The 57253-nt window shown below is 72.6% G+C and carries 52 protein-coding genes, 1 tRNA gene, 1 pseudogene and 1 riboswitch; of the genes and pseudogenes, 35 read left to right on the plus strand and 19 right to left on the minus strand.

Annotated elements, in window-relative coordinates; genetic code table 11:
* Nucleotides 1-98 precede the first annotated feature (98 nt).
* The 12 genes from QQA02_RS10150 (at nt 99) to QQA02_RS10205 (ending at nt 11724) form a co-directional block, all read left to right on the plus strand.
* Nucleotides 99-1169 carry a hypothetical protein gene (locus QQA02_RS10150; RefSeq protein WP_502870989.1) on the plus strand — a complete coding sequence of 357 codons (1071 nt, stop codon included), beginning with the start codon at nt 99-101 and terminating at the stop codon, nt 1167-1169.
* Nucleotides 1170-1175: 6 nt separating this feature from the next.
* A complete protein-coding gene (locus QQA02_RS10155; RefSeq protein ID WP_284864210.1) occupies nt 1176-2171 on the plus strand; it encodes an HAD-IIA family hydrolase in 996 nt (331 codons plus the stop codon).
* Entirely contained in the window at nt 2168-2383 is a 216-nt protein-coding gene (locus tag QQA02_RS10160; RefSeq protein ID WP_284864211.1) for a hypothetical protein, read from the plus strand. Before QQA02_RS10155 ends, QQA02_RS10160 begins: the two co-directional genes overlap by 4 nt.
* Nucleotides 2370-3191, plus strand: coding sequence for a TlyA family RNA methyltransferase (locus tag QQA02_RS10165; RefSeq protein WP_284864212.1), 822 nt, complete (start codon nt 2370-2372; stop codon nt 3189-3191). The genes QQA02_RS10160 and QQA02_RS10165 overlap by 14 nt, the downstream gene beginning before the upstream one ends.
* Nucleotides 3188-4120, plus strand: a complete 933-nt coding sequence (locus QQA02_RS10170) for an NAD kinase (RefSeq protein ID WP_284864213.1) — start codon at nt 3188-3190, stop codon at nt 4118-4120. The genes QQA02_RS10165 and QQA02_RS10170 overlap by 4 nt, the downstream gene beginning before the upstream one ends.
* Before the next feature lie 24 nt (nt 4121-4144).
* Nucleotides 4145-5878, plus strand: coding sequence for a DNA repair protein RecN (gene recN / locus QQA02_RS10175; RefSeq protein WP_284864214.1), 1734 nt, complete (start codon nt 4145-4147; stop codon nt 5876-5878).
* A gap of 94 nt (nt 5879-5972) precedes the next feature.
* Complete coding sequence (steA, locus tag QQA02_RS10180; protein ID WP_284775520.1) at nt 5973-7172, plus strand: putative cytokinetic ring protein SteA; 1200 nt, start codon at nt 5973-5975, stop codon at nt 7170-7172.
* Nucleotides 7173-7187: 15 nt separating this feature from the next.
* Nucleotides 7188-8204, plus strand: a complete 1017-nt coding sequence (locus QQA02_RS10185; protein WP_284775504.1) for a copper transporter — start codon at nt 7188-7190, stop codon at nt 8202-8204.
* Between the two features lie 22 nt (nt 8205-8226).
* Complete coding sequence (locus tag QQA02_RS10190; protein ID WP_284775503.1) at nt 8227-8889, plus strand: NUDIX domain-containing protein; 663 nt, start codon at nt 8227-8229, stop codon at nt 8887-8889.
* Entirely contained in the window at nt 8889-9839 is a 951-nt protein-coding gene (locus QQA02_RS10195; protein WP_284864245.1) for a site-specific tyrosine recombinase XerD, read from the plus strand. The genes QQA02_RS10190 and QQA02_RS10195 overlap by 1 nt, the downstream gene beginning before the upstream one ends.
* Nucleotides 9840-9973: 134 nt before the next feature.
* Entirely contained in the window at nt 9974-10852 is an 879-nt protein-coding gene (locus tag QQA02_RS10200; RefSeq protein WP_075663882.1) for a ParA family protein, read from the plus strand.
* A 62-nt stretch (nt 10853-10914) separates the two neighbouring features.
* Nucleotides 10915-11724 (plus strand): segregation and condensation protein A, encoded by an 810-nt coding sequence (locus QQA02_RS10205; RefSeq protein WP_284775518.1) that lies wholly within the window; start codon nt 10915-10917, stop codon nt 11722-11724.
* Between the two features lie 36 nt (nt 11725-11760).
* On the opposite strand, the gene QQA02_RS10210 is transcribed toward QQA02_RS10205, so the two are convergent.
* The gene (locus tag QQA02_RS10210) at nt 11761-13017 is read right to left on the minus strand and encodes an Nramp family divalent metal transporter (RefSeq protein ID WP_502870990.1); all 1257 of its coding nucleotides are present in this window, start codon (nt 13015-13017) and stop codon (nt 11761-11763) included.
* Between the two features lie 116 nt (nt 13018-13133).
* Here QQA02_RS10210 and QQA02_RS10215 point away from each other — a divergent pair, with 116 nt between their 5' ends.
* The 5 genes from QQA02_RS10215 to QQA02_RS10235 all read left to right on the plus strand — a co-directional run bounded on the left by QQA02_RS10215 (nt 13134) and on the right by QQA02_RS10235 (nt 18390).
* Nucleotides 13134-13979, plus strand: coding sequence for a sulfurtransferase (locus tag QQA02_RS10215; protein ID WP_284864215.1), 846 nt, complete (start codon nt 13134-13136; stop codon nt 13977-13979).
* Nucleotides 13966-14547 (plus strand): SMC-Scp complex subunit ScpB, encoded by a 582-nt coding sequence (gene scpB / locus QQA02_RS10220; protein ID WP_284864216.1) that lies wholly within the window; start codon nt 13966-13968, stop codon nt 14545-14547. The genes QQA02_RS10215 and scpB overlap by 14 nt, the downstream gene beginning before the upstream one ends.
* Before the next feature lie 89 nt (nt 14548-14636).
* Nucleotides 14637-15491, plus strand: a complete 855-nt coding sequence (locus QQA02_RS10225) for a pseudouridine synthase (RefSeq protein WP_284864217.1) — start codon at nt 14637-14639, stop codon at nt 15489-15491.
* A gap of 17 nt (nt 15492-15508) precedes the next feature.
* Nucleotides 15509-17686, plus strand: a complete 2178-nt coding sequence (gene der, locus QQA02_RS10230; RefSeq protein WP_284864247.1) for a bifunctional cytidylate kinase/GTPase Der — start codon at nt 15509-15511, stop codon at nt 17684-17686.
* A 29-nt stretch (nt 17687-17715) separates the two neighbouring features.
* Nucleotides 17716-18390 (plus strand): hypothetical protein, encoded by a 675-nt coding sequence (locus QQA02_RS10235; protein WP_284864218.1) that lies wholly within the window; start codon nt 17716-17718, stop codon nt 18388-18390.
* Here the strand turns inward: QQA02_RS10235 and QQA02_RS10240 are convergent.
* On the minus strand, nt 18387-19184 hold the full coding sequence (locus tag QQA02_RS10240; protein ID WP_284864219.1) for a class I SAM-dependent methyltransferase: 798 nt from the start codon (nt 19182-19184) through the stop codon (nt 18387-18389). The two genes, QQA02_RS10235 and QQA02_RS10240, sit on opposite strands and share 4 nt — an antisense overlap.
* A gap of 53 nt (nt 19185-19237) precedes the next feature.
* Between QQA02_RS10240 and QQA02_RS10245 the strand changes: the two genes are divergently transcribed.
* From QQA02_RS10245 to QQA02_RS10255, 3 genes are read left to right on the plus strand one after another with little or no spacing between them, the layout of a single operon-like run.
* A complete protein-coding gene (locus QQA02_RS10245) occupies nt 19238-20740 on the plus strand; it encodes an ABC transporter transmembrane domain-containing protein (protein WP_284864220.1) in 1503 nt (500 codons plus the stop codon).
* Nucleotides 20737-22512: an ABC transporter ATP-binding protein gene (locus tag QQA02_RS10250; protein ID WP_284864221.1), complete on the plus strand. Its 1776-nt coding sequence runs from the start codon at nt 20737-20739 to the stop codon at nt 22510-22512. The genes QQA02_RS10245 and QQA02_RS10250 overlap by 4 nt, the downstream gene beginning before the upstream one ends.
* The gene (locus tag QQA02_RS10255) at nt 22509-23564 is read left to right on the plus strand and encodes a CE1 family esterase (RefSeq protein ID WP_284864222.1); all 1056 of its coding nucleotides are present in this window, start codon (nt 22509-22511) and stop codon (nt 23562-23564) included. The genes QQA02_RS10250 and QQA02_RS10255 overlap by 4 nt, the downstream gene beginning before the upstream one ends.
* Here QQA02_RS10255 and QQA02_RS10260 read toward each other — a convergent pair.
* Together QQA02_RS10260 and QQA02_RS10265 are read right to left on the minus strand one after the other, a co-directional pair.
* A complete protein-coding gene (locus QQA02_RS10260; protein ID WP_284864223.1) occupies nt 23504-24319 on the minus strand; it encodes a sulfurtransferase in 816 nt (271 codons plus the stop codon). The two genes, QQA02_RS10255 and QQA02_RS10260, sit on opposite strands and share 61 nt — an antisense overlap.
* 66 nt (nt 24320-24385) lie before the next feature.
* Nucleotides 24386-24462 (minus strand) — tRNA-Pro (locus tag QQA02_RS10265).
* Between the two features lie 157 nt (nt 24463-24619).
* Here QQA02_RS10265 and secA2 point away from each other — a divergent pair.
* The 5 genes from secA2 (at nt 24620) to QQA02_RS10290 (ending at nt 29780) form a co-directional block, all read left to right on the plus strand.
* Nucleotides 24620-26920 (plus strand): accessory Sec system translocase SecA2, encoded by a 2301-nt coding sequence (gene secA2, locus QQA02_RS10270; RefSeq protein WP_284864224.1) that lies wholly within the window; start codon nt 24620-24622, stop codon nt 26918-26920.
* Between the two features lie 137 nt (nt 26921-27057).
* Complete coding sequence (odhI, locus tag QQA02_RS10275) at nt 27058-27501, plus strand: oxoglutarate dehydrogenase inhibitor Odhl (protein ID WP_284775482.1); 444 nt, start codon at nt 27058-27060, stop codon at nt 27499-27501.
* A gap of 96 nt (nt 27502-27597) precedes the next feature.
* A complete protein-coding gene (gene ftsR / locus QQA02_RS10280) occupies nt 27598-28335 on the plus strand; it encodes a transcriptional regulator FtsR (protein WP_284864225.1) in 738 nt (245 codons plus the stop codon).
* A gap of 5 nt (nt 28336-28340) precedes the next feature.
* Nucleotides 28341-28961: a bifunctional nuclease family protein gene (locus tag QQA02_RS10285; RefSeq protein WP_284864226.1), complete on the plus strand. Its 621-nt coding sequence runs from the start codon at nt 28341-28343 to the stop codon at nt 28959-28961.
* 273 nt (nt 28962-29234) lie between these two features.
* Complete coding sequence (locus QQA02_RS10290) at nt 29235-29780, plus strand: MerR family transcriptional regulator (RefSeq protein ID WP_284775477.1); 546 nt, start codon at nt 29235-29237, stop codon at nt 29778-29780.
* On the opposite strand, the gene QQA02_RS10295 is transcribed toward QQA02_RS10290, so the two are convergent.
* From QQA02_RS10295 to gnd, 6 genes are all read right to left on the minus strand, one after another.
* Nucleotides 29777-31174 (minus strand): vWA domain-containing protein, encoded by a 1398-nt coding sequence (locus tag QQA02_RS10295; RefSeq protein ID WP_284864227.1) that lies wholly within the window; start codon nt 31172-31174, stop codon nt 29777-29779. The two genes, QQA02_RS10290 and QQA02_RS10295, sit on opposite strands and share 4 nt — an antisense overlap.
* Before the next feature lie 43 nt (nt 31175-31217).
* A complete protein-coding gene (locus QQA02_RS10300) occupies nt 31218-32072 on the minus strand; it encodes a 3-methyladenine DNA glycosylase (protein ID WP_284864228.1) in 855 nt (284 codons plus the stop codon).
* 3 nt (nt 32073-32075) lie between these two features.
* Nucleotides 32076-33104: a hemolysin family protein gene (locus QQA02_RS10305; RefSeq protein WP_502870991.1), complete on the minus strand. Its 1029-nt coding sequence runs from the start codon at nt 33102-33104 to the stop codon at nt 32076-32078.
* A gap of 20 nt (nt 33105-33124) precedes the next feature.
* The gene (locus QQA02_RS10310) at nt 33125-34507 is read right to left on the minus strand and encodes a hemolysin family protein (protein ID WP_284864230.1); all 1383 of its coding nucleotides are present in this window, start codon (nt 34505-34507) and stop codon (nt 33125-33127) included.
* Nucleotides 34508-34526: 19 nt separating this feature from the next.
* Nucleotides 34527-35882 carry a DEAD/DEAH box helicase gene (locus tag QQA02_RS10315; protein WP_284864231.1) on the minus strand — a complete coding sequence of 452 codons (1356 nt, stop codon included), beginning with the start codon at nt 35880-35882 and terminating at the stop codon, nt 34527-34529.
* A 70-nt stretch (nt 35883-35952) separates the two neighbouring features.
* The gene (gene gnd, locus QQA02_RS10320; protein WP_284775466.1) at nt 35953-37434 is read right to left on the minus strand and encodes an NADP-dependent phosphogluconate dehydrogenase; all 1482 of its coding nucleotides are present in this window, start codon (nt 37432-37434) and stop codon (nt 35953-35955) included.
* A gap of 104 nt (nt 37435-37538) precedes the next feature.
* Between gnd and QQA02_RS10325 the strand changes: the two genes are divergently transcribed.
* A complete protein-coding gene (locus QQA02_RS10325; protein ID WP_284864232.1) occupies nt 37539-37973 on the plus strand; it encodes a PaaI family thioesterase in 435 nt (144 codons plus the stop codon).
* 33 nt (nt 37974-38006) lie between these two features.
* Here QQA02_RS10325 and QQA02_RS10330 read toward each other — a convergent pair whose 3' ends face one another.
* On the minus strand, nt 38007-39206 hold the full coding sequence (locus QQA02_RS10330) for a saccharopine dehydrogenase family protein (RefSeq protein ID WP_284775462.1): 1200 nt from the start codon (nt 39204-39206) through the stop codon (nt 38007-38009).
* A 287-nt stretch (nt 39207-39493) separates the two neighbouring features.
* Here QQA02_RS10330 and QQA02_RS10335 point away from each other — a divergent pair, with 287 nt between their 5' ends.
* The gene (locus tag QQA02_RS10335; protein WP_284864233.1) at nt 39494-39874 is read left to right on the plus strand and encodes a hypothetical protein; all 381 of its coding nucleotides are present in this window, start codon (nt 39494-39496) and stop codon (nt 39872-39874) included.
* 11 nt (nt 39875-39885) lie between these two features.
* Nucleotides 39886-40656 carry a DeoR/GlpR family DNA-binding transcription regulator gene (locus QQA02_RS10340; protein WP_284864234.1) on the plus strand — a complete coding sequence of 257 codons (771 nt, stop codon included), beginning with the start codon at nt 39886-39888 and terminating at the stop codon, nt 40654-40656.
* A gap of 3 nt (nt 40657-40659) precedes the next feature.
* Here QQA02_RS10340 and QQA02_RS10345 read toward each other — a convergent pair whose 3' ends face one another.
* Nucleotides 40660-41730 carry a magnesium and cobalt transport protein CorA gene (locus tag QQA02_RS10345; RefSeq protein WP_284864235.1) on the minus strand — a complete coding sequence of 357 codons (1071 nt, stop codon included), beginning with the start codon at nt 41728-41730 and terminating at the stop codon, nt 40660-40662.
* Between the two features lie 48 nt (nt 41731-41778).
* Between QQA02_RS10345 and QQA02_RS10350 the strand changes: the two genes are divergently transcribed.
* A complete protein-coding gene (locus tag QQA02_RS10350) occupies nt 41779-42363 on the plus strand; it encodes a class I SAM-dependent methyltransferase (RefSeq protein WP_284775457.1) in 585 nt (194 codons plus the stop codon).
* Here the strand turns inward: QQA02_RS10350 and pflA are convergent.
* The 5 genes from pflA to QQA02_RS10375 all read right to left on the minus strand — a co-directional run bounded on the left by pflA (nt 42360) and on the right by QQA02_RS10375 (nt 49082).
* Entirely contained in the window at nt 42360-43235 is an 876-nt protein-coding gene (gene pflA / locus QQA02_RS10355; protein ID WP_284775455.1) for a pyruvate formate-lyase-activating protein, read from the minus strand. The genes QQA02_RS10350 and pflA overlap by 4 nt on opposite strands.
* Before the next feature lie 40 nt (nt 43236-43275).
* Nucleotides 43276-43527 (minus strand): autonomous glycyl radical cofactor GrcA2, encoded by a 252-nt coding sequence (gene grcA2 / locus QQA02_RS10360; RefSeq protein ID WP_284864236.1) that lies wholly within the window; start codon nt 43525-43527, stop codon nt 43276-43278.
* A gap of 53 nt (nt 43528-43580) precedes the next feature.
* On the minus strand, nt 43581-45692 hold the full coding sequence (locus QQA02_RS10365; RefSeq protein WP_284864237.1) for a pyruvate formate lyase family protein: 2112 nt from the start codon (nt 45690-45692) through the stop codon (nt 43581-43583).
* Between the two features lie 260 nt (nt 45693-45952).
* Nucleotides 45953-47518: a bifunctional hydroxymethylpyrimidine kinase/phosphomethylpyrimidine kinase gene (locus tag QQA02_RS10370; protein WP_284864238.1), complete on the minus strand. Its 1566-nt coding sequence runs from the start codon at nt 47516-47518 to the stop codon at nt 45953-45955.
* A gap of 36 nt (nt 47519-47554) precedes the next feature.
* Nucleotides 47555-47648: riboswitch (TPP riboswitch) on the minus strand.
* Between the two features lie 33 nt (nt 47649-47681).
* A complete protein-coding gene (locus tag QQA02_RS10375) occupies nt 47682-49082 on the minus strand; it encodes an NAD(P)/FAD-dependent oxidoreductase (protein ID WP_284864239.1) in 1401 nt (466 codons plus the stop codon).
* A gap of 136 nt (nt 49083-49218) precedes the next feature.
* Here QQA02_RS10375 and QQA02_RS10380 point away from each other — a divergent pair, with 136 nt between their 5' ends.
* Both QQA02_RS10380 and QQA02_RS10385 read left to right on the plus strand, forming a co-directional pair.
* Nucleotides 49219-50514 carry an SAM-dependent methyltransferase gene (locus tag QQA02_RS10380; RefSeq protein WP_284864240.1) on the plus strand — a complete coding sequence of 432 codons (1296 nt, stop codon included), beginning with the start codon at nt 49219-49221 and terminating at the stop codon, nt 50512-50514.
* A 21-nt stretch (nt 50515-50535) separates the two neighbouring features.
* Entirely contained in the window at nt 50536-51759 is a 1224-nt protein-coding gene (locus tag QQA02_RS10385) for an NAD(P)/FAD-dependent oxidoreductase (protein WP_284864241.1), read from the plus strand.
* A 4-nt stretch (nt 51760-51763) separates the two neighbouring features.
* On the opposite strand, the gene QQA02_RS10390 is transcribed toward QQA02_RS10385, so the two are convergent.
* Together QQA02_RS10390 and QQA02_RS10395 are read right to left on the minus strand one after the other, a co-directional pair.
* Nucleotides 51764-52249: a phosphoribosyltransferase gene (locus QQA02_RS10390; RefSeq protein ID WP_284775441.1), complete on the minus strand. Its 486-nt coding sequence runs from the start codon at nt 52247-52249 to the stop codon at nt 51764-51766.
* 204 nt (nt 52250-52453) lie between these two features.
* A complete protein-coding gene (locus tag QQA02_RS10395) occupies nt 52454-52576 on the minus strand; it encodes a hypothetical protein (protein ID WP_284864242.1) in 123 nt (40 codons plus the stop codon).
* A gap of 34 nt (nt 52577-52610) precedes the next feature.
* Here QQA02_RS10395 and QQA02_RS11675 point away from each other — a divergent pair.
* The 4 genes and pseudogenes from QQA02_RS11675 to QQA02_RS10410 all read left to right on the plus strand — a co-directional run.
* A pseudogene (locus QQA02_RS11675) lies at nt 52611-52817 on the plus strand (MFS transporter); the annotation flags it as partial.
* 22 nt (nt 52818-52839) lie between these two features.
* On the plus strand, nt 52840-53565 hold the full coding sequence (locus tag QQA02_RS10400; protein ID WP_284864243.1) for an MFS transporter: 726 nt from the start codon (nt 52840-52842) through the stop codon (nt 53563-53565).
* Nucleotides 53566-53884: 319 nt separating this feature from the next.
* On the plus strand, nt 53885-55468 hold the full coding sequence (locus tag QQA02_RS10405; protein ID WP_284864244.1) for an ATP-binding cassette domain-containing protein: 1584 nt from the start codon (nt 53885-53887) through the stop codon (nt 55466-55468).
* Nucleotides 55468-57045, plus strand: coding sequence for an ABC transporter ATP-binding protein (locus QQA02_RS10410; protein ID WP_284775435.1), 1578 nt, complete (start codon nt 55468-55470; stop codon nt 57043-57045). The genes QQA02_RS10405 and QQA02_RS10410 overlap by 1 nt, the downstream gene beginning before the upstream one ends.
* The last annotated feature ends 208 nt before the right edge of the window (nt 57046-57253 follow it).

Genomic DNA, 57253 nt, shown 5'->3' on the forward strand with positions numbered 1-57253 from the left:
CGGAAGCTAAGCCCGCCTATGCTGATGGTACTGCACTCGGGAGGGTGTGGGAGAGTAAGTCACCGCCGACACCACAAGTCAAAATAATCAAACAGTGGATGCTTAAGGCACGGGGTGAGGGAGAAGGACAGTCGAAGTCCTCTTCTTCGCTCCGTGCCTTTTGCGCACGTAGACTCCGGTTTGACCGGCCCCAGACATACGGAAGTGATGGTGCACCGATGGACGACGATCGTCACGGCAAGGACGGACGCCGAGGCGGCGGCCGTCGCGACAACGACGGGCAGCGTCGCAACTCCCGCGACGGCCGCGGCGGACACCGCGGGAACGCCGGCGGCGGACGCGGCGGGCGTGGCCGCAACGACCGCGGCGGCCGTGGCAGCCAGAACCGCCGCGGCGGCAAGGGTCATGCTCAGCGTGCCGGCCGCGAGCGCGACCGCGCCGGTCTGAACCCGCAGCGCCCCGGCTTCCGCGAGGAGCGGCTCAACAACCGAATGAACGAGCCGGAGATCCCCTCCGACGTCGACATCCAGGACCTCGACCCGATGGTCTTGCAGGACCTCAAGGTGCTCGCCAAGCAGAACGCCGATAAGGTCGCCCAGCACCTGGCCGCCGCGGCGATCCTCATGGACGAGTCTCCGCGCCGCGCCCTCGAGCACGCGCGCGCCGCCAAGGACCGTGCCGGCCGCGTGGCCGTCACCCGTGAAACCAACGGCATCGCCGCCTACCGCGCCGGTGAGTGGCACGAGGCCCTCTCGGAGCTTCGCGCCGCCCGCCGCATGAGCGGCGGCCCCGGTCTGCTGGCCGTCATGGCCGACTGCGAGCGCGGCCTCGGCCGCCCGGAGCGCGCCCTCGAGCTCGCCCGCGGCGAGGACGCCCAGAAGCTCGACGACGACTCAGCCATCGAGCTGGCCATCGTCGCCGCCGGTGCGCGCGCCGACATGGGCGACCACGACTCCGCCGTGACCACCATCGAGGCCGCCGGGCCCGACAAGAAGGACAAGGGACCCGAGGCCGCGCGCCTCAGCTACGCCTACGCGGACGCGCTGCTCAACGTCGACCGCCGCGCCGAGGCCCGCGAGTGGTTCCTCGCCGCCCGCCGCCAGGACGAGTTCGGCGTCACCGACGTCGAGGACCGCCTGGCCGAGCTCGACCGCGGCGGGGTGGAGTAGACCGCGATGACCATCGCCGAGAACTACGACGCCGTCCTGCTCGACCTCGACGGCACCGTCTGGGAGGGCGGCGACGCCATCCCCGGGGCCGTCGAGGCCATCACGGCCTCCGGGCTCACGGACGTCTACGTCACCAACAACGCCTCGCGGGCCCCCGAGACCGTCGCGGAGATGCTTAGCGCCATCGGGCTCGACGCCACCTCCGAGAAGATAGTCACCTCCGCCCAGGCCGCCGTGGAGCTCGTCCGAGCCGAACTCGAGCCGGGCACCCCGGTGCTCGTCCTCGGCGCCGACACGCTGCGCCAGCTGGCCGCCGACGCGGGCCTCAAGGTAGTCGACTCCGCGGACGAACAACCCGCCGCCGTGCTGCAGGGCCACGACCCGCGCACCGGCTGGGAGCAGCTCTCCGAGGCCGCGCTGGCGATCCACGCCGGCGCGCGCTTCATCGCCACCAACCTCGACACCACGCTGCCCATGCAGCGCGGCCTGATGGTCGGCAACGGCTCCATGGTCGCTGCCGTCGTCTCCGCCACCGGAGTCACCCCGCTGTCGGCCGGCAAGCCCGAGGCCGCCATGTTCGACGTCGGCGCCCGCCGCTTCGGCGCGAAGCGACCCCTGGCCGTCGGCGACCGCCTCAACACCGACATCCAGGGCGGCAACGCCGCCGGCCTGGACACCCTCCAGGTGCTCACCGGCGTCTCCGGCGCCGCCGAGCTCCTGGCCGCCCCGCCCGAGCAGCGCCCGACCTACATCGCCGACGACATGTCCGGGCTCTTCGCCGAGCCCGCCGAGCTCGAGGTCGGCGCCCAGGGCGGCTTTACCGCCGACGTCGAGGACGGCACCGTCGTCCTGCGCGGCGGAACCGCCGACTCCACGCCCACCCAGGGTCTGCGCACCGTCCTGGCCGCCGCCTGGCCCGCCGCCGACGCCGGCGAGCCCGCGAGCGTCGTACGCGCCGAGGGCACCCACGCAAAGCGCGCCGCCGAGGGGTGGCGCCCGTGACTCCGGCGCCCGTCCCGCACGACCCGACGGCGACCAGGGTGCGCCCGGAGGCGGTGCGCGCGGGCGTCGGAAATCTCCTGCGCCGCGCCGAGGGCGCTGACAGCGCTGACGCCGAGGCCGCCCACCTCGAGGAGGCGCACGCGCTGCTGCAGGCGGCGCTCAAGGACCAGCCGCTCAGCGGCGCGGAGGAGGAGGCACATGCCCGCCCGTAGACGCCTCGACGCCGAACTCGTGCGCCGCAAGATCGCCCGCTCCCGCGAGCAGGCGGTCACCATGATCAAGGAGGGCCGGGTCAGCGTCAACGGCCTGCCCGCCACCAAGCCCGCCACCCAGGTCACCCCGGAGGTCTCCGTGCGCGTCACGGAGGCCGAGGAGGACCGCTGGGCCTCCCGCGGCGCCCACAAGCTGCTCGGGGCCCTGGAGGCCTTCGAGCCGCAGGGGCTGACCCTGAAGGACCGCCGCGTCCTCGACGCCGGTGCGTCCACCGGCGGGTTCACCGACGTCGCGCTCGACCGCGGCGCCCGGGAGGTCGTCGCCGTCGACGTCGGCTACGGACAGCTGATCTGGCGCCTCCAGGACGACGAGCGCGTGCGCGTGCTCGACCGCACCAACATCCGCTTCCTCGACCTCGAGCAGACCGCCGGGCCCTGCGACGTGATGGTCGGCGACCTCTCCTTCATCTCGCTGAAGCTGACGCTGCCGGCCATCGCGAAGGTCATGGCCCCGGGCGCGGACCTGCTGCCCATGGTCAAGCCGCAGTTCGAGGTGGGCAAGGACCGCCTCGGCCACGGCGGGGTGGTCCGCTCGCCGGAGCTGCGCGCCGAGGTCACCGCGGACGTCGCCGCGGCCGCGGCCGGACTCGGCCTGAGCCTGCGCGGCGTGGTCGCCTCGCCGCTGCCCGGACCGAGCGGAAACGTAGAATACTTCCTGTGGCTGGTCAACGACGCCGGGGCGAACGACCCGGGCGCCGAGAAGACCGCCGAGATGATCCGCACCGCCGTCGAGGAGGGACCTCAATGACCGCACCCGCCCACGACCGCGAGGTCCTGCTCGTCCCGCACGTCGGACGCCGCAGCAATCTCAAGTCGGCCGCGCGGGTCGCCGAGCTGCTCGAGGCCGGCGGCGTGCGGGTGCGCACCCTCGAACTCGACGACGCCGAACCGCTCGAGGAGGAGCCCGCGCTCGCGCGCCTGCCGCGCTACCCGGCCGCCGAGGCCGGCGAGGGCGTCGAGCTCGTGCTCGTCCTCGGCGGCGACGGCACCTTCCTGCGCGCGGCCGACCTGGCGCACGCCGCTGACCTGCCCGTGCTCGGCGTCAACCTCGGCCACGTCGGTTTCCTGGCCGAGTGGGACGCCGAGTCCCTCGAGCTGGCCGCCCAGCGCGTCATCGACCGCGACTACCGCGTCGAGGACCGGATGACCGTCGACGTGCGCGTGCTCGACGAGAACCTGGAGACCATCGACACCGGCTGGGCCCTCAACGAGGTCAGCGTGGAGAACCTCAACCGCCGCGGCGTGCTCGACGCCGTCCTCGAGGTCGACGGTCGGCCGGTGAGCTCCTTCGGGTGCGACGGCGTGCTCATCTCCACGCCGACCGGCTCGACGGCCTACGCCTTCTCCGCCGGCGGCCCCGTGCTCTGGCCGGAGCTCGACGCGCTGCTCGTGGTGCCCAACAACGCCCACGCCCTGTTCACCAAGCCGCTGGTGGTCAGCCCGTCCTCGACCGTCGCCGTCGAGTCCGCCCGCCACGCCACCCCGGCCCTGGCCGTCATGGACGGCTTCCGGCCCGTGGCCATGCCGCCGGGCTCGCGCGTCGAGGTCGTGCGCGGCCGGCGCCCCGTGCGCTGGGTGCGCCTCGACGACCGGCCCTTCACCGACCGGCTCGTGACCAAGCTGCACCTGCCCGTCGAGGGCTGGCGCGGTCCCAACCCGCGACGCACGAGTCACTGAGCGCACGGCGCTAGGGTAGGGCCCATGCTCGCCGACATCACCATCGAGAACCTGGGCGCGATCCCGCGCGCCGGCGCGGAGTTCTCGCCCGGCCTGACCGTGCTCACCGGCGAGACCGGTGCGGGCAAGACCATGGTGGTCACCGGCCTGCGCCTGCTCGCCGGCGGGCGTGCCGACGCCTCGCGCATCCGCACCGGCCAGAAGCGCGCCAGCGTCGAGGGCCGCTTCTCCCGCGACGGCATGCCCGAGGCGGTCGCCGCCGCCGCCGACGCCGTGGTCGCCGAGGCCGGCGGGCGCGACGACGAGAACGGCGACTGGCTGGCCTCCCGCACCGTCAGCGTCACCGCCGACGGCGCCGGGCGCTCCCGGGCCCACCTGGGCGGGCGCGGCGTGCCCGCCGGCACGCTCGCCGACTTCGCCTCCGGGGTGCTGGCCATCCACGGCCAGCACGACCAGCTGCGCCTGCTCTCCGCCGACGAGCAGCTCGCCGCCCTCGACCGCTTCGACCCGGCCATCGCCCCGCTCGCGGAGGCCTACGCCCGCGCCTACCGCGAGCATCGCCGCCTGGCCAGGGACCTCGCCGAGCGCACCGGGAAGCGCCGCGAGCTGGCCCAGGAGGTCGACCGCCTGCGCTTCGCCCTCGACGAGATCGACAAGGTCGCCCCCGAGGCCGGCGAGGACGACGAGCTGATCGCCCGGATCCGCCGCCTCCAGGACGTCGACGCCCTGCGCGAGTCCGCCTCGGGCGCGCTCGGCCTCATCGACGGCGCCGAGGCACTCGGCGGCTACGACGACTCGACCGCTGAGCCCGCCGCCGTCGCCCTCGGGCGTGCCGCGAGCACGCTCACCGGCTCCGGCGACGAGCAGCTGGTCGCCCTCGGCCGCCGGCTGGCCGCCGTGACCACGGAGCTCTCCGAGGTCAGCGCCGAACTGGGCGGCTACCTCGGCGAACTCGACGCCGACCCCGAGGCCCTCGAGCACGCCCTGCTGCGCCAGCAGGAGCTGAAGACCCTGACGCGCAAGTACGCCCCCGACGCCGCCGGCGTGCTGGCCTGGCGCGACAAGGCCGCCGCCCGCCTCGAGCGCATCGACGTCTCCTCCGACGCCGTCGAGAAGCTCACCGCCGCCGTGACGGCGGCTAAGAAAGAGCTTGACGACGCCGCGCGCGCCCTCACCGACGCGCGCACGGGCGCGGCGTCCGGCCTGGGCGAGGCCGTCACCGCCGAGCTCGCCGGCCTGGCGATGGGGGACGCGCACCTGACCGTCGAGGTGCGCCCGGCCACGCCCGGCCCGCGCGGGGCCGACGAGGTCGAGCTCATGCTCGCCCCGGCCGCCGACGGCGCGGCCCGGCCGCTGGCCCAGTCCGCCTCCGGCGGCGAGCTCTCGCGCGTCATGCTGGCCCTCGAGGTGATCCTGGCCGGCGAGAGCGGCGGGACCACGCTCGTCTTCGACGAGGTCGACTCCGGGGTCGGCGGGCACGCCGCCGCCGAGATCGGCCGGCGCCTGGCCCGGCTGAGCCGCAGCCACCAGGTCATCGTGGTCACCCACCTGCCGCAGGTCGCCGCCTACGCGGACACCCACCTGCACGTCGAGAAGGCCACCGCGGACTCCTCCGAGGTCACCGCCCTGACCGGCGAGCGCCGGGTGGCCGAGCTGGCGCGCATGCTCGCGGGCCTGGCCGACACCGACACCGGCCGGGCGCACGCCGCCGAACTGCTCGAGCGCGCGCAGGCCGAGGTCGCCGCGATGGGGGACTGAGACCGCGGGTCGGCTGGTAGGCCGGATCGTGGGCGGGATCGCGGGCCGGAGCGCACGGCGCGCCTCCGCCACGCCGCGCGGTGGGCGCGTCAAAATATGGCCCATGAGTCTGTTCTCCCGCACCGACGACCTGCCCGGCATCCACGGCACGGTCCGTGACCTGACCGGAGCGGCCCTGGCCAAGGGGCTGAAGAAGTTCTCCGACGGCGACATCGCCGTCGTCGACGCCCCCGACATCTCCCGGCCGGCGGCCCAGCAGCTCATCGACCTGCGCCCGGCCGCCGTGGTCAACATCGCCCGGTTCAGCACCGGCGCGGTGCCGAACTTCGGCCCGCAGATGCTCATCGACGCCGAGATCCCGCTGTTCGAGGACCTCGGCGCCGAGGCGCACGCGAAGCTGCGCGGCGGCAAGAAGGGCCGGGTGACCGAGGACGGCGAGCTCTTCCTCGGCAACGACGCCGTGGGCACCGCCGCCCCCGTTGACGGCGCGGCCGCCGAGACCCGCTTCAACGAGGCCCAGCGCAACCTCGTCGAGCACATGGAGGCGTTCTTCGGCAACACCATCCAGTTCATCCACTCGGAGGCCCCGCTGCTCATCGACGGCCTCGGCATCCCGGACACCGGCGCCTCCGTCAAGGGCCGCAAGGTCGTCGTGGTCAGCCCCGGTGCGGACCACGCGGACCAGCTCAAGCGCCTGCGCAACTTCATCCGCGAGTACGACCCGGTCCTCATCGGCGTCGACTCCGCCGCCGACACCCTGGTGCGCGAGGGCTACACCCCCGACCTGATCGTGGGCAACCCCGCCGGTATCGAGTCCGAGACCCTGCGCAGCGGCGCGCGTGTCGTGCTGCCCGCCGAACCCGACGGCCACGCCGCCGGGCTGGAGCGCATCCAGGACCTCGGCATCGGCGCGATGACCTTCCCCTCGGCCACCGACTCGGCGACCGACCTGGCTCTGCTGCTGGCCGAGTACCACGGCGCAGAGCTGGTGGTCAACGCCGGCGCCCCGCTGGACCTCGACGCGATCTTCGCCGACCGCCCCGAGGCCACCCCGGCCGCGCTGCTGACCCGCTCCAAGGTCGGCGCGCGCCTCATCGACGCCGAGGCCGTCATCGACCTCTACCACGTGCCCTCGGGCCGCGGGACGGCGTGGCTGTGGGCGATCCTGGGCATCCTGGTCGCCGTCGCGGTCGTCGTGCTCGTCGCGGGCACCGCGGGTGACGGCGGGTTCACCGAGAATCTGATCGACACCTGGAACAACATCGCGTTGACCGTCCAGAGCTGGTTCAAGTAAGGAGCCGACGTAACAATGGCCAAGAACAAGCAGGGACGCACCGGCGTCCTCATCGCGGGACTCGGCTTCGGCGTGGCCGTGGGCGTCGCCCTCGGCGCGCTCGTCATCGCCCCGAACTCCCCGGACGGCGGGCACACCTCCGCGGCCGCCGACGACGGCGCCTCCGAGCAGGAGGTCGCCGTCGCCGAGGCGCAGGCCTCCTCGGCCGACGCCGTCGTCTCCGAGCTGGCGGGCAAGAGCGTCGCCGGGACACTCACCGACCGCCCGGTGCTCGTACTGCGCACCGCCGACGCCGCCGACGAGGACGTCGACGGGATCTCCCGCCTGCTGCGGGAGGCCGACGCCGTCGAGGCCGGCACCATCACGCTGACCGAGAAGTTCACCGACCAGCAGGGCGCGGACAAGCTCAAGACCATCGTGACCAACACGCTGCCGGCCGGCGCGCAGCTCTCCGAGGAGCACCTGGACCCGGGCACCCACGCCGGCCAGGCGCTCGGCTCGGCGCTGATGCTCGCTCCCGACAGCGGTGAGCCCCAGGCCGACGATGACGAGCGCGAGGCACTGCTCGGCGCACTGGCCGACGCCGGGTACCTCGAGTACGAGCGCGGCACCATCCGCCCGGCCCAGGTCGTCGTCGTGGTCACCGGCGGCGCGGACGGCGCCGGCGAGACCGGCTTCGGCGCCCAGGTCGTCTCCAACCTCGTCGAGGCCATGCAGGAGCGCGGCAACGGCGTCGTGCTCGCCGGCCGCATCGGCTCCGCCTCCGACACCGGCGCGATCGGCCTGACGCGTGCGGCCGGCCAGGGCGACGAGGGCGCGGACCGCGCGCCGTCGACCGTCGACTCCGTCGACCGCTCCTGGGGCCGCATCGCCACCGTGCTCGCCGTCGCCGAGCAGCTCGAGGGCCGCTCCGGCGCCTACGGCTCGGCCGAGTCCGCCGAGGCCGCCACCCCGCAGGTCCCGGACGCCGGGTCCGGGCAGAACTCCGGCGACGGCTCCGGGGCCCCGGCGGCGGAGGCCCCGCAGGCCTGACGCGGGCCTAGACTTGAGGACCATGAGCACCCCCGGCACCCACACCTTCACCGTCACCGACTCCGAGACCCTCGTCGACGCCCCGATCCTGGCCGTGCGCCGCGACCAGGTCGTCATGCCCGGCGGCGGGACCGCCGACCGCGAGATCGTCGAGCACTTCGGCGCCGTCGCCGTCGTCGCCTACGACGCGGAGCGCGGCGCCGTGGCCATGGTGCGCCAGTACCGCCACGCCGTGGGCACCCGGCTCCTCGAGCTGCCCGCCGGCATCCTCGACTTCGCCGGCGAGGACCCGCTGACCGCCGCCCGCCGCGAACTCGGCGAGGAGGCCGGCCTCGACGCCGGGAGCTGGGACAGCCTGGTCGACCTGGTGACCAGCCCCGGCTTCTGCGACGAGGCCGTGCGCGTCTTCCTCGCCCGCGACCTGCGCGCCGTCGAGCGCCCTGAGCCCGAGGACGAGGAGGCGGACATGTCGCTGGAGTGGATCGGCCTCGACGCCGCCCGCGACGCCGTCCACGCCGGCGAGGTCGCCAACTCCATCGCCGTGGCCGGCGTGCTCGCCGCCCACGACGTGCTGCGCCACGGCGCAGCCGTGCGCCCCGCCGACGCCGAGTTCACGCTGCGACCGCAGGCACTGGCGCGACGTCGTCAAGCGGCGGGCATTGCCCCGGACATGAAGAAGCTGTGATCCGCGTCGACCCACACGCGCTCGGGCGCGCCTGGCTGAACCACCTCGCCGTCGAGAAGGGGCTCAGCCGCAACACGCTGGCCGGCTACCGGCGCGACACCGCGCGCTACCTGGACTGGCTCACCGACGCCGGGGTCACCGACCTCGCCGCGGTCACCTCCGCCCAGATCGAGGCCTACGTCGCGGACCTGCGCCGCGGCGGGGAGGGCCGGCGCGCGCTGTCGGCCTCCTCGGCCGGGCGGGCGCTCGTGGTTGTGCGCGGGCTGCACAAGTTCGGGCTGACCGAGGGCGAGCTCGACGTCGACGTCGCCGCCGAGGTCTCGCCGCCGACGACCGGGCGCCACCTGCCGGACACGCTGAGCGTCGAGGAGGTCACCCGGCTGATCGAGGCCGCCCCCGACGGGGAGACGGCCACCCCGGTGGACCTGCGCGACCGCGCGCTGCTCGAGCTGCTCTACGCCACCGGTGCGCGCGTCTCTGAGGTCGTCGGCCTCGACGTCGACGACGTCACCGGGCCGCTGGCCGAGGCCGAGGAGGCGGGGGAGGACACCGCCTTCCTGCGCATCCTCGGCAAGGGTGGCAAGCAGCGGCTGGTGCCCGTGGGGCGCTCGGCGCGCGCGGCCGTCGAGGCCTACCTGGTGCGCGCCCGCCCGGTGCTCGCCCGCGGGCGCAGCCACCGGCTGCTGCTCAACCAGCGAGGCGGGGCGTTCTCCCGGCAGAGCGCGTGGGGCGTGCTGAAGAAACGGGCCGCGCGCGCCGGCATCGAGCGCGACATCTCGCCGCACACGCTGCGGCACAGCTTCGCCACCCACCTGCTCTCCGGCGGGGCGGACGTGCGCGTGGTCCAGGAGTTGCTCGGGCACTCCTCCGTGACCACGACGCAGATCTACACGCACGTCACCGCCGACGGGCTGCGCGAGGTCTGGCGGCTGGCGCATCCGCGCGCCTGAGCGCTTGAGCACGGCGCCTGAGTGGACGAAGTCCGCGTGCCCGCCAGCGCGGTGCCGGGGGCGCCGGGTAGAATGACACGCGTGTCATCCGACCGGAAGGCGGGTAGCCAAAAGTCAAGGGAGAGGGTTTGACCATGGGAGACGGAGGACTGTTCGACTCCGCGGACGTCGAGGTCGGCCTGACCGGCCGTCCGGTGCGCGAGCTGCCTGAGCCGGGCCCCGTCGACCGCCACGGGCCCGCGCGCATCCTCGCGATGTGCAACCAGAAGGGCGGGGTGGGCAAGACCACCTCGACGATCAACCTCGGTGCCTGCCTGGCCGACCTCGGCCGCAAGGTGCTGCTCGTCGACCTCGACCCGCAGGGCGCCCTCTCCGCCGGCCTCGGGGTCTCCCTGGCGGACCTGGACACCTCCGTCTACGACCTGCTCGTCGACAACGAGGCCTCGATCCACTCCGCGCTCATGCACACCCGCGTGCCCGGCCTGGACCTGGTGCCCGCCAACATCGACCTCTCGGCCGCCGAGATCCAGCTGGTCAACGAGGTCGGCCGCGAGCAGACCCTGGCGCGTGCCCTGCGCCCGGTGGTCCGCGACTACGACTTCATCATCCTCGACTGCCAGCCCTCGCTCGGCCTGCTCACGGTCAACGCCCTGGCCTGTTCCCACGGGGTGATCATCCCGATGGAGTGCGAGTACTTCTCGCTGCGCGGCCTGGCGCTGCTGACCGACACCGTCGAGAAGGTCCGCGACCGCCTCAACTTCGACCTGGACATCCTGGGCATCCTGGTGACCATGTTCGACCGGCGCACCACCCACTCGCGCGAGGTGATGTCGCGGGTGGTCGAGGTCTTCGGCGACAAGGTCTTCGACTCCGTGATCACGCGCACCGTGCGCTTCCCGGAGACCTCCGTGGCCGGCGAGCCGATCACCTCCTGGGCGCCGAAGTCCCAGGGCGCGGAGCAGTACCGCAACCTCGCCAAGGAGGTCGTGGAGCGCTGCGCCGAGCTGCCGTGAGCCGGCACGCCGGCGCGGGCGCGGACTCCGGCGCCACCGCCGCGTCGCCCGCGGAGAAGCGACTGCCGGACGGGTCCGTCCAGCCGGAGATCACCGGCTTCACCGTCGCGCTGCACAACTTCACCGGCCCCTTCGACCTGCTGCTGCACCTGATCCAGGTGCGCAAGCTGGACGTCACCGAGGTCGCGCTGGCCGAGGTCACCGACGAGTTCATCGCCTACACCCGCCAGCTCGGCGAGCGCGCCGAGCTCGAGGAGACGACCGGCTTCCTGCTGGTCGCCGCCACGCTGCTCGACCTCAAGGCCGCGCGCCTCATCCCGCGCGGCGACGTCGACGACGAGGCCGACCTGGAGCTGCTGAGCTCGCGCGACCTGCTCTTCGCCCGCCTGGTGCAGTACCGAGCGTACAAGAAGGTCGCCGCGCTCTTCGCAGAATGGCAGCGGGGCGCCCGGCGCCGCTACGCGCGCACCGGTGGGCTCGAGGAGCGCTTCCGCCACCTGCTGCCCCCGGTGGAGCTGGGCCACGACGCGCAGTCCTTCGCCGAGCTGGCCGCCGGCGTCTTCCGGCCGCGCCCGCCCGAGGAGGTCGGCGTGGACCACCTGCACCACGCGGAGGTCTCCGTGCCGCACGAGGCCGGGCGCGTGCTCGAGGCGCTGCACCTCGCCGGGGTGGAGCAGTGGCTGACCTTCGAGCGGCTGACCCGCTCGTGCACCTCGACCATCCAGGCCGTGGGCACTTTCCTGGCACTGCTTGAGCTCTACAAGGCGCACGCGGTCGAGGCCCGCCAGCCGGAGCCGCTCGGTGAGCTGGCCGTGGCCTGGACGGGCCTCGAAGTGGATCCGGCGGTCGTCGCCGCCGCCAACTGGGACTGAATCAGCCGGCGCTCTGCGGCGCCGGCCCCGCGGGCGTCAGCCGATGCCCATCGCGGTCAGGACGAGCAGCGCGATGTTCAGTACGATCACCAGCGCCGCGATGATGAAGGCCAGGACCTTGACTGCGGTGCCGTCGGCGTACTTGCCCATGACCTTCCTGCTGCCGGTGGCCAGGAAGAGCGGGACGATGGCGAAGGGGATGCCGACCGAGAGCAGTGCCTGGCTCCACACCAGCGCGAGCGTGGGCTCGATGCCGACGCCGACGATGATCAGCGCCGGGATCAGCGTGACCACACGGCGGGTGAGCAGCGGCACGCGCACGTGCAGCAGGCCGTCCATGATCTCGGAGCCGGCGTAGGAGCCCACCGAGGTCGAGGCCAGGCCGGAGGCCAGCAGGCCGAGGCCGAAGACGACGCCCACGGCGTCACCGAGATTGGCGACGACAGCGGCGTGGGCGCCCTCGATGGTGTCGGTGCCTTCCACGCCGTAGAGCGAGTTGGCGGCGAGGACGAGCAGGCCGATGTTGACCAGGCCGGCGATGACCAGCGCCCAGGTCACGTCGAACTTGCTGGCGCGCAGCAGTCGCGGCAGGCGCTCGTCGTCGGCGTGGCCGAAGCGGTGTTTGACCAGCGAGGAGTGCAGGTAGATCGCGTGCGGCATGACGGTCGCACCGAGCATCGAGGCCGCCAGCAGGACGGTCTCGGCGCCGTCGAAGCGGGGGATGAGTCCCTCGGCGACCTCGGCGGGCACGGGCGGGTCGACGACGAGGCCGGTGAGGAAGCCGATCGAGATGACCAGCAGCAGGCCGATGATCACGCGCTCGAAGACGTGCTGGAGGCCGCGGGCCTGGAAGGCGAGGAGCACGATGGAGACGACGCCGGTGATCACGGCGCCGGCCAGCAGCGGCAGGTCGAAGAGCAGCTGCAGGGCGATGGCGCCGCCGACGACCTCGGCGAGGTCGGTCGCGGCGGCGACCAGCTCGGCCTGGATCCAGAAGGAGAGGCGGGCGGGCTTCTTCAACCGCGTGCCGAGCACCTCGGGCAGGCTGTGGCCGGTGACCAGGCCGAGCTTGGCGGACTGGTACTGGATGAACACGGCCATGGCGTTGGCCAGCACGAGCACCCACACCAGCAGGAAGCCGTACTTGGCGCCGGCCGTGATGTTGGCGGCCACGTTGCCGGGGTCGACGTAGGCGACGGCGGCGACGAAGGCGGGGCCGAGCAGGACCAGCATGCGGTTGTGGTCCGGCGTGTAAGGGCCGGTAATTTCGTGGACCTGGCGAACAGAATTCATGGTATTGAACTCTAGTCGCGGTGTGTCCGTCAGGGAAACGGAGACCCGGGCGTCGGCCGGAAAGGCGACGAAAGGCCTCAATCCGGGGGTGGACGGGCGGCCGTATAATCCGGCCCATGGCTGCCATCATCGACGTCGACCAGTTGTCCTCGGTGCGCCGCCGCGCGGTGCTGCTCTTCGCCACGGCGGGCGGGGCGCGCCCCACCGAGGCGATCCCCGGATCTTTCGTGGCGGCCCTCGACGGGGACTTCTCGGACCCCACCCACCCGCTGCCGAACACGGTGCCGGTCGACCCCGCGCGCGTCTTCGAGGCCTACGGGATCAGCGACAAGACCCCGGTGGTGGTCTACGACGACTCCGAGACCCCGCTCGCCCCGCGTGTGTGGTGGCTCGCCCGCGTGGCCGGCCTGCGCAACGTCGCCGTCCTCGACGGCGGGCTCGCCGCGTGGCGCGCCGCCGACCGCCCGCTCGCCGAACCGAAGTCGGCCGAGGAGGCGACGCCGGGGCAGATCACCGCCGCGCCCTCCTGGGAGCTGCTCACCGACGCCGACGGTGTGCGCGAGGCGCTCGCCCTGGGCCACCGCCACGTCGTCGACGTGCGTTCTGCGACCCGCTTCTGCGGCACCGAGCCCGAGCCGCGCGAGAACGTCCGCTCCGGCCACATGCCGGGTGCGGTCAACCTGCCCTACACGCGGTTCCGCACCGCCGACGGGCGCTACCGCGACGTCGACGAGATGCGCGACCTCCTCGAGACCGTCCTCGGCCCGGCCGGGGCGGCGACCTTCGTCTGCGGCTCGGGGGTGACCGCCTGCGTCGGCGCGCTGGCCGCCACGCTGGCCGGCTACGGCGACGTCGAGGTCTACGAGGGCTCCTGGACCGAGTGGGGCCACGTGGACAACGACCCGGCCGAGTTCCCGGCGGTCACCGGCGACGGGGCAGAGGACCTCGATGGTCGCGCCTGAGCCCGTCGGCCAGCTGCGCTCGCGCGTCGAGTCGGTGCTGCTCGTCGTCGACCAGCCGGTGACCACCGCCGCGCTCGCCTCCGCCCTGGCCGCCGAGGAGAACGACGTCACCGCCGCCCTGGAGGAGATGCGCGCCGAGTACGCCTCCCGCGGCATGGGCTTCGAGCTGACGAGCACGTCCGAGGGCCACCGCCTGGTCAGCCGCCGCGACAACGCCCCGGCCGTCGAGGCCTTCCTGCTCGACGGCTCGCAGACCCGGCTCTCGCGCGCCGCCCTGGAAACCCTCGCCGTGGTCGCCTACCGTCAGCCGGTCACCCGCCGCCAGGTCGCGGCCGTACGCGGCGTCAACGTCGACGGCGTCATGCGCACCCTGGCCCTGCGCGGGCTGATCCGCGAGGTCGAGGCCGACCCGGCCACCGGGGCGCACCGCTACGCGACCACCGAGCTCTTCCTCGAGCTGCTCGGCGTCGACTCGCTCGAGGCGCTGCCGGACCTGGCCCCGCTGCTGCCGGACATCGACGACATCGACGAGCTCGAGGCCTTCGACGCCGCCTCCCGCGGCGACTGAACCTCCGGCGCGCGGATGGGGTTTCCGGGGCCTGCGCGGGGTACGATCGGGCCCGTCAGAATTCCGTATTGAATAAGGATGTTCAACCCGTGACACCCCCCGCAAGCCGAGACGGCACTCCGCAGGTATCCAACGCCCGGCCCGCGCGCCACCAGCACCTCAGCGACGAGGAGCTGCGCGCCGCGCTGGCCGAGGCCTCCGGGTCGCGCTCCGAGGGCGAGCGCCTGCAGAAGGTGCTCGCCCGCGCCGGCGTCGCCTCGCGCCGCCACTCCGAGCAGCTCATCGACGCCGGCCGCGTCGAGGTCAACGGCGAGACCGTGACCCGCCAGGGCGTGCGCGTCAACCCCGAGACCGACGTCATCCGCGTCGACGGGGTGCGCGTGCAGACCGACCAGTCGCTGCGCTACTTCGTGCTCAACAAGCCGCGCGGCGTCCACTCCACCATGTCCGACGACATGGGCCGGCCCTGCGTGGGCGACTTCGTCGCCGAGCAGACCGCCGCCGGCCAGCGCCTCTTTCACGTCGGCCGCCTCGACGCCGACACCGAGGGCCTGATCATGCTGACCAACGACGGCGAGCTGGCCAACCGCCTGACCCACCCGCGCTACGAGGTCTCCAAGACCTACGTGGCCACGGTGCTCGGCGAGGCCGACCGCGAGCTCGTGCGCGCCCTGTGCGAGGGCGTCGAGCTCGACGACGGCCCCGTCAAGGCCGACTCCGCGCAGATCATCGACACCTACAACGGCGAGTCGCTGGTCCGCGTCGAGCTGCACGAGGGCCGCAAGCACGTCGTGCGCCGCCTGCTCAAGGCCCTGGGCTACCCGGTCCAGCGCCTCGTCCGCACCAAGATCCACACCGTGGCGCTCGGCGAGCAGCGCCCCGGCATCCTGCGCGCGCTCAACCGCGCCGAACTGACGAGCCTCTACAAGGCGGTGGGACTGTGACCGAGCGCTACTCCAACATGCCCGACGACGGCCTGATCCTCGCCGTCGACGGCCCCTCCGGAACCGGTAAGTCGACCACCTGCCGGGCGCTGGCCGAGCGCCTCGACGCCAAGTACGTCGACACCGGTGCGATGTACCGCGTCGCCACGCTCGCCGTGCTGCGCGCGGGCATCGACCCGGCCGACACCGAGGCCGTCATCGCCGAGACCGCGCGGCTGCGCCTCGACGTCAGCGACGACCCCCAGTCGACCGCCGTGTGGCTGGCCGGCGAGGACGTCTCCGGTGAGATCCGCGGCCCCGAGGTCACCGCGCACGTCTCCGCGGTCTCCGCGATCCCGGAGGTGCGTGAGAACCTCGTCGCCCTCCAGCGCGAGCTCGCCGAGCGCGCCCACCGAGCCATCGTCGAGGGCCGCGACATCGGCACCGTCGTGCTCGCCGACGCCCCGGCGAAGGTGTACCTGACCGCCGCGCCCGAGGTGCGCGCCAAGCGCCGGTACGACCAGGACGTCGCCGCCGGCCGCGAGGTCGACTTCGACGCCGTGCTCGCCGACGTCCAGCGCCGCGACGCCGCAGACTCCTCGCGAAAGACCTCGCCGCTGCGCCCGGCCGACGACGCCGTGACCGTCGACACCTCCGAGCTGACCCCCGACGAGGTGCTCGACCGGCTCACCGAGATCGTCGCCGCCTCCGCGGGCGACGGGATTGACGACGCCGCGCAGGCCGACGCCGCCGAGACCGAGTTCATCCAGGCGGGCTTCGACGACGTCGCCGCCTACGGCGCCGACGACTTCGACCTCTCCGCCGCCGACGCCGAGCAGCTCGCCGGCACCGACTGGGAGGACGTCGAGGACGCCTTCGGCGTCCAGCACCACGAGGAGGAGGCCCTGTGCACCGTCGCGGTGGTGGGCCGGCCGAACGTGGGCAAGTCCTCCCTGGTCAACCGCTTCCTCGGCCGGCGTGAGGCCGTCGTCGAGGACACCCCCGGCGTCACCCGCGACCGCGTGAAGTACCTGGCCGAGTGGACCGGGCGCCGCTTCTGGGTGCAGGACACCGGTGGCTGGGACCCCAACGTCAAGGGCATCCACGCCGCCATCGCCCGCCAGGCCGAGAGCGCGATGGCCACCGCCGACGTCATCGTCGTCGTGGTCGACGCCAAGGTCGGCATCACCGAGACCGACGAGGTCATGGCACGTAAGCTGCAGCGGTCGAAGGTGCCCGTCATCCTCGTGGCCAACAAGGTCGACTCGCCGATGCAGCTCGGCGACGTCGCCGAGCTCTACGCGCTCGGCCTCGGCGACCCGTGGCCCGTCTCGGCCCTGCACGGCCGCGGCGGCGCCGACGTCCTCGACGAGGTGCTCAAGGCCTTCCCGGAGCACCCGCGCGAGACCTCCGTGGTCTCCGGCCCGCGCCGCGTGGCCCTGGTCGGTCGGCCGAACGTGGGCAAGTCCTCGATGCTCAACAAGATGGCCAGCGAGGAGCGCAGCGTCGTCGACAACGTCGCCGGCACCACCGTCGACCCGGTCGACTCCCTGGTGCAGCTGGACAAGAAGCTGTGGCGCTTCGTCGACACCGCCGGCCTGCGCCGCAAGGTCAAGCAGGCCCGCGGCCACGAGTACTATGCCTCCCTGCGCACCCAGAACGCGATCGAGGCCGCCGAGGTCTGCGTCATGCTCATCGACGCCTCCGAGCCGGTCACCGAGCAGGACCAGCGCATCCTGAGCGCCGTCGTCGACGCCGGCAAGGCGCTGGTGCTCGCCTTCAACAAGTGGGACCTCGTCGACGAGGACCGCCGCACCGCGCTCGAGCGCGAGATCGACCTGCAGCTCGCCCACCTGCCGTGGGTGACCCGGGTCAACATCTCCGCCAAGACCGGGCGCGCCCTGCAGAAGCTCGAGCCCGCCATGCTCGAGGCCCTGGAGAGCTGGGACCAGCGCGTCTCCACCGGCCGGCTGAACAACTGGCTGCGCGAGACCATTGCGCAGAACCCGCCGCCGATGAAGAACAACCGCCTGCCGCGCGTGCTCTTCGCCACGCAGGCCGGCACCCGCCCGCCGACGGTCGTGCTGTTCACCACCGGCTTCCTCGACGCCGGCTACCGGCGCTACCTGGAGCGCAAGTTCCGCGAGCAGTTCGGCTTCCACGGCACCCCGGTGCGCGTGGCCGTGCGCGTGCGCGAGCGCCGCCAACGCCGGTGAGTGTCCGCGGGGCGGTAGAGTGAGTCGCCGTGACTGAGCAACCCGAACTGCCACGGTTCCTCGAGAAGCCCGACAAGGTCGACATCTGGCTCTTCGTCGGGCTCTTCGCCGTCGTCATCTACGGGTTCGCCATGATCCCGCTGCGCGCCTACCTGCTCTCGCACCCGCTGGCCTACACGCTGCTCGTCGGCGGCTACACCTCGGCCGTGGTCTCCGGGGCCAACGCCTCGGTGGGCAACGGCGTGTGGTGGGTCTACCTGCTGTGCACCGTCTTCGGCGCGGTGAAGTTCATGCCGCTCTACTGGTGCATGGGCCGGCGCTGGGGCATGGACTTCATCGAGATGTCCGTGCAGTACATGCCGCGCATGCGCAAGCTCATCCTGCGGGCCCTCGGTTCGCGCTCGCGCAAGGCCACCCTGGTCACCTGCGGGCTCGTGCCGCTCGGCTACGCGCCCGGGCCGGTGCCCAACAACGTCGTCAACGCCGTGCTCGGCCTCCTCGGCGTCTCGCTGACGGCCATGCTCGCCCTCAACGCCGCGAGCGTCGTCCTGGTCAACGGCATCATGATGTGGCTCGGGTGGACCTTCGGCGACGAGGTCCTCGACGTCGTCCAGGTGGTCAACCGCTACCTGCTCTGGGTCACCCTGGCGCTGCTGGCCGTCGTCTTCTGGCGCGCCTGGCGCCAGTCCCGCGCCCGCTCCTAGGCCCGCTCGAGGACGAACGCGTCCGTGCGGTAGGGCAGCTCCACCGCGTCCCCCGGGTGCATCCCGGTGTGCTCGAAGAGGTACCACTCCAGGTTGCCGCGCACCCGCGCGCGCACCTTTTCGCCGTTGCGCAGCCAGTAGGAGCGCGTGGCCGTCAGCGCGAACACGCCGTCGGTGTCCAGCCGGTCGCGCCAGCGCCCCGTCCAGCGCCGCGTGATCCGCCACGGCGAGCACACCTCGGGGGTGAAGCCCTCGGCGAGCACGTCGCCGGAGTGCATGATGCGCGCCAGGCGCAGCACCCACGGGTCCGTCACGTCCAGCGTGTTCCACGCCAGCACCACCCGCCCGCCGGGGCGTACCACCCGGTCCAGCTCCGTGCAGGCGGCCGCCACGTCGACCCAGTGCCACGTCTGCGCGCACGCGACGGCGTCCACCGCGGCGTCGGCAAGCGCCGTCGCCTCGGCCGTGGCACGCCAGACGGGCACGTCGACGAGCTCGGCCAGGGTGCGCGCCATGTCGGCGGCGGGCTCGATCGCCCAGACCTCGCGGCCCTCCGCGAGCAGGGAGGCCGTCAGCTTGCCGGTGCCGGCTCCGACATCGACTACGCGGGCGCAGCCGTCGAGGAGCGCGGCGACCTCGGTCGGGTAGCCGGGGCGGGCGTCGTCGTAGGCGCGGGCCCCGGCACGGAAGGCGCGTGCCGACGCCGCGCGGTGGCCGGCGTCGCGGAAGCGTGGCGCGTTGACCGTCGACGGCGGGCGGTAGGCGGGGTAGTGGTCTGCGGGCGGCTGGGTCATGGCGGGAGACACTCTAGCGCGCCGCCCGCCCAGGTTGTCTACGATGAATGGTCGTGACCGCCGCCGTGAACCCCGTCCCGACCATCCCGGGACCGCGGCCGCGCCCCTCGAAGCTGCCGGCCCCGACCGACCGGCGCTGGCTGATCAAGACCGCGATCTCGCAGCGGCCCTGGTCCTTCCTGTCCGCGGCCCTGATGTCCGTGGTCTTCGTCTGCAACGGGCTGACCCCCGTCATCCTCGGCCGCGCCGTCGACGCCGCCGTGGCCACCGGCTCCACCCGGGCGCTTGTGACCTGGCTGGGCGTGCTCGCCGGCGTCTTCGCCCTCAACGCCGCCGCCGGCTACGTCGGCCGCTGGCTGTTGACCTACTCGCGCATGCTCGTCGGCCACGACCTGCGCATGGCCGTCACCGACCGCATCATGGACCCGCGCGGGGTCGGCGGGCGCAGGCGAACCCCCGGTGCGCTGCTCTCGGTGGCCTCCACCGACACCCAGCGCGTGGCCGACGTGGTGATGATGACCGTCTTCCCGGTCGCCGAGGTCGTCTCCGTGCTCTACGTCGCCGTGGCCATGGCGGTGATCTCCCCGCCGCTGGGCCTGGCGATCCTCGTCGGCGGCCCGCTGATCGTCGCCGTCTCGCTGCGCGCCGCCCGCCCGCTCAAGCGTCGCTCGCGTGAGCGCCAGCGCGCTCTGGCCGAGGCCGCGGGGCTGGCCGCCGACGTCGTCGAAGGCCTGCGCACGCTCAAGGGCCTGGGCGCGGTGCACGTCGTGGACAGCCGCTACGCCGGCGCCTCCGCCGAGGCCTACCGGGCGACCGTCGCCGCCGACGCGGCACGGGCCGGGCTCAACGTGCGCACCGAGGTCGTCGGCTCCTGCTACGTCATCGGCGTGGCCCTGGCCGCCGGGTGGCTCGGCGCCACCGGCCGGCTGAGTGTCGGCGAGCTGATCACCCTGATCGGCCTGACCCAGTTCATCATCCACCCGATGACCATGCTGGGGCGCAACCTCGCCTCCCACTGGGCCACCGCGCAGGCCTCCGCCCAGCGCATCGTCGAGGTGCTCACTGCCCCGCCCGCCCACGGCGAGCGGCGCACGGACCCCGTGCGCCTGCCGGAAGGGCTGACCGTCGTGCGCAGCGCCCCCGCGGCCGAGACCTTGGCGACGCTGCCCGCCGACGTCGTCGTCGCCCCGCACGACGCCCGCCTCTTCGAGGGCACCGTCGGCGAGAACGTCCACCCCGACCCGGAGCGTGCCGCCGCCGCACTCGAGGCCGCCTGCGCGACCGACATCCCCGGCGGGGCCGACCGCGAGGTCGGCGAGGGCGGGCGTGCCCTGTCCGGCGGGCAGCGCCAGCGTGTCGCACTCGCGCGCGCCCTGGCCACGGGGGCGGACCAGCTGATCCTGCAGGACCCGACCACGGCCGTGGACTCGGTGACCGAACAGCTCATCGTCGCCGCCGTCGCCCGCGCCCGGGCCGGCCGCCACACCGTCGTGGTCACCGACTCGCCGGCCTGGCGTGCCGTGGCCGACCGCACGGTCGAGGAGATCGAGCTGTGAGAGCGCCGGAGAGCACGGGCGCGCGCTTCCCGCTGGCCACCTGGGCCCAGGTGCGCGCCGAGGTCGTCGCCCGCCTGCGCGACCTCCCCGGCGCGCGCCGACGGGGGCTCATCGCCGTGCTGCTGCTCGCCGCCGGCGCCGGGGCCAACGTCATGGTCCCGCGGCTGCTCGGGGTGGTCGTCGACATCGTCACCGCCGGCGACGGCGCCGGCGGGCTCGTGCGCGTCGCGCTCTGGCTCGCCGTGGCCGCCGTGGTGGCCGCCGTGCTGCAGGCCGGCGGGTTCTTCCTGGTCTCCCGCGAGGTCGAGCGCGTCATCGCCGCGCTGCGCGGGCGCATGGTCGGCACCGCGCTCGGCCTGCCCGTCCACGAGGTCGAGGCCGCCGGCTCCGGCGACCTGGTCAGCCGCTCGACCGACGACGTCGCCGAGCTCTCCGCCGCCGTCAGCGAGACGGTGCCCATCCTCTCGCGCTCGGTGTTCATGATCGCCGCGACCGTCGTCGCTCTGGCCGGCCTGGACTGGCAGTTCCTGCTGGTGCCCCTGGTCGCGCTGCCGTTCTACTGGATCGCCGGGAAGCGTTACCTGGCCCGCGCCCCGCGCCGCTACGCCGAGGAGCGCGCGAGCATGGCCGAGCGCGCCCGCCGCGTGCTCGAGGCCATCCACGGCCGCGAGACCGTGCGCGCCTACGGCACCGAGGACCGCGTCCACGGGCGCATCGGGAAGGCCAGCGCCCGCGTCGTCGAGACCGGCCTGAGCGCGCGCACCACCATGCTCACCCTGCAGACCTGGGTGACCTTCTGTGAGTTCCTGCTGCTGGCCACCGCCCTGACCGTCGGCTTCCACCTCGCGCGCACGGACGTGCTCAGCGTCGGGGCCGTCACCGCCGCGGTGCTGATGCTGGTGCGCCTGCGCGGCCCGCTGCTGATGTTCATGCGCGTGCTCGACACCGTCCAGTCGGCCTACGCGTCGCTGGCGCGCATCGTCGGCGTCGTCGTCGAGGCCCCCGAGCCCGTCGCCGACTCCTGCGCTCCCGTGCGCGGCGGCACCGCCCGCCTCGAGGACGTCACCTTCACCTACCCGGGCACCGACGGGCCCGCTGTGCGCGACGTCTCGCTGGAGCTCGCGGCGGGGGAGGCGCTCGCCGTCGTCGGCGCCTCCGGGGCCGGCAAGACCACCGTGGCCGCCTTGCTGGCGGGCCTGCGCGTGCCGGACTCGGGCCGCGCGCTCATCGACGGCGTCGACGTCGCCGGCCTCTCCGATGCCGAGCGCGTGCGCCGCCTGGCGCTGATCAGCCAGGACGTCCACGTCTTCTCCGGCACCCTGCGCGACGACCTCACCCTGGCCCGCCCCGACGCCGCCGACGGCGCCCTCGAGGACGTGCTGGCCCGCGTCGGCGCGCGCTGGTACCGCGACCTGCCCGACGGCCTGGACACCGAGGTCGGCGCCCGCGGCGAGCAGCTCGACCCGGTGGCCGCCCAGCAACTGGCCCTGGCCCGCGTGCTCCTGCTCGACCCCGAGATCGTCGTCATGGACGAGGCCACCGCCGAGGCCGGCTCCGCCGGTGCGGAGGCACTCGAGGCCGCGGCCGCCGAGGTCACCCGCGGGCGCTCGGCGGTGGTCATCGCCCACCGCCTCGACCAGGCCGCCCGCGCCGACCGCGTGCTCGTCATGGACGATGGGCGCGTCGTCGAGTCCGGCCCGCACGCCGAGCTCGTCGCCGCCGGCGGCGCCTACGCGCGCCTCTGGGACGCCTGGAGCCGGGGCCGGACATGAGGGTCATCCGCGGCATCGACCGCACGCTCGCGGTGCGCGTCGCGCTGGCCGGGCTGGCCACGGGTGCACTGCTCACGGGCGTGCTGAGCGCGGCGTCGGAAAGCGACCACGACGACGCGCGGCAACCGCAACCGACGCACCAGGGCCAGCCGCCCGAACACGCCCGCGACTACGCGCACGGTGACCCGGACGCCTTCATCCGCGACGACGCCGTCCCGCTGACCGGTCCCGCCCCGGGCGCCACCGAGCGCGTGGAGCTTTCCGCCGCCGGCTGGGACCGCAGCGCGCTGGTCCACGTGCCGGACACCCCGGCGCCGGCGGAAGGCCTCCCGGTCGTCTTCGTCTTCCACGGCCTCGGCGAGGACGCCGAGACGGCCCGGCGCTACACCGGCTTCGACGGCACGGGCGCGATCGTCGTCTACGGCACGGGCCTGCCGTCCTCGCAGGGCCGGCCCTCCTGGCAGGGCGCGCCCTACTCGCCGGCCGGGGCCACCGACGCCGACGTCGCCTACGTGCGCCAGCTGCTCTCGCGGCTCGCGGCGACCTACCCGGTCGACCGGGACCGCGTCTACGCCGCCGGCTTCTCCAACGGCGGCGGCTTCACGGCGCTTCTGGCCTGCCGCGCCCCGGAGGTCTTCGGGCGCGTGGCCGTGGTCTCGGGCGCCTACTACGACGGCGTCTTCACCGACTGCGCCGAGCGCCCCGTCGGCCTGCTCGACATCCACGGCACCGCCGACGAGACGATCGGCTACGGCGGGGGAGAGCGCCACGGCGCGCACTACCGCTCCCCGGCCGAGGTCGTCGCCGAGCGGGCGCGCATCAACGGCTGCGGCGGCCGGCCGCGCGAGGAGGAGGCCGCCCCGGGCGTCGTGTGGTCCCACCACCCGGAGTGCCCGGTGCCGGCCGAGCTCTACCGCGTCGAGGGCGGCCGCCACGCCTGGACGGGCTCTCCCGCGGACACCGGCTCGCCCGCCCCGGCCGGCTTCGCCTCCTACACGGTCCTCGAGTTCTTCGGGCTGGCCGCCAGCCACTCGGCCAGCGAGCCGTCGTAGACCGCGACGTCGTCACGCCCCAGCTGCGCCAGGCGCAGCGCGTCCATCGCGGCGGTGATCCCGCCGTGGCAGTAGGTGATCGTGCGCTTCCCCGGATCCAGCGCGCCGCAGGCCTCGGCCTCCTCGCGCGGGTAGCCGCTCATCGCCGGGAGGTTCACCGCGCCCGGGATGTGCCCGGTCCCGGCGTACTCCTGGGGGCTCAGCGCGTCGACGAGCACCACCCGGTCGTCGTCGGCGGCCGCGTCGACCTCGGGGGTCGAGGCGATCAGCTCCGGGCGACGCCGCGCGGTGAACTCGGCGGGCGCGCGGTTCTCGAAGCCGGCGGCGATCAGCCCGCCGGTCTGCTTCCAGGCGGGCAGCCCGCCGTCGAGGACGGCCACCGCGTCGTGGCCCTCGAGGCGCAGGTTCCACCACAGGCGCGCGGCCCACAACGTCGGGCCCTGGTCGTAGACGACGACGGTGTCGCCGTCGCCGATCCCCAGCGTGCCGGCCTGCACGGCGAAGTCGGCGCTGTCGAGCGCCATGAACGGCAGGTCGGTGTCGGTGCGCGAGAAGGCGCCGGCCAGGTCGGCGTGCACGGCGCCGGGGATGTGGCCCGACTCGTAGACCTTGCGGCCGGTCGGGGTGCCCCCGGGCACGGTGGTCACGTCGACGACCACCACGTCGTCGAGATGGGCGGAAAGCCACCCGGCGGCCACGACGGGCCCGGGGAGTTCGACGGTGTGCTGTGCGTTCTGCTGCTCGTTGTCGGTCATGGCAGAAGTCTACCGGCCCCACGGCACGCGAAAAGCGGGCCGACGCTCTCGCGCCGACCCGCCGGTTGGTCGGACTGACAGGATTTGAACCTGCGACCCCTACACCCCCAGTGTAGTGCGCTACCAAACTGCGCCACAGTCCGCCGCCGCGAACCCGGTCACCCGGCGTTCGCAACTGCCCCAGAATACAACACGACCCCGCACAAATGAAAACGGCTGGTGGCGAGGCGAAGTGCGGGGTGAAACCGCGGTGCGGTTAGGCTGGGCGGGAAGACGGGTCCACGACCGGGAGGTTCCACGGTGGCAGCATTCGACTGGTTCTGGCGCGCCATGGGCGCGAGTGGCAGCCGCGACCGCAAGCGCGGCCAGGTGACCGCCGGCAAGGCCGGGGAGCGCGCCCGGGAGATCGAGACGCTTGACGACGCCGCGGTGGTCGCCGCCGCGCGCGACTCGTTGCGCGAGCGCGGCGGGGAGACCGTCGTGGCCGACGAGCCGACGTTTTTGGCCGCGCTCGGCGTGGCCGCCGGGCGCACCGTGGGGCTGCGCCCGTTCCCGGTGCAGGCTCAGGCGGTGCTGCGCCTGGTCGCCGGCGACGTCATCCAGATGGCCACCGGCGAGGGCAAGACGCTCGTCGGTGCGATGGCCGCCACCGGCTTCGCCCTGACCGGCAAGCGCGTGCACGTCATCACCGTCAACGACTACCTGGCCGGCCGCGACGCGGAGTGGATGCGCCCGCTCGTCGAGTTCTTCGGGCTGACCGTCGGCTCGGTGGGGGAGGACTCCACCCCCGCCGAGCGCCGCGCGGCCTACGCCTGCGACATCGTCTACGGCCCGGTCAACGAGATCGGCTTCGACCTGCTGCGCGACCGCCAGGTCACCGACCGCGCCGAGGAGGTCCAGGCCGCCCCCGACGTCGCCCTCGTCGACGAGGCCGACTCCGTGCTCGTCGACGAGGCCCTGGTCCCGCTCGTGCTCGCGGGTGCGGCCCCGGGGACCGCCCCGGCCGGCCGGATCACCGAGGTGGTCCGCCGCCTGCGCGCCGAGCGCGACTACACCGTCGACGCCGACGGGCGCACCGCCTTCCTCACCGATGAAGGCGCCGGGCGCGTCGAGCGTGCCCTCGGCATCGACTCGCTCTACGACGACGAGCACGTGGGCACCACCTTGGTGCAGGTCAACCTGGCCCTGCACGCCGAGGCGCTGCTGCACCGCGACGTCGACTACATCGTGCGCGACGGCAAGATCCGCCTCGTCGACGCCTCCCGCGGCCGCGTGGCGGACCTGCAGCGCTGGCCCGACGGCATCCAGGCCGCCGTGGAGGCCAAGGAGGGCCTCGACGTCACCGAGGGCGGCCGGATCCTGGACACGATGACCATCCAGGCGCTCATGGGCCGCTACCCGATGGTCTGCGGCATGACCGGCACCGCCGTGGAGGCCACCGACCAGCTGCGCCAGTTCTACGGGCTGGGCGTCTCGGTCATCCCGCGCAACCGGGAGCTGACCCGCTTCGACGAGGCCGACCGCATCTATGCCACGGCCGCGGAGAAGAACCGCGCCATCGTCGAGGAGATCGCCCTGCTGCACGCGGAGGGCCGCCCGGTGCTCGTGGGCACCCACGACGTCGCCGAGTCCGAGCAGCTCGCCGAGGTGCTGCGCGAGCGCGGCGTCGACGTCAACGTGCTCAACGCCAAGAACGACGCCGAGGAGGCCGGCATCATCGCCGAGGCCGGCGACCTGGGCCGGGTGACCGTCTCCACCCAGATGGCCGGCCGTGGCACGGACATTCGCCTCGGCGGCGCCGACGAGACGGACCACGACGCCGTGGTCGCCCGCGGCGGCCTGGCCGTTTTGGGCACCTCCCGGCACAAGACCGCCCGCCTGGACAACCAGCTGCGCGGCCGCGCCGGCCGCCAGGGCGACCCGGGCCTGACGCTCTTCTTCGTCGCCCTCGACGATGACGTGGTCGCCGCGAGCGGCGCCGACGAGAAGGTCGTGGCCCACCCGGCCGCGGACGGCCGGATCGAGGAGAAGCGCATCCAGGAGTTCGTGGACCACTGCCAGCGCGTCACGGAGGGCCAGCTGCTCGAGATCCACGCGCAGACCTGGCGCTACAACAAGCTGCTGACCGACCAGCGCGAGATCATCGACGGCCGCCGCGACCGCCTGCTCGACACCGACCAGGCCTGGCGGGAGCTCTCCGAGCGCGCCCCCGAGCGCGCCGCGGAGCTCTCTGAGCTGGACGAGGCGACGCTGGTGGCCGCCGCCCGGGAGATCATGCTCTACCACCTCGACGACGCCTGGGCCGAGCACCTGGCGCTCATGGACGACGTACGCGAGTCGATCCACCTGCGCGCGATCGCCCGCGAGACGCCCCTGGACGAGTACCACCGCATCGCGGTGCGTGAGTTCAAGGACCTGGCCCAGCGCGCTGTCGACGAGGCGGTGGCGACCTTCCGCGAGGTCACCATCGACGCCGAGGGCGCGCACCTGGCCGACGGCGGCCTCGTCCGGCCGTCGGCGACGTGGACGTATATGGTCTCTGATAACCCGTTGTCCTCGCACGGCTCGGTGATCAGCTCGATCGGCAACATCTTCCGCTGATCAGGTTTATTGCGCCGCGCTGAGCTGGGCGGACGGCGGGGAATGCCCCCCAGGGCGGCCCACACCGCCTCCGGTGAGTGCGACAGACCGCTATCATGTAGTCAGTATTTCTTCGTCGATGTGGAGGTTTGAGAGACATGAGCGAGAACTCCGGCAACACGGGGTCCCTGGACCCGCAGGTGGAGACCACGTCGGTCTTCCGTGCGGACCTGCTCAAGGAGATGGAGTCGTCGGCCGGTTCCGACGCCTCCGCCACGAGCGCGGACAACCTTCCCGCCGGCGCCGGGCTCCTCGTGGTCAAGCGTGGCCCGAACGCGGGCGCCCGGTTCCTTCTCGACCAGGAGACCACCAGCGCCGGCCGCCACCCGGAGTCGGACATCTTCCTCGACGACGTGACCGTCTCGCGTCGCCACGCGGAGTTCCGTCGCACCGAGGACGGCGGCTACGAGGTCGTCGACGTGGGAAGCCTCAACGGCACCTACGTCAACCGCGAGCCGCGCAACTCCCAGGTGCTCGCCACCGGCGACGAGATCCAGATCGGCAAGTTCCGTCTGGTCTTCCTCGCCTCGCCGAACAACTGACGGCGCCGCGGCGCTTGAGCGCGCCGCACCCGCCGGGCCGCCCCGTGGGCGGTCCGGGCCCCTGGAAACCCCCGAGTTAGAGATGTGACCGACGAAGTGAGTGCAGCACCCAAGTCCGCCGCAGTGCGCAAGAAGACCACCGGTACCGGCTCGTCGAAGACGATGTCGATCGGCGTGGTGCTGGAGAAGCTGCGCGCCGAGTTCCCGGACGTGACGGTCTCCAAGATCCGGTTCCTCGAGTCTGAGGGCCTGGTCACCCCGCAGCGCACCGCCTCGGGCTACCGGCGCTTCACCGCCGAGGACGTGCAGCGCCTGCGCTACATCCTGGTCACCCAGCGCGACAACTACCTGCCGCTGAAGGTCATCCGCGAGCAGTTGGAGGCCATGGACTCCGGTCAGGTCACCGCGATCCTGACGGCGGGGGAGACGGCCACCATCGTCGACCCGGAGAGCTTCCGGGCCCCGGTGGCCACCCGGCTGACCGACTCGGACGTCGCCGAGCAGGCCGGCGTCGCGGAGGAGACCGTCGCCGCGCTGATCGACGCGGGCCTGATCACCCCGGACGCCGCCGGCTTCTTCACCGCCGACGACGTCTCCGTGGTCACCACCGCCGACGCCCTGCACGGCTTCGGCATCGACGTGCGCCACCTGCGCAGCGTGCGCAACCAGGCCCGCCGCCAGGCCGACCTGATCGTGCGCGCCGCCGGCCCGCTGGCCAACAGCTCCTCGGCCGGTGCGCGCCAGCGCGCGGAGGAGACCGCGCAGCAGCTCAGCGCCCTGCTGATCTCGCTCGACGCGGCGCTGATCAAGAACGCGCTGCGCGAAGAGCTCTGAGCGGCATGGCCGACGACCTGCGCGACATCACCTTCGAGGGCGTCTTCTCCGTGGGGCCCGAGGGCTTCTGCTGCGCCGTGCTGCGCGACCCGGAGACCAACCGGATCATGCCGGTGTGGATCTCCACCGTCGCCGCCGCTGCCCTCGAGGCCCGCGCGGCCGGCTACTCGCCGCGCCGCCCCGGCACCCACGAGCTGCTCGCCGACGCCCTGGCCGAGCCCGGCCCCGGGGTCACCGACATCGTGGTCAACGCCGCCAGCGAGGGCGTGTTCATGGCGACGATCGTGCTCAACGGCGGTGAGCGTCTCGACGCCCGCGCCTCCGACGCCCTGGTGCTCTCCCTGCTGGTGGACGCCCGGCTGACCGCCGAGGCCGAGGTGCTCGACCAGTACGCCTTCTTCCTGCCGCCCGAGCAGGCCCGCGAGTACTTCCACACGGACTTCGGCCCCGAGGCCGCCGGCGACGAGGAGGTCAGCCCCGACTCCGCCTCCGGCGACGCGCAGGCCGACGCCGACTTCGCCGAGATGATGCGCGAGCTCGGCGTCGACGAGTCCGAGTTCGGCGCGGCCGGCCCCGACACGGGCGCCGGCCCTGACTCCGCCGACGACTGCGACTCCGACGACTGAGCGGCCTCGGCCGGGTCGGTCCCGGGGTTCACCGCGGGGGAGTGAAAAACTTTCATCCCCGGCGCTCTCAATGTGGCACACATCACGTAAACGCGGTTAAAGCTGTTACTGCTGTTAAACGTGATGACAACCGTGGCATTCCGGTCTAAGCTTCAAGTAAAGGTTGAAGGTTTGGGCGTGTCGCCACGTCCGCGCTTGACGGCCCTCTAATCTTGGCCTTGAATGAAAGAGCACGGACACGCGCCGTCAATCGAACGCCATGGGAGTAATTACGTGACCACCAACGAGCACCCCGTCCAGGAGTCGCTGTTCGACGTCGGAACGAGCGACGAGGTCGGCTACCGGGTGCCGATCGCCTGCCAGGTCGCCGGCATCACCTACCGCCAGCTGGACTACTGGGCACGCACCGACCTGGTCAAGCCGTCGATCCGCGGGGCCCGCGGCTCCGGATCGCAGCGCCTGTACTCCTTCCGCGACATCCTCGTCCTCAAGATCGTCAAGCGGCTGCTCGACACCGGGATATCGCTGCAGAACATCCGCCTGGCCGTGGCCAGCCTGCGCGACCGCGGCGTCGACGACATCGCCGAGATCACCCTGGTCTCCGACGGCACCACCGTCTACGAGTGCCGCTCGGCCGACGAGGTCGTCGACCTCCTCGGCGGCGGCCAGGGCGTGTTCGGCATCGCCGTGCCCGGCATCGTCCGCGAGCTCAGCGGCACCATCCAGGCGTTCCCCTCCGAGCGCGTGGCCGACGACGAGGCCACCGTCATCGGCGTCGACGAGCTCGCCGCCCGCCGGCGCGCCCGCCAGAGCTCCTAGCTCTCCACTCCCGCGAGGCGGGCGACCGCCTCATCGAGAGCCCTGCCACCGTCAGCCTTGGCGGTGGCTTTCGCGTTCTCGGACAGGACCTTGTCGGTCTCGCCGTCGCCGACGTGCACGACAGCGAGTTCGACGTTCTCGCCCAGCGCGTCCTTCAGCGCGGAGCGGAAGGACTCGTCGTCCATGTCGCCGGGCGCGGTGCCCGTGGTGACCACGACGAGGCCCACGGGCTTTCCGGTCTGCGCGGCCTGCGACTGCACGCTGCCCAGTGCCGCGAGCACGGAGGTGCGCGTCATCGGCACGCCGCCGGTGCCCAGCGCGTCGACCACGCCCTCGACCTGGGAGCCGTCGCCGAAGCCCAGGTTGGTGCGGTAGGGGACGGTCACCCCGGGGTTCAGCGGCGAGGAGTAGTTCCACAGCGCCACCGCGTGCCCGTCGGAGGCGAGCTCCGCGGCGGGCTTGCCCACCGCCGCGCCCAGGTGGTCGGCCTGCGGCTCCATGGCCGCGGAGGTGTCCACGAGGAAGAGCGTGTCGTGCGCGGCGCCGTCAGCCGACTCCGAGGCCCGTTCACCGCCGGCAACTGCGCCATTACCCGCCGCCGCGTAGAGCGCGTCGTCCGGGCGCTCGGTCTCAGCTTCGGCACCCTCCTGCTTACCGGCGAACTCGGTGAAGTCGGCCGCCGCGCGGGTGACCTCCTCGTCCGCCTCGGCGCCGGCGGCGTCGAGCGGGATGGCCGCAAGACTCAGCTCTGCGCCCACGATCGGCGTGAACGTCGTGCCCTCCGGCGCGGTGGCCTCGGTCGCGACGACCGGGCGGGAGCCGTCGGCATCCGCGAGCTTCTCGCCGCGGTCGCGCGTGAGCAGCTCGGCGGCGTTGTCGCCGGCCAGCTTCGCCGCCGCGGTGACGGCGATGTCGGTCTGGTCCCCGGCGGGGTAGACCACCTGGTCGGCGGCCGTGTCCTTGGGATCCGCGGCCTCGCGGGCGGCCAGGCCCACGGCCTTCGTGCCCGCCGGCTGCGGCGAGGCGGTGCCGCGCGAGCGGTCGGCGACCTTGAGCGCGGCGTCCGCGGCCGGCGAGTCCACGCCCACGAACACCGCGGCGTCGGCCACCGGGGCCGTCTCGGGCACGATGCAGTGGTCGCGCACCACCGGCGCGGAGTCGCGGTAGGCGTTCATCAGCTCCTCGGCGGCGCCGGGGAAGGCCTCGGCGACCGGCAGCGTCAGCTCGCCCTCGATGCAGTCACCCTCGGCCTCGCTGCGCGCGTCGCGTTCGCTGTCGCGCAGCGCGAACCACGCGACGAGCGCGGCGATCAGCGCGATGACGAGGATCACCGCGACGATCAGCCAGCCCGCGACCTTGGGGGAGTCCGTGTCCGTCCTGTGCCGGCCTGCCACTGTTGGGTTTCCTTCCGTCAACTTTCCCGTGTGGTGGGCCAGTCTATCGCGCCCCGGCCGCGTCCAGGACCGCGACAAGCCGGGAGCGCAGCGCACGGCCGGCCTCGGCCAGCTCCCGCTGGCGGGCGACGTACTCGGCCTTGCCCTCGGTGGTCTCCACGGCCACCACGCCGAAGCCGAGGCCGCGGCAGTCGTACGGGCTGGCCTCCATGTCCAGCACGCGCGCCTTCCACGCCAGGGCCAACGTGTCCAGCCACAGCTCGCCGGGCACCAGCGGGCCCATCTTCCAGGCCCACTTGTAGAGGTCCATCGTCGCGTGCAGGCAGCCGCACTGCTCGCGCTCGGGCTGGTCCGCCCGGGTCAGCGGCGTGATGTTCAGCGGTCGGGCCGGCTCGGTGAAGAAGCGGAAGGCGTCGAAGTGGGTGCAGCGCAGCTGGTGCGACTCGACCACCTCGTTCGTGCCCCGCGCTCCCAGGCGCAGCGGCAGGTCGTGGCGGGGCCGGTCGGTGCGGTAGACCATCGCCCACTCGTGCAGCCCGAAGCAGTCGAAGTGCGCCGGTCGCGCCGCCGTGGCCTCCAGCAGCCGCCGGATGTGCGAGAGTGCGCGCCCGTGACGGGCGAGGAACCCGCCCACGTCGGCCGCCACGCTGCCGTCGTCAAGCTCCGTGTAGTCGCGCCAGCCGCGCTGCGGGGCGTCCCCGGCCAACGCGACGCCGACACCCGGGTGCCACCGGTGCAGGTGGGAGGGGCGCACGGGGTAGTAGTCGAAGAGGAAGTCGAAGACCGGGTGCTTCTCGCCGCGGGCGCGCCGCGCCAGGTGGTCGCGGGTGAACTCCTCGGCGCGCGCGTCGTGGGCCGCCGCGCGCTCGCGCCAGGTCGACTCGTCGAGGACGAGCACGGCTCAGGCCTCCTCGTGGGTCCAGTCGGAGACGGTGCCGACGTACTCCTCGATGAGGTCCTCGAGGGTGACCACGCCGGTCAGCCGCCCCAGCTTGCGCACCTGGGCCATGTGGGCGTTGCGCACGTGCAGGGTGTGCAGCGCCTCGTCGAGCGGCTGGTCGGCGTCGACTGTGATAAGGGTGCGCAGGCGGTCGTGCGGGATGGTCTCGGAGGGGTCGCCGTCGGTCAGCCGGTCCAGGACGTCCTTGACGTGGACGTAGCCGAGGAAGGAGCCGTCGCGGCCGGTGACCGGGAAGCGGGAGAAGCCGGTCTCGACCAGCAGGTCCTCGAGCTCGCCCAAGGTGGGACCGTCGGCGCCGAAGTCGAGGGTGCGCACCTTCTCCAGCGGGATGACGACCTCGCCGAGGCTGCGGTTCTCCGTGCGCAGCGCCTTGTTCAGGCGCGCGTGCTCCTCGGCGTCGAGGTAGCCCTCGGCGCGCGACTCCGCGAGCATCGTGGCCAGCTGCTCCTGGTCGACGGTCGAGTTGAGCTCGTCCTTCTGCTCGATGCCCACCGCGTGCAGGGTGACGCGGGCCAGCCAGTTGAGGAACTCGATGAACGGGCGGGTGATCTTGACCCAGCCGATGATCGCCGGGGCCAGCCATATGGCCAGGCGCTCCGGGCCGGCGATGGCGATGTTCTTGGGCACCATCTCGCCGAAGAGGATGTGCAGGAAGGTGATCACGGCCAGGGCGACGGCGAAGGAGATCGGGTGCAGCACGCCCTCGGGAAGGCCCAGCGCCAAAAAGGGTTCTTCGATGAAGTGGGCGACGGCGGGCTCGGCGACCTTGCCGAGCACCAGCGAGCAGATCGTGATGCCGAACTGGGAGCCGGCCAGCATGATGGAGAGGTGCTCGGTGGCGTGCAGGACCTTCTTGGCCGCGGGCTTGCCCTGGGCGATCAGGGACTCGATGCGGTCGCGGCGCGAGGAGATCAGGCAGAACTCGCTGGCGACGAAGAACGCGTTGGCCAAAAGCAGGCCCGCGATCATGGCGACGGTGGTGACGATGTTCACAGGTACTCCTCCGCTTCCTCGTCGGAGACCGGCGTGAGCACGGCGCGGTCGATGCGGCGGGCGTCCATCGCGGAGACGCGCGCGAGCCAGCGCCCGCCGGCGTCCGGGTGCATCTCGTCGAGCAGGTGGCGCGGGCCCGGGGGCAGCACCACCACGTCGCCGACGGCGGGGATGCGGCCCATGGCGGCCATGATCAGCCCGCCGAGGGTCTCGTAGGGGCCGTCCTCGGGGGCGGGGTAGCCGACCTCCTCCTCGAGGTCCTCGGCGCGTACCAGCCCGGAGACCTCCCAGCTGGTGCCGAACTGCTGGATCTCGCGCTCGGCGGCGGCGTCGTCGTGCTCGTCGTAGACCTCGCCGAGGATCTCCTCGACGACGTCCTCGATGGTGATGATGCCGGAGGTGCCGCCGTACTCGTCGGCGACGAGCACCATCTGCGAGCCCGCCGAGCGCACGGCCTTGAGCACCGCGTCGCCGTCGAGCGACTCGGGCACCGTGGGGATCTTGCGTGCGAGCGGGCCCACGGGCGTGGACGCGCGCTTGTCGCGCGGGACGTCGAAGGCGTCCTTGACGTGCACCACGCCGATCGTCTCGTCCAGGTCGCCGACGACGACGGGGAAGCGCGAGTGCCCGGAGGTCCGGGCCAGCTCCACCAGGTCGGCCACCGTGTCGTCGTCGCGCAGCAGGTCGACGGTCGAGCGCGGGGTCATCAGCTCGTCGGCGGCGGTCTCGCCGAACTCCAGCGAGTTCTCGAGCACCTCCGCCATCGTCTCGTCGAGGCCCTCCTCGCCGACGGAGTGGCGCACCAGGGCGGAGAGCTCCTCGGGGGAGCGGGCGCTGGCCAGCTCGTCGGCCGGCTCGATGCCCAGGCGGCGGACCACCCAGTTGGCCGAGACGTTGAGCCAGTTGATGAACCACTTGAACACGACGTTGAACGCGTTGACCGGGTGCACCACGAAGCGGGCGACCGGCAGCGGCGAGGTGATCGCCCAGTTCTTGGGCACCAGCTCGCCGAAGACCATGGACAGCACGGTCGCGACGACCAGCGCGAGGATCAACGCCACGACCGACGAGGAGCTCTCCGAGAGCCCCACCAGCTCGAGCAGCGGGGTGAAGAACTTCGCCAGGATCGGCTCCGCGAGGAAGCCCGTGGCCAGGGTGGTCACGGTGATGCCGAGCTGGGCGCCGGAGAGGACGAACGAGAGGTTCTCGAAGTCCCGTTTGACGGCCTTGGCCGACGTGTCACCGGTGTGCCGGACGTGGTTGTCCACCGTCGAGCGCTCCAGCCCGGTCAGCGCGAACTCGATCGCGACGAACAGGCCGGTGCTCGCGGTCAGGGCGACGAAGCCCAGCAGGGCGAGGATGCTGATCAGTATGTCCATGGTGCGCGGCCGTCAGGGCCTAGGAACCACCTTGTCTCTTCCTTCGATTTCCGACGTCCCGCCGACCGCGCCCGCCGTGCTGGTTGCGCGGGTTTCGACGCCCGCGGTGGTTGCGGCGGGCGCCCCCCTTGCCGCCGCCGTGGGCGCCGTGGGCGCCCCGGGCGTGCGTGTCGCGGGCCGGCGGCTGCTGCCCGAACGGGGGCAGGGCCGGGCCGGACGGTTGACGTGCACCCGTGATTCTAACCAGCTCGGGGGAGTCGGGGGTGACCGCCACGTCGCTGGCCGCCACCCCGGCCTTGCGCAGCAGACCGGCGACCTCGTCGCGCTGGTCGGGGGTGACCAGGGTGACCACCGTGCCGCCGGTGCCGGCGCGCGCGGTGCGCCCGGCGCGGTGCAGGTAGGCCTTGTGCTCGGCCGGCGGGTCGACGTGGACGACCAGGGAGACGTCCTTGACGTCGATGCCGCGGGCGGCGATGTCGGTGGCCACGAGGACGGGCACCGAGCCGTCGGCGAAGCCGGCCAGCGCGCGGGTGCGGGTGGACTGCGCCTTGTCGCCGTGCAGCCCGGCGGCGTTGACGCCGGCCTTGCGCAGACGCTTGACGTGGCGGTCCACCCCGCGGCGGGTACGGGCGAACATGATGGTCCGGCCCGCGCGCGCGGCGATGCGCACGGCCACGGCGTTGCGCTCCTGGGGGCCCTCGACGAGCAGGCGGTAGTGGACCATGGTGTCCACGGCGGCCTCGGCCGGGGCGGTGGAGTGGGTGACCGGGTCGGTCAGGTAGCCGCGCACCAGCGAGTCGACCTGCCCGTCGAGGGTGGCCGAGAAGAGCAGGCGCTGCCCGTCGGACGGCGTGCGGTCGAGCAGGCGGCGGACCTGGGGTAGAAAGCCCATGTCGGACATCTGGTCGGCCTCGTCGACGGCGGTGACCTCGACGTGGTCGAGGTGCAGCGCGCCCTGGTCGATGAGGTCCTGGGCGCGCCCCGGGGTGGCCACCAGCAGGTCGACGGGGGCGGCCAGCGCGGTGATGTGTCGCTTGACGGGCACGCCGCCGACGACCTCGAGGACGCGCAGGCCCAGCGCGGCGGCGGGGCCGGTGAGGCGCTCGTGGGTCTGGGCGGCCAGCTCGCGCGTCGGCGCGAGGATGAGGCCGCGGGGGTGGCCGGGGCGTGAGGGCGCGCCCCCGAGACGGGCGAGCATCGGCAGACCGAAGGTGAAGGTCTTGCCGGAGCCCGTGGGGCCGCGGCCGAGCACGTCGCGCCCGGCGAGTGCGTCGGGGATCGCGGCGGACTGGATGGGGAAGGGCTCGGTGATGCCCTGTCGGCCCAGTTCCCGCACCACGGGTGCGGGCAGGCCGAGATCGGAGAATGAGGTCACCGCGGAGAGTCTAGCGCTCCCCGCGGTGCGGCCCGAGGGCGGTCCCTCGGGCTCGCAGGCTCAGGCCGGCTCAGGCCTCGACCTCGCTGCGGTCGCCGGACCACAGCGTGTGGAAGGTGCCCTCCTTGTCGACGCGCTTGTAGGTGTGGGCGCCGAAGAAGTCGCGCTGGCCCTGGATGACGGCCGCGGGCAGCCGCTCGGCGCGCAGCGAGTCGTAGTAGGACAGCGAGGAGGTGAACACCGGGGCGGGCAGGCCCAGGCGGGTGGCGTAGACGACGACGTCGCGCCAGGCGTCGACCAGGTCGGTCAGCTCGCTGTTGAAGTACGGGTCGAGCAGCAGGCTGGTCAGCTCCGGGTTGTTGTCGTAGGCCTCCTTGATGCGCTCGAGGAAGACCGCGCGGATGATGCAGCCGGCGCGCCAGATCATGGCCATGTCGCCGGGGTTGACGCCCCAGCCGTACTCGGCGGAGCCGGCCTTGATCTCGTCGAAGCCCTGCGCGTAGGCGACCAGCTTGGAGGCGTAGAGGGCCTTGCGGACCTTCTCGACGAACTCGTCGCGGTCGACGCCCAGGTCCTCGAAGGTCTTCAGGGTGCCGGCGGGCAGGTTGCCCTGGGCGGCGGCGCGCTGGTCCAGCGAGGAGGACAGGGCGCGGGCGAAGACGGCCTCGCCGATGCCGGTGGTCGGGATGCCCAGGTCCAGGGCCTCCTTGACGGTCCAGCGGCCGGTGCCCTTCTGGCCGGCGGCGTCGAGGATGACGTCGACGAGCGGCTTGCCGGTCTCGGCGTCGACCTGGCGGAGCACCTCGGCGGTGATCTCGATGAGGTAGGAGCCGAGCTTGCCGGAGTTCCACTCGGTGAAGATGTCGGCGATCTCGGCCGGCTCCAGGCCCGCGCCGAAGCGCAGCAGCTGGTAGGCCTCGCCGATGACCTGCATGTCGGCGTACTCGATGCCGTTGTGGACCATCTTGACGAAGTGCCCGGCGCCGTCGGGACCGACGTGGGTCACGCACGGGGTGCCGTCCTCGGCGCGCGCGGCGATGGACTCGAGCAGCGGCCCGAGGGACTCCCAGGACTCCCTGGGCCCACCCGGCATGATCGACGGGCCGTTGAGCGCGCCCTCCTCGCCGCCGGAGATGCCGGCGCCGACGAAGTGGCGGTTGCGGGCGGCCATCTCGCGCTCGCGGCGGATGGTGTCGGTGAACAGGGCGTTGCCGCCGTCGATGATGACGTCGCCGTCCTCCATGGCGTCGGCCAGCTGGCCGATGACCGCGTCGGTGGCCTTGCCTGCCTGGACCATGATGATCGCGCGGCGCGGCTTCTCCAGCGAGGCGACGAACTTCTCGATCGTCTCGGACGGCACGAACTCGCCCTCGTCACCGTGCTCGGCGATGAACTTCTCGGTCTTGGCCGTGGTGCGGTTGAACACGGCGACGGTGTGCCCGTGGTAGGCGAAGTTGCGGGCGAGGTTGGAGCCCATGACTGCCAGGCCGACGACACCGATTTGGGCGGTGCCCTCGGCGGCCTGCGGGAAGGTCTCTTCTGCGTTGGTCATGGCCCCGACAATACCGGCGCGCCTGCGTGGCGGTCGCGCGGTTGCCAGGAGTTGCGGGGTGTGGTGCGCGCCTTTCCGCGGCGGGTGTGGTTGAGTGGTTTCCCATGAGAATCATCGAGCTCTTCCAGAAGGCGCACGACACGGCGCTCACCGAGACCGAGATCGGCGAGGTCAACGACTACCTCCACGGTCTCGAGCGGACCCTGGGCATCCGCTATGAGGCCATCGGCCCGGACCGCGTGGTCGCCGCCCTCGAGGTCACCGACGCCCACCGCCAGCCGGTGGGCCTGGTCCACGGCGGCGTCTACGCCAGCCTCGTCGAGTCCGCCGGCTCCACGGCGGCCTTCGTCTTCACCGGGAAGCTCGTCGTCGGCGTGCACAACTCGACCGATTTCATCAGCGCGGTGAAGAACGGCGTGATCCGCGCCGAGGTCACCCCGGTCCAGCAGGGCTCCCGCACCCAGCTGTGGGACGTCGCCTGCACCGAGGGCGACCGGCTCGTCGCCCGCGGCACGCTGCGCACGATGGTGCAGCACTAGTCTCCCCCCCCCCGGGGCCCACCTCAGCCGCGCTCAGCAGCGCCGCGTGTAGGCGCGCAGGCCGCGCCCGCGCAGGCGCTCCAGGTAGCCCAGCCCCAGTCCCGTCGCCGGGGTGAGCACACCGCCCTCGCCGGGGTTCTCCCGCAGGTGCAGCGCCGCCTCGGCGAGCATCGTGACGGTCACCTCGTAGCCCGGGTCGCCCTCGGCGGCCACCGTGGTCTGGTAGACCGCCCCCGAGGCCGTGCGCCCCGAGTGCACCACGGCGAAGCCGCCGGCCACCCGCTCCCCGGCGTCCGGGCCCTCGCCCGGGCCGGGCAGCACCCGGTCGAGCAGGGGAGCGGCGCTCTCGCTGGCCGCCAGCGCGAAGGCCGCCCCGGTCACCGCGCGCAGCGCCTCGGCGAGCACGCGGCCGCGCCGCCCGCGCCCGGTCAGGATGTACTCGTGGTAGTCGAGTGCGGCGCCGTAGGCGTGGCCCAGCAGCGCGTTCGAGCGGTGCACCACCCGGGTGTTGTAGGAGGCCATGAAGAACGGCCCCGCCCACGCCCGCGCCAGCCCGGGCACGCCCTTCGCACCCAGGTCGGCCACGCGGGAGTCGTCGTCAAGCCCCGGCACCTCGGCCTCCGCCTCAGGGTCCGGGCACAGCCCGTGGGCGTCGCCGACGACGCGTGCGACCCGCGCGTCGTCGCGGGCGGCATTGACGACGCCGCGCATGGAGGCCAGGGTGCCTCCCGACAGCCCGCCGCGCAGGTCGTGGACGACCATGACGGCCTCCTCGAAGGGGCCGTCCGCCGCGTGGTGGTTCGCGAGCATGCCCAGGTCGCTGGGCACCGAGTCGAAGCCGCAGGAGTGCACGACGCGCGCCCCGCTCGCGGCGGCCCCGACGTGGTGGGCGTCGATCATCCGGCGCACGAAGGGGGACTCGCCGCACAGGTCCACATAGTCGCGGCCGGCGGCCGCGCAGGCGGCCACCAGGTCGGCGCCGAAGCGCAGGTAGGGCCCGACCGTGCTGATGACCACGCCGGTTCCGGCCACCATGCGGTCGAGCGCGGCGCGGTCGAAGGCGTCGGCCACGGCGATCTCCGCCTCGACGCCCAGCTCGGCGGCGACGGCCTCGAGGCGGGCCCGGTCGCGGCCGGCCAGCGTCAGGGAGACGTCGGGGTGGTTCTCGGTCAGGTACGCGGCGACCAGCCGGCCGACGAAGCCGGTGGCGCCGTAGACGGTCACGTCGCTCATGCCCGCACCCTATCGGCCCGGCGCCCGGCGCGCGGGACTTTCGGATGCGCGCGTTCTGTTGCGGGTGCTTTTCCGAAAGGTTACGCTCGGAATCGGAACCAAGTGAAACCGACAAACGGAAGCATGCGGAGGAGCGCGATGCAGGCGACGAAGAGGATCACGGCCCTGGCCGACTACCGGATCGAGGGCACCGGCGAGCCCGCCCTCGTCCTCGACGGAGCCGCCGGCCCGCCCGGGCGCCGCAGCGTCATCCTCGAGCCCGGGCCTGCGCCGAGGCTGCGCTCGAGGTGCGCGACGAGCTGGTCGCCTTCGGCGTGCTGCCCGCCGTGCGCGTCGACGTGGTCGGGGACCGCGAGGCCCTGCGCCTGGCCGGGATGGTGCCCGAGCGCGTCCGCGTGCTCACCGTCCGCCTGCCCGCGCCCGAGGGACCCTGGACCTCGCCCGTAGGAGACCCGCGCCGGGCGCTCGCCGCCCTCTGGGCGGCCGTGCGCGCCGGCCGGGCGCCGACGGACGCGCTGGACACCGCCGACGGTGACGTCGTCCGCCGCCTGACGGGGCGCGACGTCGGCAAGCGGCTGTGCGCCGCCGCACGGGTGCCCGCACGCGTCGAGGGCACGGGCGTGGCCGCCGACACCGTGCGCCGCTGGCTTCCGAATGTGATCGAGTAGTGTCGGCGACCGTGACCGAGAACCGCCCCGAATTCGCCGAAGAACGCCGCCGCCGCATCGCCGAGCTCGTGCGCCGCCGCGGCAGCGTGCGCATCGTCGACCTCGTCGATCCCATGGGGGTCTCGGAGCCGACGCTGCGCAAGGACCTCAGCTACCTCGAGGAGCGCAAGGTGCTCAAGCGCACCCACGGCGGCGCCATCGCCGTCGAGCCGCGCCCCGACCGCGGCCCCGGCGACCGTGGGACCGTCAACGTCGAGGCGAAGCGCGCCATCGCCAAGGCCTGCGCGGCGCTGGTGGGCGAGGGCCAGTCCGTCTACGTCGACGCCGGCACCACCACGACGATGGTCGCCGAGGAGCTGCCGGACACCTACCTCAACGTGGTGACCAACTCCGTGCCCGTGGTGCAGATCCTCGGCCCGCGCGGCCAGATCCGGCACACGCTGCTCGGCGGGCGCTACCACAGCGTCGGCGAGTCCGTGGTCGGGCCGATCGCGCTGGAGAACCTCGAGCGCTTCACCGTGGACGTCGCCTTCGTCGGGATCTCCGGGATCACCGCCGAGGGCATCACCGTCAGCGACGTCAACGAGGGCGAGCTGAAGAAGCAGGTCATAGGCTCGGCGCGGCGCGTCGTCGTCGCCTGCGACTCGAGCAAGGTCGGCCAGGTGGACTTCTCGTTCCTGGTCCCGCTCGGTGTGGTCGACGACATCGTCACCGAGGCCGCCGACCCCGAGCTCGTCTCCTGGTGCGAGGGCGCGGGCGTGCGCCTGCACGTCGCCGGGTAGTTCTCAGAGCCAGCCGGAGCGCTTGCAGTACCAGTAGATCACCGCGACCGACAGGGCCATCAGGCCGAGGGCCAGCGGGTAGCCGAAGGTCCAGTGCAGCTCCGGCATGTCGTCGAAGTTCATGCCGTAGATGCCCGCGATCAGGGTCGGCACCGTGACCATGCCGACCAGCGCGGAGAGCCGGCGCATGTCCTGGTTCTGCTGCATGCTCACCTTCGCCGTGCCGGCGTCGATGAGCGCGGAGAGCCGCTCGTCGAGCGCCATCGTGGAGTCGGCGGCGATCTGGGTGTTGTCGAGCACGTCGCGGAAGTAGGAGCGCTGCTGCTTGTCCATCAGGTCGCGGTTGTTCTGGATGAGCAGTTTGAGCGCCGAGGTGAAGGGGGTGACCGCGTGGCGGGCTTCGAGGACCTCTCGTTTGAACTGGTAGACCGGTTCGATAGTGGTGTTGCGCACCGGGGCGAAGACCTCCTCCTCGAGGCGGTCGACGGCGTCCTCGAGGCGGTCCATGATCTGCCGGTCGAGCTCGACGACGTGGTCGGTCAGCGCCCACACCAGCGACAGCGGCGAGGGGTCGTTGAGCTCGAGGTCCCCGTCGAGGCGGCGCGAGAGCCCCGGCACCTCGGGGCCGTGGTGCACGGTGAGCACGAAGTCGCGGCCGATGACCGTCTGGATCTCGGCGGTGGAGATGATGTCGCGGGAGTCGGCGACGTCCTCGGCGCGGGCGTAGACGACCGGGCGCACGACGAGGAAGAGCTGGTCGTCGTAGCGCTCCGCCTTCGGCCGCTGGTGGGCGGCGACGGCGTCCTCGACGATCAGCTCGTCGATGCCGAACTCGGAGGCGACCTGCTGCATCTGCGTCTCGTCCGGCTCCTGGAGGGCCAGCCAGACGAAGCCGCCGCGCTCGGAGACCTCCGCGCGCGCCCTCGCCGGGGTGAACTCGCCGGCCACCCGCTTTCCGTCGCGGAAGACGCGGCAGTGGGACACGGCGCGCTGGGCGGGCACCGGCGGGCCGGCCGGCCGGGGGCTCCGGGTGGTGAACCGGGGCAGGCGGGTGGGGCGGCGGTCGCTGGGCACGGGCACCTCCTGGGCGGGGCGGACAGGACAGCACTAAACTTAGCGCCCATGGCTACCTGGAAGCAGATCACCGAGGCCAACCCGATGCACTCGGAGAACTACGCGGCCCGCTGGCGCAACTTCGTCGCCGAGGGCCGGGACATCGACGGGGAGGCGCGACTGGTCGACGCCGTGGCCGACCGCGGCGCGCGCATCCTCGACGCCGGCTGCGGCACGGGGCGCGTGGCCGGCTACCTGGCCGCCCGCGGCCACCACGTGGTGGGCACGGACGTCGACCCGGTGCTCATCGGCTACGCGCGCAAGGACTTCCCGGACGTGCGCTTCGAGGTCGGCGACCTCGAGACCGACGAGATCCCCGAGGGGAACTTCGACGTGGCGGTCTCCGCCGGCAACGTGATGGGCTTCCTCTCCGAGGAGGGCCGCGAGCCGGCGCTGGCCAACATCGCCCGTTCCCTGCGCCCCGGCGGGCGCTTCCTCGTCGGCTTCGGGCTCAACCGCGGCTGGGCGGCGCCGGACTTCCTGGACACCGCCGCGCGCGCGGGCTTCGAGCTGCAGAACGCCTACGAGTCCTGGCAGCTCGACCCGTACACCCCGATGTCGGGGTTCCTGGTCGCGATACTCGCGCGCCGCTAGAAGACCGTCAGGCCCCGGGAGCGGAAGATCTCCCGGGTCGCCGCCAGCGACTCCTCGCTCGGCGGGCTGACGCCGTCGAGGGTGTAGTGCAGGTCGAGCTCGTGCCACTTGTCCGCGCCCATGTTGTGGAAGGGCAGGACCTCGACGCGCTCGACGTTGTCCCAGCGGGCGACGATGTCGGCCGCCTCGGCGACGTTGTCGGGGTCGTCGGTCAGCCCCGGCACGAGCACGAAGCGCACCCAGACCGTCGTGCCCAGCCGCGCCAGCCGGTCGCCGAAGGCGATGGTGGGGGCCAGGTCGCGGCCGGTGACCTTGCGGTAGGTCTCCGGGTCGCCGGACTTCACGTCGAGCAGCACGTGGTCGACGTTGGCGAGGTCCTCGTCGCGCAGGCGCGCGCCGAGGAAACCGGAGGTGTCCACGCAGGTGTGCACCCCGGCGGCGTGCACCTCGGCGAGCAGCCGGCGGGTGAAGGCGATCTGGAAGAGCGGCTCGCCGCCCGAGATCGTCAGCCCGCCGCCGGAGGCGCGGAAGACCGCCTTGTAACGCAGCACCTTGCGCACCATGTCGTCGATCGACTCCAGGGTGCCCGTGCGCATCTGCATCGTGTCCGGGTTGTGGCAGTACAGGCAGCGCAGCGGGCAGCCGGAGAGGAAGACGGTCAGGCGGGTGCCCGGCCCATCGACGGCCGTGACCAGCTCCCAGGAGTGGACCAGCGCGACCTCGCCGGTGCGCCGGGCCTCCAGGAGCTGGGCGCGGTCCATCTCGCTCTCGGGCAGTTCGAGGCCCACGCCGAGCCCGGCGGCCGCGCCGCGGACCCGCTCGCCCGCCTCGGGTTCGAGGGAGACGACTCCGGAGATGCCGTCGTTGGCCACGGGAAGGCCTTTCTAGCTGGGCTGCTGCCAGCGGTGCTGTCTAGCTGGAGTGGTGGAAGGTGCGCGAGATGACGTCGCGCTGCTGTTCCTCGGTGAGCTTGACGAAGTTGACGGCGTAGCCGGAGACACGCACCGTCAGGTTCGGGTAGTTCTCCGGGTGCTCCATCGCGTCGGTCAGGGTCGACTCGTCGAGGACGTTGATGTTGGCGTGGTAGAGGCCGGCGTCCTGGTTGGCCTCGGTGCGGGCGGCCTTCATCGCGGCCTGGCGCTCGTCGAAGGTGGGGGCGGTCATGGTTGGCTCCTTCAGGGATGCGGGGTGGTTGAGGGGATCAGGGGACGGGGAAGTCAGTTCGCGCACCGCTCGGGGTTCATCACGAAGCCCGCGTCGAGCACGCCGACCAGGTTGTTGACCTGCTCCTCGCGGTTGCGGCCGAGGCCGGCGGGGGTGATGGTGTTGGTCAGCGAGATGCCGTCGAGGGCGTCCTCGTAGTTGAGCTTGCCCACCGACAGCATCGAGGCGACCATGCCGTGGTTGTCGAGGCCGTTCTCCGGGTTCGCGCCCGGCGCGAACGGGGCGCCGGCCTCGTGGCCGGACGGGAAGGCGCCGGTGGCCTTGCCGTAGACGACGTTCGAGGTGATCGTCAGCACCGACTGGGTCGGGATCGCGTCGCGGTAGAGCGGGATCTGGCGGATCTTCTCCATGACGGTGTAGACCACGGTCGCGGCGATGTCGTCGGCGCGGTCGTCGTCGTTGCCGTAGACGGGGAAGTCGCCCTCGGTGACGTAGTCGACGATCAGGCCGGTCTCGTCACGCACCGGGGTGACCTTCGCGTACCTGATGGCGGACAGCGAGTCGGCGACGATCGACAGGCCGGCGATGCCGCAGCCCATCGTGCGCACGATGTCGGAGTCGTGCAGCGCCATCTCGACGGCCTCGTAGGCGTAACGGTCGTGGCAGTAGTGGATGATGTTGAGCGCCTCGACGTAGGTGCCCACCACCCAGTCGAGCATCTCCTCGTACTTCTGCCAGACCTCGTCGAAGTCGAGCGGGCCCTCGGTGGTGATGGGGGAGAAGAGGCCCTCCTCGGTGACCTGCTTGCCGGTGGCCTCGTCGCGGCCGCCGTTCATCGCGTAGAGCAGCGCCTTGGCGGCGTTGACGCGGGCGCCGAAGAACTGCATCTGCTTGCCCACCCGCATAGGCGAGACGCAGCAGGCGATGGCGGCGTCGTCGCCCCACTGCTCGCGGATCTGCCTGTCGGACTCGTACTGGATCGCGGAGGTCTCGATGGAGATCGCCGCGCAGAACTCCTTGTAGCCCTCCGGCAGCTCCGGGTCCCAGAAGACGGTGATGTTCGGCTCCGGGGCGGGGCCCAGGTTGCGCAGGGTCTGCAGCAGGCGGAAGGAGGTCTTGGTGACCTGGTTGCGGCCGTCCTCGGTGAAGCCGGCGTCGGACCAGGTGGCCCAGTACGGGTCGCCGGAGAAGATCTGGTCGTAGTCCTCGGTGCGCAGGAAGCGCACGATGCGCAGCTTGATCACCAGCGCGTCGATGATCTCCTGGGCGTCCTCCTCGGTGATCCGGCCGGCGGCCAGGTCACGCTCGAAGTAGATGTCGAAGAAGGCGGACAGGCGCCCGATCGACATGGCCGCGCCGTCCTGGGACTTCACGGCGCCGAGGTAGGCGAAGTAGGTCCACTGCACGGCCTCCTGGGCCGTGGTCGCCGGCCCGGAGATGTCGAAGCCGTACATCTCCGCCATGTGCTTGAGCTTCTTGAGCGCCTTGATCTGCTCCGCGTGCTCCTCGCGGTAGCGCGCCCAGTGCTCGGAGAAGGGCTTGTCGGCCACGGAGTCCTTGGCGCGCTGCTTCTCCTCGATGAGCCGGTCCACGCCGTAGAGCGCGACGCGGCGGTAGTCGCCGATGATGCGGCCGCGGCCGTAGGCGTCCGGCAGACCGGTGACGATGTGCGAGGAGCGCGCGGCGCGGATGCGCGGGGTGTAGATGTCGAAGACCGCGTCGTTGTGGGTCTTGCGGTAGCGGGTGAAGATCTCCCGGACGTCCGGGTCGACCTCCTTGCCGGCCTCCTTGATCGCCGTCTGCACCATGCGCCAGCCGCCGAAGGGCATCATGGCGCGCTTGAGCGGGACGTCGGTCTGCAGGCCGACGACCACGTCGTCGTCCTCGGAGATGTAGCCGGCGGGGAAGGCGTCGATGTCCGCCGGGGTCTTCGTGTCGACGTCGTAGACGCGGCGCTCACGCTCGACGGAGAGGTACTTCTCCTCGAGGTGGTCCCACACCCTGCGGGTCTTGTCGGTGGGCCCGGCCAGGAAACCGGCGTCACCGTCGTAGGGGGTGTAGTTGCGCTGGATGAAGTCCCGGACGTCGATCTCGTCCTGCCAGTCGCCGGCGGTGAAGCCGGCCCAGGCGGAGGACGTCTCGTCCGGGGCGGTCGTGGTGGTCACGTGGGCACACATCCTTCCGGGCGAGGGCGTGGGCCGGGTGTGACGGTGGCCAGACGGGGTGTTCACGCTCCCGCGCGTGTCAATCAGATTGCCTATGCAGTCTCTTCCGCGGGACTCTGACCCGCGGGCTCACGGCCGCACTGGCGGTGCGGGTGATTACCACAGCTCAGTGTACACCGCAATGGTCGGACCTTAAGGCGCGACACGTCATTTTGCCTGCGGTGACTTTCCCACCTCACACCGCCGTGCGTCGCCGCAGGTCAGGCTCGGGACGCCTGGTCGAAGAACTCCCGCTCCCAGTGGCAGGAGTTCAGGAAGGCGCGCACGGCCCGCGCGCGCCCGCGCGGGGAGCCCGCGGCCAGGGCGCGTTCGACGCGGGCCATGGCGGCCTTCGTCTGCGTGATGAAGCCCTCGTCGGAGTAGGTCTCCAGCCAGGCGCGGTAGGGGTGGTCGGCGCGGATGTGGTCGGCCATGCGCAGCCCGATCTCCGAGTAGAGCCAGTAGCAGGGCAGCACGGCGGCGGCGCCGACGCACGGCTCCTCGGAGCGCACGGTGGCGCGCAGGAAGCTGGTGTAGCCGAGCGTGACGGGGGAGGGGTCCTCGGCGTCGGCGCCGCCCTCGGGGAACCAGGCGCGGTGCAGCGCGGCCTCGGTCTCGATGGTCTCCGCGGCGTCGTGGAACCAGGCCAGCCGGTCCTCGCCCGTGGGGGTGCGCGTGCCCACCTCGGCCAGCGCCTCGGAGTAGTCGTCCAGGTAGAGCTTGTCCTGGTGCAGGTAGAAGTCGAATTGGGCCTCGGCCAGCGAGCCGCCCGTGAGCCGGCGCACGAACTCGCCGGTGGTCGCGGCCTCGGCCACCCCGGCGGCGGCCCGCCACAGCGCGGCGGTCCAGGGACCGACGGCGGCGATGCGCGCCTCGAGTCCCTCTGCGGCCAGCGCGTCGAGGTCCTCCGGGGTCTCGAGCACCTCCGGGACGGCGGCTGGCTCCGGCCACGGCGTGGTCGACGCCGCGGCGGCCAGGCGCCGCGAGCGGTGCGTGTGGTCGACGGGCCCGTTGCCGGTGCCGATGCCGAGTGCGTCGGCGTAGCCGATGGCCTCGGCCAGCCAGCCGGTCGCCCAGGCCAGGGCGGCCGCGGGCTCGTCGCCGGCGGCCAGGCGCCCGGCCAGCGCGGAGGACAGCGAGCAGCCGGTGCCGTGCGTGTTGCGCGTGGCCACCCGCGCCGTGGGCGCGGGGTGGGTGGCGCCGTCGGGGGAGACCCAGACGTTGTCGGCGCGCTCCTCACTGAGGTGCCCGCCCTTGACGACGACCGCGCAGCCCAGCTCGGCGGCCAACCTCGCCCCCTGCGCGGCGGCGGCGTCGAGGTCCTGCGCCTCGGGCTCCCCGGCCAGGACGGCCAGCTCGGGAAGGTTGGGGGTGATCACGGTGGCGCGGCGGCACAGCTCGCGCAGTGCGGCCTCGGCCGCGGAGTCGAGCAGGCGGTCGCCGCTGGTGGCCACCATGACGGGGTCGAGCACCAGCGTCTTGACGGGGTGGGCGTCCAGGTAGTCCGTCACGGCCTCGGTGACCTCGGCGGTGCCGAGCATGCCGATCTTGACGGCGTCGACGCGCACGTCGTCGAAGACGGCGTCGAGCTGGGCGAGGAGAAACTCGACCGGCGGGGTGTGCACCTCGCGCACGCCGCAGGTGTTCTGGGCGACCAGCGAGGTCACCACGCTCAGCGGGAACGCCCCGGTCTCGCTGATCGCCTTGATGTCGGCCTGGAGTCCCGCGCCCCCGGTGGGGTCCGTCCCCGCGATCGCGAGGACGGTGGGGATCTGTGTGCTGGCCATGGGCGGTGTCCTTCCTAATCGAAGGCCCCGGCCCGCGCGCGTCGAGGAGACAATCCCTCCGCTAGTGCGAGCTAGAGCAGGTTCCACGGGTGTGTTCTCAGCCCCTGGCGGGGCACCCCGTTGTCTTGGACGCCACCCTAGCAGCGCACAACGTCCCTCCGGGTCAGAGGTTCGGGTACTGCGCGGAGTCGCGCACCTCGATGGGGCTGTCCGTGTCCTTCGGGTCGAACAGCTCGGTCAGCTTTCGCAGGGCGGTGCGCCCGTGCATCTGCTGCGAGGTGGTCGCCAGGTTCCAGCGGTGCCGCGAGATCGCGTTGAGGCCCCAGGAGAAGGCCGCGACGAAGCGGTTGCGGAAGCCGACGAGGTACATCACGTGCACCGCCAGCCACAGGACCCAGCCGATGAAGCCGGCGACCTCGACGTTGCCCATCTTCACCACGGCGGAGAAGCGGGAGACGGTGGCCATCGAGCCCTTGTCGAAGTACTCGAAGGGCTCGCGGGCGGACTTGTCGCGGCCCGCGGCCTCGGCGGCGATCTGCTCGGCGGCGTACTCGCCGCCCTGCATGGCCACCTGGGCCACGCCCGGCAGGCGGTCCTTGCCCATCATGTCGCCGACGACGAAGACGTTGTCCAGGTCGCCCACAGTCAGGTCGTCGTTGACCTGCACGCGACCGTCGCGGTCGACGTCGGCGCCCGCCTGGTCCGCGATGAGCTTGCCCAGCGGGGAGGCGGCCACGCCGGCGGACCAGATCTTGGTGTAGGTCTCGATGGTGTGGTCGGCGTCGCCGGAGTGGTAGGTCACCGAGTTCTCGTCGACGTTGTTGACCATGGCGTTGAGCTTGACCTCGACGCCGAGGCGCTCGAGCTGGCGCTGGGCCTTGCGGCCGAGGCGCTTGCCGAAGGGCGGCAGCACCTGGGGCGCGCCGTCGAGCAGCACGATCTTCGCGGAGTTCGGCGAGAAGTTGCGGTAGGCGCCCGCCAGGGTGCGGTGGGCCATCTCGGCGAGCTGGCCGGCCAGCTCCACGCCGGTCGGGCCCGCGCCGACGACGACGAAGGTCAGCAGGCGTTCGCGCTCGGCCGGGTCGTCGGTCTGCTCGGCGCGCTCGAAGGCACCGGCCACGCGGGCGCGGATCTCGAGGGCGTCGTCGATGGTCTTCATACCCGGGGCGAACTCGGCGAAGTGGTCGTTGCCGAAGTAGGACTGACCGGCGCCGGCGGCGACGATCAGGGAGTCGTACTCGTAGGTGCGGCGGTAGTCGCCGAGCACGGTGGTCACGGTCTGCTTCTCGGTGTCGACGTCGACGACCTCGCCCTCGACCACCGAGGCGTTGTCCTGCTTCGCCAGGATCTGGCGGGTCTGCGGCGCGATCTCGCCGGAGGCCAGGATGCCCGTGGCCACCTGGTAGAGCAGCGGCTGGAACAGGTGGTGGTTGTTCCGGTCGATCAAGGTCACGTCCACGTTCGCCCCATCGAGCTCGCGGGTGGCGAACAGGCCGCCGAAGCCCGATCCGATGATGACGACGTGGTGGCGGCCGCCGGCCGGGCGGTACGGCTGTTCAGTCATGCGGCAATGCTCCTCTGGTTCAGCTTTCATGCACGGCGTAATGATAGACCCACCTCACTCCCGCGACACCCCGGTGGGGTCACACGCGCGCGCCGGACGCGTGGCGGGCCTCTCGCCGGGTAACCTCTGACACGTCATGACGAGCGAGCATCTCGAGAGCATCGACCCCGGCCGCTGGCCCGGGGTCGCCCGCGTCCCCGTCGGCACCGCCGCCCGCATCCGGGCCCGCCGCGCGGAGGCGCGCTTCGCCGACGCCTGCGCGAAGGCCGGCCTCTCCCTCGACCCCGCCGGCTCCCCGGACCTCGTCGTCGAGCACGAGGAGCTCTTCGCCCGCCTGGGCGCCTCCGGCTGGCTGGGGCTGGCCGAGTCCTTTATGGCGGGGGAGTGGCGCGCCGACGACCTCTCGTCCGTCCTGCGCGCCCTGGTCTCGGCCGGCTACCGCCCGGCCGTTGGCGCGCGCCCCCGCGTCGAGCCCGGCGACTACCAGGGCGCCGAGCTGCCTGCCGAGCTGGTCAAGTTCAGCTCCGGCGACCAGGTCACCTTCGCCGCGGGCGCCTTCAGCTCCGGGGTGCCGACGACCGTGCGCACCGCCGTGGAGTCCTTCGTGCGCGGCGCCGGGCACGGCGACGAGCCCGCCCGCCACTTCGTCGACGTCACCGAGCACTCCGCGCCCGTCGACGTCGCCCGCCCGGACCTCGGCCCCGCCCAGCGCGGCGCGCTCGAGCTCCTGCTCGACGCCGTGGACTGCCACCCCGGCACCCATCTGCTGGAGTACCCGGGCACCGGCTCGACGCTCGCCGTCGCCGCCGCCGAGCGCCGCGCGACCGTCGACACGCTCACCGCCGACCGCGCCCACCTCGAGGCCACCGTCGAGCAGCTCACCCTGGCCGGCGTGCGTGACTCCGTGGCCACCGAGCTCATCGACTCCGCCGTGCCCGTCGGCTGGCGCGGCCGCTACGACGCCGTCGTCTCCGTCGAGCGCTACGAGCAGCTCTCCGCCAGGGACCGCCCGGCCTTCCTCACCGCCGTCGACCACCTGCTCGCCCCCGGCGGGCGCCTGGCCATGCAGACCGTGGTGGCCACCGACAAGACCACGGCGACGGCCCGCCGCGCGCTCGACCCGCTGCGCGCCTACCTGTGGCCCGCGCTCGATTACCCGCTGCTGACCGACCTCTACCGACGCTTCGATCGCGGCTCGGCGCTGCGCGTCCTCGCCGAGCGTCACCTCGGTTCGCACCTCGGCGAGACCCTGCGCCTGCAGGAGGAGACCTTCGCCGCGCACCACCGCGAGGCCGCCGCCGAGGGCTTCGACGCCGTCTTCCGGCGTCTGTGGCGCTACCAGTTCGCGCTGCGCCGCGCGCTCGTCGACCTCGGCATGCTCGACCTGGTGCAGCTGACCGCCGTGCACCGCCACCGCCGCGGCCGGCGCTGAGGTGCGCCTACACTCGGTCCCATGACCGATGTCTCACAGCTGAAGGACTCCTACCCGCACGTCATCGTCGGCGGGGGCGAGGCAGCCGACGCCGCCGTCCGCGCCATCCTCGACGCCGCCCCCGAAACCGAGGTGCTCGTCGTCAACGGCTCGCAGCACCCGCCGGTGGGCCGCCCGGCGCTCTCGAAGACGCTCTGGATGAACCCCGACAAGGAACTCGCCGACGTCTACCTGGGCACCGAGCGCACGGGCGCGACCGTCGTCAATGACGCGCGCGCAACCGCGCTGGACCCGCAGCGCCACACCGTCACCGTCGAGGGGCGCGAGATCTCCTACGGCCGGCTCCTGCTGGCCACCGGCTCCCGGGCGCGGCGCCTGCCGGGACAGCCGGAGAGCCCGCGCGTGCTCACGCTGCGCGAGACCGAGGACTTTGTCGCCCTGCGCTCGCTGGTCAGCGAGGGCACCGAGGTCGCCGTCGTCGGCGGCGGCTACATCGGCTCCGAGCTCGCGGCGGGGCTGTGCGCCGTCGGCGCCGAGGTCACGCTCTGCTTCCCGGACGATAAGCTGCTCGCCCACATGCTGCCCGACTCGATCGCCACGCACGTCTCCGAGGTCTACGGCGGCAAGGGGATCACCCTCGAGTCCGGCTTCCGCGCGGAGAAGATTGACGTCGCCGACCCCGAGCGCCCGACCGTCCTCGCCGAGGACGGACGCACGGTGATTGCCGACGTCGTGGTGCTCGCCCTGGGCGCGGAACCCGCCGTCGAGCTGGCGGCCGACGCGGGCCTGGAGACCGCCGCGGGCGGGGTGCGCGTGGACGCGACCATGGCGACCAGCGCCGTCGACGTCTGGGCGGCCGGCGACATCGCCGCCTTCCCGGACGGGCTCTTCGGGCGCCGCCGCGTGGAGCACGTGGTGAACGCCGGCGGCACCGGCAAGACGGCCGGGGCGAACATGGCCGGAACGCACACCGAGTACACGGACACCCCAATGTTCTTCTCGGACCTCTTCGACGACGGCTACGAGGCCGTCGGCCTGCTGGACACGCAGCTTCAGACCCGGGAGTTCTGGAACGACGCCCACACCGCCGCCGTGGTCTACTACCTCGACGGCCACGAGGTGCGCGGCGTGCTCAACTGGAACACCTGGGACTCCGTGGGCACGGCGCTCGAGACCATCGCCGACTCGCAGGCCGGCAAGATCGGCCCGGCGGACCTCGAGGACCGGATCACGCCGGGCGCTTGAGGAGCTACGGCTTCTCGACGTCCGAGGTGACCGGGGGCAGGACCGACCAGGGGAAGTTGATCCACTGGTCGGTCTCCTTCCACACGAAGTCCGGCTCGATGACCGAGTGGGGCTTCTTGTAGATGACCGCGGTGCGCGACTCGGCGACGGTGGCCGCGCAGAAGTCCTGGACCAGGCGCAGCGTCTCACCGGTGTCGGCGACGTCGTCGGCGATGAGGACCTTCATACCGGTCAGGTCGACGGCCTTCGGGGTCGGGGGGAGCATCACGGGCTGCTCGAGGCGCTCGTTGACGCCGGTGTAGAACTCGACGTTGATCACCGAGACGTTCTTGATGTCCATCGCGTAGCCGAGGGCGCCGCCGATGAGCAGGCCACCGCGGGCGATGGAGAGGATGACGTCGGGTTGGTACTCCTCGAGCACCTGGCGGGCGAGTTCGCGCACCGCGGTCCCGAATCGTTCGTAGGTCAGATTCTCGCGCTCTTCAGCCATGCAGTCAGTTTAGCGGTCGGCACCGGAATGTGACCGCTCGGCTCGGCGGACACCGGGGGAGAGTCAGGGGAGAGGTTAGGGAGAGGCGCCCGGGTCCTCCCGCGGGTCGCGGGTCTCGCGCCGGCGCCGCGGTGCTAGTGTGACGCCCGTCCCATATTCCCGGCAAAGGGAGGGTCGCAGCGTGGCCCCGAACCGCACACCGCCTCAGGCGGCCTGGATCCTGCTCCTGGTCGTCATGGTCCCGCAGCTCGGGCTGACGCTGGCCAACCCGTCGAACACGGCGATCGCGGGGGAGTTGGGCACCTCGGTCGCCGCCGTCGAGGCCACGCTGACCGTCTACATGGTCGGTTACGCGGTGAGCATGTTCGTCCAGGCCCTGGGCGGGACGTCGACGACGGTGCTGTGCCGGATCATCGTGCAGCGCCGCTACCCGGCCGACCGCCGGATCAGCGTGCTGACCTCGATGTCCATGGTCATCTCGCTCACGCCGTCGCTGTCGCCGCTGGTCGGGGGACTGGCGGCCCAGGTGCTCGACTGGCGGGCGCTCTTCCTGGTGCTGGCCGTCTTCGCCGTGGCTCTCGTCCCCGCTGATGCTCATGCTCGGCGGGGCAGGGGCGGACAACCCGCGCCTGCCCTCGCCGCGTCAGTTCTCCGCGGCCATCGGCCAGGCGCTCACGAACGGGAGTTTCCGCTGGTACGCGGGCGCGACCTCGCTGGTGTGGATGACCTACTTCGGGTTCGTCAGCTCCTCGACGACGATCCTGCAGGACCTGATGGGGCAGTCGCCGGTGGCCTACGGGGCGCTGATGGCCGTGCCGGCGCTCGGGTATCTCTCGGGCAGCATGCTGGTTAAGCGTTCCTCCGACGCCTCCCGGGCGGTCGTCCGCGGGCTGGGCCCCGGCGCGGTGGGCGTCGCCGGCGCGCTCGTGCTCGCGGCGCTCGGTGTCACGCAGCGCCCCGTGCCCGTCGTCGTGGCGATGGCGGTCACCTTCATCGGCGTCGGGGCGACGATCCCGTTCACCCAGGCGGGCCTGTTGGGCCTCGAGCTCGACTACCCGGGCGTGGCCGCGGGACTGTTCTTCTTCATCCAGATGGCCGGCGGGGCCGCGTTCTCGGCTCTGGTGCGGATGCTGGGCCTTGCGACGGTCCCGGCGTATCTGGCCGGCACCGTCATCCCGCAGATCGTGGTGACGGTCATGGTACTGGGCGGAGAGCGGCCACCAAGCCGAAATGACATAATGTACATTATCGGACCATTATGGAGAGTGGGTCTTCTACGTGCGGTGATTGGCGCCTGCCGGCATTCCGGGCACTGAACGCCGGCACTCAACGCGCTCCCGCCCGCCTCAGTCGCGCCTCGCTCCATTCCATCCCATCCGCCCCGAGACATCGCCTCAGCCCTTCGAACCCGCCAACCCGACACGGAACCGCCCGCGCGGGCCACTGGGACGTCGTCAATCTCCCGGAAACCCCGAAAACGGCCCCAGATGCCCCACTCGCCCACGACCGGACACTCACCCGCGTTACGTCACTGTGACAAAAATAAACGGAATATCCGACCGCAGAAGCCCGTGAGTGCCACCGCGCCGGAGCGCCGTTACAGAGCAGCAACGAACTAAGGTTACACTGACTTCCGTGCACGACATTCCCACTTTCGGATGGCTCCTCGCCGGAGTCATCACCGCGCGTATCACCGCGCTCGGCGGCGTCATCCTTGCCGGCGCTTCGATAATCGACCACGGCGCCGACCCGACCCGCGTGACCGTCGCGGCCGTCGTCCTGGCGCTCGCCGTGGCGATGGCCGCGCTCGAACAGATCCTGCCGGACCGCCTGCGCGCCGCCCAGGAACGCCGCTGGCGTACCGAGCTCGCCGCCGCGAACCTCGAGCTGGACCGCGACGACGACGCCGACCTCATCCAGGCCGCCACCGCGGCCGCCGAGAAGGCCTCCGTCTACACGGTCACCTTCCTCGGGCCTCTCGTCGCCGCCGCCGTCGCCCCGCTGTGCGTCCTCCTTCTCATCGGCCTCGGCCTCTCGTGGCCCGTCGCCGGTTTGTTGCTCCTCACTACATTGATGGTGCCGATCCTCGTCGCCTGGGCCGTACGCGGCCTCAAGGGTGCCGGCGCCGCCTACGGGAGGTCCTCGGGCATGCTCGCCGGCGCGTTCCTGGCCGGCGTGCGCAGCCTGCGCAGCGCGCTGATCCTCGACGCGACCGCGCAGCGCCGCGCCCAGATCGCCGGGCTCGCCGAGCACATGCGCAGCAAGGTCATGGGGCTGCTCTACCGCAACCAGGTCATGATCCTGGTCACCGACGGCGCGTTCGGCCTGGCCACGATGACCGTCGCCGCCGCCTCGGGCCTCGTCCTGCTGCGCTCGGGGACCTTCTCCCCCGCCCAGGCGCTGGCCTGCGTTCTGCTCGCGCGCCTGGTCATCGTGCCGGTCAACGACATGGGCCGCACGTTCTACACCGGCGCGTCCGGCAAGGCCTCGCTGCGCAAGATCCGGGCGCTGCTGGGCACCTCCTCGCAGCCCGAGATTGCCGACGTCCCGCAGCTCACCGCCGCGCCCTCCGTCACCGTGGGTGACCTGCGCGTCGACCGCGGCGAGCGCACCGTGCTCGGAGTCTCTGACCTGCAGGTTCCCGCCGGCTCGCACCTCGCGGTGGTGGGGCCGAGCGGGTCGGGCAAGTCGACTCTGCTGCTCGCTCTCGGGGGCCTGCTGTCCGTCGAGGGCGAGGTCCTCGTCGACGGGCGGGCGGCCTCGCGCGAGGAGCTCGCCGCCGTGTGCTGCTACGTCCCGCAGCGGCCGGTGCTCTTCACCGGAACGCTGGCGGAGAACCTCGATCTCTCAGGTCACGGGTACCCTCCGGCCCGTCTTCGCGAGGTCGCCGAGGCCGTCGGGCTCGACTTCGACCTCGACCAGCCGATCTCCGAGCGCCGCGCACTCTCGGGCGGCGAGACCGTCCGAGTGGCCATCGCCCGCGGCCTGCTGCAGGGCGCCGGCGTGCTGCTCCTCGATGAGCCGACCGCGAACCTCGACTGGGGCACCGCCGCCGCGGTGCGCGCGACGGCGAAGTCGACGGGGGCCACGATCATCGAGGTCACCCACCGGGTCAGCGAGACCGCGGACGCCGACGCCGTGGTCGCCGTCGTCGACGGCGAGCTGACCGACCCCGCCGCGTTCCTGGACGCGGCCCGTTCCAGCGAGGAGGCCCACTGATGATCGCCCGACTTCTCCGTCTGGCCACCCGCGCCGGCGGGCGGCTGTCCGCCTGCTCCGTCTTCCGTGTCCTCTCCCAGTCCGGCACCGCGGGGCTGATCATCTTCCCGGCTTGGGTTTACTCGACGCGCCCGGACTTCGGCCTCGGCGGCTTCATCCTCGGCATGGTCTTCTTCGCCCTGGTGGGCGCCGGCTGCCGCTGGGCCGAGCAGGTCTGCGGCCACTCGGCGGCGTTCCGCCTGCTCGCGGACATGCGCGTCGGCCTCTACGACGCGCTGGTCGCCCGCGGTGCCGCGCCCGGCGGGGCCGCCGGCGGGCGGGTGATGGCGGTCGCCACCCGAGACATCGGCGTCATCGAGGTCTTCTTCGCCCACACGATCTCGCCGACCATCTGCGCGGCCATCGCCACCGTCGCCGCGCTCATCTGGGCCGTCGTCGACCCGGCGGCGGGTGCGGGTGCCGTCGTGGTGCTCGTCGCCTGCCTCGCGCTCGGTTGGGCGTTGCCGTTCATCCGCCGCCGCGGCGCGGAGTCCGCGCTGCGCGGTGAGATCGCCCAGCGCATGAGCGAGGACGCCCGCGGCCGCGAGGAGATCGCCTCGCTGGGCGCCGGGCCGGCCCGCCTGCGCGGCCTCGCCGAGGTCGAGGACCGGCTGTCCCGCGACGTCACCGCGACGGGCGTGGTCAACGGCCTGCGCCGTGGCCTGGCGACCATCTGGCCCTGGCTCGGCGCCGGGCTGATGTGGTGGGCGACCGGCAGCCTGACCGCGGCCGCCGTCGTGCTCGCGCTCGGTCCCGTCTTCGACGGTGTCGAGGGCTTCGCGCGCATCCTGCCGATCACCCTCGGCTCCGCGCGCCGTTACTTTGACGAGCTCGACCGACCCGTCGAGATCCCCGAGCCCGAGGATCCCCGCCCGCTTCCCGCCGGACCCCTCGGCCTGCGCCTCGAGTCGGTCTCGCTGGGCTATGGACACGGCCCGATCGTCGCGGATCTCTCGTTGGAGGTGCCCGCCGGCGGCAGCCTCGGCGTCGTCGGCCCCTCGGGCGGCGGCAAGTCTACACTGGTCTCGGCCCTCGTGCGTCAGCTGGACCCGCAGGCTGGCCGCGTGGTGCTCACGGGCGCCGACGGCGAGGTCGACGTCCGGCAGGTCGCCACCCGCCAGCTGCGTTCCGCGGTCGGGCTCGTCGAGCAGTCGCCGGCGATCCTGCGCGGCAGCGTGCTCGAGAACCTGCGCATGGGTCAGCCCGACCTTGGCGAGGAGGACGCCCGCCGTGCCCTCGTCGCCGCGCACGCCCGCGAGATCGCCCTCGACGCCCAGGCCGAGGAACTCTCCGGCGGCCAGCAGCAGCGCGTCGGCCTCGCCCGGGTGCTCGCGCGTTCGCCGCGGATCCTGATCCTCGACGAGGCCACGAGCCACCAGGACGCGCTCGGCCAGAAGGAGCTGACGGATATGCTCGCGCGCCTGAAGAACGTCACCGTTATCGTCGTCGCGCACCGCCGCAGCGCCCTCGTCCACGTCGACGACGTGCTCGAGATCGCCGGCCGCCCCAAGGCGACTCCTCATCGTCCGGGTCACTGACCGCTCCCCTCCTCTCCTTCAATTTCCGACGTCCCGTCGGTCGCTGTCGGCGACCGACCCCACGGTCGTGTGGTGCTTCCCCTCAGCCGGCCGCAGACGCCGCCGGGCAGGGGCCCTTGGAACGGGATCGACTCAGAACGGCACCGGGGCTGCCGGGTCGTAACCGATCTCCTCGTTATAGGCCGCCCGATTCGCCTCACCCCGGGCC

Origin of the sequence: Corynebacterium sp. MSK006 (genome assembly GCF_030232385.1) — a bacterium.
GTDB classification, from domain to species: Bacteria; Actinomycetota; Actinomycetes; order Mycobacteriales; family Mycobacteriaceae; genus Corynebacterium; species Corynebacterium frankenforstense_A.

Bases quoted from the DNA above. Each gene is read 5' to 3' on its own strand.
- QQA02_RS10150 (WP_502870989.1), top strand. From the start codon at position 99: ATGCTTAAGGCACGGGGTGAGGGAGAAGGACAGTCGAAGTCCTCTTCT.
- QQA02_RS10155 (WP_284864210.1), top strand. From the start codon at position 1,176: ATGACCATCGCCGAGAACTACGACGCCGTCCTGCTCGACCTCGACGGC.
- QQA02_RS10165 (WP_284864212.1), top strand. From the start codon at position 2,370: ATGCCCGCCCGTAGACGCCTCGACGCCGAACTCGTGCGCCGCAAGATC.
- QQA02_RS10170 (WP_284864213.1), top strand. From the start codon at position 3,188: ATGACCGCACCCGCCCACGACCGCGAGGTCCTGCTCGTCCCGCACGTC.
- recN (WP_284864214.1), top strand. From the start codon at position 4,145: ATGCTCGCCGACATCACCATCGAGAACCTGGGCGCGATCCCGCGCGCC.
- QQA02_RS10185 (WP_284775504.1), top strand. From the start codon at position 7,188: ATGGCCAAGAACAAGCAGGGACGCACCGGCGTCCTCATCGCGGGACTC.
- QQA02_RS10190 (WP_284775503.1), top strand. From the start codon at position 8,227: ATGAGCACCCCCGGCACCCACACCTTCACCGTCACCGACTCCGAGACC.
- QQA02_RS10200 (WP_075663882.1), top strand. From the start codon at position 9,974: ATGGGAGACGGAGGACTGTTCGACTCCGCGGACGTCGAGGTCGGCCTG.
- QQA02_RS10210 (WP_502870990.1), bottom strand. From the start codon at position 13,017: ATGAATTCTGTTCGCCAGGTCCACGAAATTACCGGCCCTTACACGCCG.
- QQA02_RS10215 (WP_284864215.1), top strand. From the start codon at position 13,134: ATGGCTGCCATCATCGACGTCGACCAGTTGTCCTCGGTGCGCCGCCGC.
- scpB (WP_284864216.1), top strand. From the start codon at position 13,966: ATGGTCGCGCCTGAGCCCGTCGGCCAGCTGCGCTCGCGCGTCGAGTCG.
- der (WP_284864247.1), top strand. From the start codon at position 15,509: ATGCCCGACGACGGCCTGATCCTCGCCGTCGACGGCCCCTCCGGAACC.
- QQA02_RS10240 (WP_284864219.1), bottom strand. From the start codon at position 19,184: ATGACCCAGCCGCCCGCAGACCACTACCCCGCCTACCGCCCGCCGTCG.
- QQA02_RS10255 (WP_284864222.1), top strand. From the start codon at position 22,509: ATGAGGGTCATCCGCGGCATCGACCGCACGCTCGCGGTGCGCGTCGCG.
- QQA02_RS10260 (WP_284864223.1), bottom strand. From the start codon at position 24,319: ATGACCGACAACGAGCAGCAGAACGCACAGCACACCGTCGAACTCCCC.
- odhI (WP_284775482.1), top strand. From the start codon at position 27,058: ATGAGCGAGAACTCCGGCAACACGGGGTCCCTGGACCCGCAGGTGGAG.
- QQA02_RS10285 (WP_284864226.1), top strand. From the start codon at position 28,341: ATGGCCGACGACCTGCGCGACATCACCTTCGAGGGCGTCTTCTCCGTG.
- QQA02_RS10305 (WP_502870991.1), bottom strand. From the start codon at position 33,104: ATGATCGCGGGCCTGCTTTTGGCCAACGCGTTCTTCGTCGCCAGCGAG.
- QQA02_RS10310 (WP_284864230.1), bottom strand. From the start codon at position 34,507: ATGGACATACTGATCAGCATCCTCGCCCTGCTGGGCTTCGTCGCCCTG.
- gnd (WP_284775466.1), bottom strand. From the start codon at position 37,434: ATGACCAACGCAGAAGAGACCTTCCCGCAGGCCGCCGAGGGCACCGCC.
- QQA02_RS10325 (WP_284864232.1), top strand. From the start codon at position 37,539: ATGAGAATCATCGAGCTCTTCCAGAAGGCGCACGACACGGCGCTCACC.
- QQA02_RS10330 (WP_284775462.1), bottom strand. From the start codon at position 39,206: ATGAGCGACGTGACCGTCTACGGCGCCACCGGCTTCGTCGGCCGGCTG.
- QQA02_RS10350 (WP_284775457.1), top strand. From the start codon at position 41,779: ATGGCTACCTGGAAGCAGATCACCGAGGCCAACCCGATGCACTCGGAG.
- grcA2 (WP_284864236.1), bottom strand. From the start codon at position 43,527: ATGACCGCCCCCACCTTCGACGAGCGCCAGGCCGCGATGAAGGCCGCC.
- QQA02_RS10370 (WP_284864238.1), bottom strand. From the start codon at position 47,518: ATGGCCAGCACACAGATCCCCACCGTCCTCGCGATCGCGGGGACGGAC.
- QQA02_RS10375 (WP_284864239.1), bottom strand. From the start codon at position 49,082: ATGACTGAACAGCCGTACCGCCCGGCCGGCGGCCGCCACCACGTCGTC.
- QQA02_RS10380 (WP_284864240.1), top strand. From the start codon at position 49,219: ATGACGAGCGAGCATCTCGAGAGCATCGACCCCGGCCGCTGGCCCGGG.
- QQA02_RS10385 (WP_284864241.1), top strand. From the start codon at position 50,536: ATGACCGATGTCTCACAGCTGAAGGACTCCTACCCGCACGTCATCGTC.
- QQA02_RS10390 (WP_284775441.1), bottom strand. From the start codon at position 52,249: ATGGCTGAAGAGCGCGAGAATCTGACCTACGAACGATTCGGGACCGCG.
- QQA02_RS10400 (WP_284864243.1), top strand. From the start codon at position 52,840: ATGCTCATGCTCGGCGGGGCAGGGGCGGACAACCCGCGCCTGCCCTCG.
- QQA02_RS10410 (WP_284775435.1), top strand. From the start codon at position 55,468: ATGATCGCCCGACTTCTCCGTCTGGCCACCCGCGCCGGCGGGCGGCTG.